The 57,671-nt window shown below is 67.6% G+C and carries 51 protein-coding genes and 1 riboswitch (1 of these 52 running past the window's edge); of the genes, 24 read left to right on the forward strand and 27 right to left on the reverse strand.

What is annotated here, in order from left to right:
• The 12 genes from Q0W90_RS00630 to gcvP form a co-directional block, all read left to right on the forward strand.
• Window positions 1-121: hypothetical protein (locus Q0W90_RS00630; RefSeq protein WP_297772709.1), on the forward strand; the 121-nt coding region annotated here is incomplete at its 5' end.
• 104 nt (window positions 122-225) lie between these two features.
• Window positions 226-2,550, forward strand: a complete 2,325-nt coding sequence (gene secA2, locus Q0W90_RS00635; protein ID WP_297772639.1) for an accessory Sec system translocase SecA2 — start codon at window positions 226-228, stop codon at window positions 2,548-2,550.
• 95 nt (window positions 2,551-2,645) lie between these two features.
• Window positions 2,646-3,275 (forward strand): CDP-alcohol phosphatidyltransferase family protein, encoded by a 630-nt coding sequence (locus Q0W90_RS00640; RefSeq protein ID WP_297698204.1) that lies wholly within the window; start codon window positions 2,646-2,648, stop codon window positions 3,273-3,275.
• On the forward strand, window positions 3,268-4,194 hold the full coding sequence (locus tag Q0W90_RS00645; protein ID WP_297597170.1) for a DUF881 domain-containing protein: 927 nt from the start codon (window positions 3,268-3,270) through the stop codon (window positions 4,192-4,194). Before Q0W90_RS00640 ends, Q0W90_RS00645 begins: the two co-directional genes overlap by 8 nt.
• A 49-nt stretch (window positions 4,195-4,243) precedes the next feature.
• Window positions 4,244-4,576, forward strand: a complete 333-nt coding sequence (locus Q0W90_RS00650) for a small basic family protein (protein ID WP_007170008.1) — start codon at window positions 4,244-4,246, stop codon at window positions 4,574-4,576.
• Window positions 4,577-4,762: 186 nt separating this feature from the next.
• Window positions 4,763-5,527 (forward strand): DUF881 domain-containing protein, encoded by a 765-nt coding sequence (locus Q0W90_RS00655; RefSeq protein ID WP_297597210.1) that lies wholly within the window; start codon window positions 4,763-4,765, stop codon window positions 5,525-5,527.
• Window positions 5,528-5,554: 27 nt separating this feature from the next.
• Window positions 5,555-5,953: a glycine cleavage system protein GcvH gene (gene gcvH, locus Q0W90_RS00660; RefSeq protein WP_297597184.1), complete on the forward strand. Its 399-nt coding sequence runs from the start codon at window positions 5,555-5,557 to the stop codon at window positions 5,951-5,953.
• 228 nt (window positions 5,954-6,181) lie between these two features.
• A complete protein-coding gene (gene garA / locus Q0W90_RS00665) occupies window positions 6,182-6,664 on the forward strand; it encodes a glycogen accumulation regulator GarA (RefSeq protein ID WP_008256985.1) in 483 nt (160 codons plus the stop codon).
• The gene (locus tag Q0W90_RS00670; RefSeq protein WP_297597203.1) at window positions 6,664-7,431 is read left to right on the forward strand and encodes a MerR family transcriptional regulator; all 768 of its coding nucleotides are present in this window, start codon (window positions 6,664-6,666) and stop codon (window positions 7,429-7,431) included. The genes garA and Q0W90_RS00670 overlap by 1 nt, the downstream gene beginning before the upstream one ends.
• Window positions 7,432-7,542: 111 nt before the next feature.
• On the forward strand, window positions 7,543-8,037 hold the full coding sequence (locus Q0W90_RS00675; protein ID WP_008256980.1) for a bifunctional nuclease family protein: 495 nt from the start codon (window positions 7,543-7,545) through the stop codon (window positions 8,035-8,037).
• A 387-nt stretch (window positions 8,038-8,424) separates the two neighbouring features.
• Window positions 8,425-9,054, forward strand: a complete 630-nt coding sequence (locus Q0W90_RS00680) for a MerR family transcriptional regulator (protein WP_297597206.1) — start codon at window positions 8,425-8,427, stop codon at window positions 9,052-9,054.
• A 123-nt stretch (window positions 9,055-9,177) separates the two neighbouring features.
• Window positions 9,178-9,275, forward strand: a riboswitch (glycine riboswitch).
• A 190-nt stretch (window positions 9,276-9,465) separates the two neighbouring features.
• Complete coding sequence (gene gcvP, locus Q0W90_RS00685) at window positions 9,466-12,294, forward strand: aminomethyl-transferring glycine dehydrogenase (protein WP_297597208.1); 2,829 nt, start codon at window positions 9,466-9,468, stop codon at window positions 12,292-12,294.
• A gap of 4 nt (window positions 12,295-12,298) precedes the next feature.
• Here gcvP and Q0W90_RS00690 read toward each other — a convergent pair whose 3' ends face one another.
• From Q0W90_RS00690 to Q0W90_RS00720, 7 genes are all read right to left on the reverse strand, one after another.
• Window positions 12,299-12,943: a TetR/AcrR family transcriptional regulator gene (locus Q0W90_RS00690; RefSeq protein ID WP_297772647.1), complete on the reverse strand. Its 645-nt coding sequence runs from the start codon at window positions 12,941-12,943 to the stop codon at window positions 12,299-12,301.
• A gap of 65 nt (window positions 12,944-13,008) precedes the next feature.
• The gene (locus Q0W90_RS00695; RefSeq protein ID WP_297698198.1) at window positions 13,009-13,992 is read right to left on the reverse strand and encodes an oxygenase MpaB family protein; all 984 of its coding nucleotides are present in this window, start codon (window positions 13,990-13,992) and stop codon (window positions 13,009-13,011) included.
• A 31-nt stretch (window positions 13,993-14,023) separates the two neighbouring features.
• Complete coding sequence (locus Q0W90_RS00700) at window positions 14,024-14,914, reverse strand: oxygenase MpaB family protein (RefSeq protein ID WP_297772651.1); 891 nt, start codon at window positions 14,912-14,914, stop codon at window positions 14,024-14,026.
• Window positions 14,915-15,089: 175 nt separating this feature from the next.
• The gene (locus Q0W90_RS00705; RefSeq protein WP_297772654.1) at window positions 15,090-17,135 is read right to left on the reverse strand and encodes a substrate-binding domain-containing protein; all 2,046 of its coding nucleotides are present in this window, start codon (window positions 17,133-17,135) and stop codon (window positions 15,090-15,092) included.
• Between the two features lie 103 nt (window positions 17,136-17,238).
• Window positions 17,239-19,443 (reverse strand): malate synthase G, encoded by a 2,205-nt coding sequence (locus tag Q0W90_RS00710; RefSeq protein ID WP_297594395.1) that lies wholly within the window; start codon window positions 19,441-19,443, stop codon window positions 17,239-17,241.
• Between the two features lie 322 nt (window positions 19,444-19,765).
• Window positions 19,766-20,806, reverse strand: coding sequence for a hemolysin family protein (locus Q0W90_RS00715; RefSeq protein WP_297594397.1), 1,041 nt, complete (start codon window positions 20,804-20,806; stop codon window positions 19,766-19,768).
• Window positions 20,803-22,173, reverse strand: coding sequence for a hemolysin family protein (locus Q0W90_RS00720; RefSeq protein ID WP_297699711.1), 1,371 nt, complete (start codon window positions 22,171-22,173; stop codon window positions 20,803-20,805). The genes Q0W90_RS00715 and Q0W90_RS00720 overlap by 4 nt, the downstream gene beginning before the upstream one ends.
• A gap of 322 nt (window positions 22,174-22,495) precedes the next feature.
• Here Q0W90_RS00720 and Q0W90_RS00725 point away from each other — a divergent pair, with 322 nt between their 5' ends.
• On the forward strand, window positions 22,496-23,119 hold the full coding sequence (locus tag Q0W90_RS00725) for a GNAT family N-acetyltransferase (protein ID WP_297594401.1): 624 nt from the start codon (window positions 22,496-22,498) through the stop codon (window positions 23,117-23,119).
• 48 nt (window positions 23,120-23,167) lie between these two features.
• Here the strand turns inward: Q0W90_RS00725 and Q0W90_RS00730 are convergent, their stop codons facing one another.
• From Q0W90_RS00730 to Q0W90_RS00745, 4 genes are all read right to left on the reverse strand, one after another.
• Complete coding sequence (locus tag Q0W90_RS00730; protein ID WP_297772659.1) at window positions 23,168-24,604, reverse strand: GuaB1 family IMP dehydrogenase-related protein; 1,437 nt, start codon at window positions 24,602-24,604, stop codon at window positions 23,168-23,170.
• A gap of 39 nt (window positions 24,605-24,643) precedes the next feature.
• Window positions 24,644-26,113: an NADP-dependent phosphogluconate dehydrogenase gene (gndA, locus tag Q0W90_RS00735; RefSeq protein WP_297594405.1), complete on the reverse strand. Its 1,470-nt coding sequence runs from the start codon at window positions 26,111-26,113 to the stop codon at window positions 24,644-24,646.
• 100 nt (window positions 26,114-26,213) lie between these two features.
• A complete protein-coding gene (locus Q0W90_RS00740) occupies window positions 26,214-27,164 on the reverse strand; it encodes a M56 family metallopeptidase (RefSeq protein ID WP_297594407.1) in 951 nt (316 codons plus the stop codon).
• Between the two features lie 14 nt (window positions 27,165-27,178).
• A complete protein-coding gene (locus tag Q0W90_RS00745; protein ID WP_297594409.1) occupies window positions 27,179-27,598 on the reverse strand; it encodes a BlaI/MecI/CopY family transcriptional regulator in 420 nt (139 codons plus the stop codon).
• Window positions 27,599-27,938: 340 nt separating this feature from the next.
• Between Q0W90_RS00745 and Q0W90_RS00750 the strand changes: the two genes are divergently transcribed.
• Window positions 27,939-28,361 carry a PaaI family thioesterase gene (locus tag Q0W90_RS00750; protein WP_297594411.1) on the forward strand — a complete coding sequence of 141 codons (423 nt, stop codon included), beginning with the start codon at window positions 27,939-27,941 and terminating at the stop codon, window positions 28,359-28,361.
• A gap of 80 nt (window positions 28,362-28,441) precedes the next feature.
• Here Q0W90_RS00750 and Q0W90_RS00755 read toward each other — a convergent pair whose 3' ends face one another.
• The 4 genes from Q0W90_RS00755 to Q0W90_RS00770 all read right to left on the reverse strand — a co-directional run bounded on the left by Q0W90_RS00755 (window position 28,442) and on the right by Q0W90_RS00770 (window position 32,179).
• The gene (locus tag Q0W90_RS00755) at window positions 28,442-29,836 is read right to left on the reverse strand and encodes an NAD(P)/FAD-dependent oxidoreductase (protein ID WP_297594413.1); all 1,395 of its coding nucleotides are present in this window, start codon (window positions 29,834-29,836) and stop codon (window positions 28,442-28,444) included.
• 191 nt (window positions 29,837-30,027) lie between these two features.
• Entirely contained in the window at window positions 30,028-30,408 is a 381-nt protein-coding gene (locus tag Q0W90_RS00760) for a DUF4189 domain-containing protein (protein ID WP_297594415.1), read from the reverse strand.
• Between the two features lie 112 nt (window positions 30,409-30,520).
• The gene (locus tag Q0W90_RS00765; RefSeq protein WP_297772712.1) at window positions 30,521-31,444 is read right to left on the reverse strand and encodes an LLM class F420-dependent oxidoreductase; all 924 of its coding nucleotides are present in this window, start codon (window positions 31,442-31,444) and stop codon (window positions 30,521-30,523) included.
• Window positions 31,445-31,501: 57 nt separating this feature from the next.
• The gene (locus Q0W90_RS00770; RefSeq protein WP_297772666.1) at window positions 31,502-32,179 is read right to left on the reverse strand and encodes an SDR family oxidoreductase; all 678 of its coding nucleotides are present in this window, start codon (window positions 32,177-32,179) and stop codon (window positions 31,502-31,504) included.
• A gap of 186 nt (window positions 32,180-32,365) precedes the next feature.
• Here Q0W90_RS00770 and modA point away from each other — a divergent pair, with 186 nt between their 5' ends.
• From modA to Q0W90_RS00800, 6 genes are all read left to right on the forward strand, one after another.
• A complete protein-coding gene (gene modA, locus Q0W90_RS00775) occupies window positions 32,366-33,142 on the forward strand; it encodes a molybdate ABC transporter substrate-binding protein (protein WP_297594419.1) in 777 nt (258 codons plus the stop codon).
• An 8-nt stretch (window positions 33,143-33,150) separates the two neighbouring features.
• Window positions 33,151-33,945, forward strand: a complete 795-nt coding sequence (locus tag Q0W90_RS00780; protein ID WP_297594422.1) for an ABC transporter permease — start codon at window positions 33,151-33,153, stop codon at window positions 33,943-33,945.
• A gap of 9 nt (window positions 33,946-33,954) precedes the next feature.
• Entirely contained in the window at window positions 33,955-35,058 is a 1,104-nt protein-coding gene (locus Q0W90_RS00785; protein WP_297772670.1) for a sulfate/molybdate ABC transporter ATP-binding protein, read from the forward strand.
• 132 nt (window positions 35,059-35,190) lie between these two features.
• A complete protein-coding gene (locus tag Q0W90_RS00790) occupies window positions 35,191-36,204 on the forward strand; it encodes an alanine and proline-rich secreted protein Apa (protein WP_297594426.1) in 1,014 nt (337 codons plus the stop codon).
• Window positions 36,205-36,351: 147 nt separating this feature from the next.
• Window positions 36,352-36,651 (forward strand): GlsB/YeaQ/YmgE family stress response membrane protein, encoded by a 300-nt coding sequence (locus tag Q0W90_RS00795; RefSeq protein ID WP_297594428.1) that lies wholly within the window; start codon window positions 36,352-36,354, stop codon window positions 36,649-36,651.
• A gap of 46 nt (window positions 36,652-36,697) precedes the next feature.
• Window positions 36,698-37,726, forward strand: coding sequence for a zinc-binding alcohol dehydrogenase family protein (locus Q0W90_RS00800; RefSeq protein WP_297594430.1), 1,029 nt, complete (start codon window positions 36,698-36,700; stop codon window positions 37,724-37,726).
• A gap of 6 nt (window positions 37,727-37,732) precedes the next feature.
• Here the strand turns inward: Q0W90_RS00800 and Q0W90_RS00805 are convergent, their stop codons facing one another.
• From Q0W90_RS00805 to Q0W90_RS00820, 4 genes are all read right to left on the reverse strand, one after another.
• A complete protein-coding gene (locus Q0W90_RS00805) occupies window positions 37,733-38,494 on the reverse strand; it encodes a CPBP family intramembrane glutamic endopeptidase (RefSeq protein WP_297772675.1) in 762 nt (253 codons plus the stop codon).
• 182 nt (window positions 38,495-38,676) lie between these two features.
• Complete coding sequence (locus Q0W90_RS00810) at window positions 38,677-41,076, reverse strand: phosphoketolase (RefSeq protein WP_297772677.1); 2,400 nt, start codon at window positions 41,074-41,076, stop codon at window positions 38,677-38,679.
• Between the two features lie 44 nt (window positions 41,077-41,120).
• Window positions 41,121-41,969 (reverse strand): SDR family oxidoreductase, encoded by an 849-nt coding sequence (locus Q0W90_RS00815; RefSeq protein ID WP_297698911.1) that lies wholly within the window; start codon window positions 41,967-41,969, stop codon window positions 41,121-41,123.
• 140 nt (window positions 41,970-42,109) lie between these two features.
• Window positions 42,110-43,033 carry an undecaprenyl-diphosphate phosphatase gene (locus Q0W90_RS00820; protein ID WP_297594446.1) on the reverse strand — a complete coding sequence of 308 codons (924 nt, stop codon included), beginning with the start codon at window positions 43,031-43,033 and terminating at the stop codon, window positions 42,110-42,112.
• A gap of 205 nt (window positions 43,034-43,238) precedes the next feature.
• Here Q0W90_RS00820 and Q0W90_RS00825 point away from each other — a divergent pair, with 205 nt between their 5' ends.
• The 3 genes from Q0W90_RS00825 (at window position 43,239) to Q0W90_RS00835 (ending at window position 49,495) form a co-directional block, all read left to right on the forward strand.
• Complete coding sequence (locus Q0W90_RS00825; protein WP_297772681.1) at window positions 43,239-45,647, forward strand: CoA transferase; 2,409 nt, start codon at window positions 43,239-43,241, stop codon at window positions 45,645-45,647.
• Window positions 45,648-45,740: 93 nt separating this feature from the next.
• Window positions 45,741-47,225, forward strand: a complete 1,485-nt coding sequence (locus Q0W90_RS00830; protein WP_297594450.1) for an acetyl-CoA acetyltransferase — start codon at window positions 45,741-45,743, stop codon at window positions 47,223-47,225.
• 113 nt (window positions 47,226-47,338) lie between these two features.
• Window positions 47,339-49,495: a hypothetical protein gene (locus tag Q0W90_RS00835; RefSeq protein WP_297772685.1), complete on the forward strand. Its 2,157-nt coding sequence runs from the start codon at window positions 47,339-47,341 to the stop codon at window positions 49,493-49,495.
• Here the strand turns inward: Q0W90_RS00835 and Q0W90_RS00840 are convergent.
• The 8 genes from Q0W90_RS00840 to Q0W90_RS00875 all read right to left on the reverse strand — a co-directional run bounded on the left by Q0W90_RS00840 (window position 49,469) and on the right by Q0W90_RS00875 (window position 57,374).
• Window positions 49,469-50,701: an FAD-dependent oxidoreductase gene (locus Q0W90_RS00840; RefSeq protein WP_297594454.1), complete on the reverse strand. Its 1,233-nt coding sequence runs from the start codon at window positions 50,699-50,701 to the stop codon at window positions 49,469-49,471. The two genes, Q0W90_RS00835 and Q0W90_RS00840, sit on opposite strands and share 27 nt — an antisense overlap.
• Before the next feature lie 43 nt (window positions 50,702-50,744).
• Window positions 50,745-51,470 carry a DUF72 domain-containing protein gene (locus Q0W90_RS00845; RefSeq protein WP_297594456.1) on the reverse strand — a complete coding sequence of 242 codons (726 nt, stop codon included), beginning with the start codon at window positions 51,468-51,470 and terminating at the stop codon, window positions 50,745-50,747.
• Window positions 51,471-51,477: 7 nt separating this feature from the next.
• Entirely contained in the window at window positions 51,478-52,113 is a 636-nt protein-coding gene (locus Q0W90_RS00850) for an endonuclease (protein ID WP_297772688.1), read from the reverse strand.
• Window positions 52,114-52,165: 52 nt separating this feature from the next.
• A complete protein-coding gene (locus tag Q0W90_RS00855) occupies window positions 52,166-52,498 on the reverse strand; it encodes a TfoX/Sxy family protein (RefSeq protein ID WP_297698917.1) in 333 nt (110 codons plus the stop codon).
• An 8-nt stretch (window positions 52,499-52,506) separates the two neighbouring features.
• A complete protein-coding gene (locus Q0W90_RS00860; RefSeq protein WP_297594462.1) occupies window positions 52,507-52,896 on the reverse strand; it encodes a nitroreductase family deazaflavin-dependent oxidoreductase in 390 nt (129 codons plus the stop codon).
• Window positions 52,897-52,963: 67 nt separating this feature from the next.
• Entirely contained in the window at window positions 52,964-53,401 is a 438-nt protein-coding gene (locus Q0W90_RS00865) for a hypothetical protein (RefSeq protein ID WP_297698919.1), read from the reverse strand.
• A gap of 242 nt (window positions 53,402-53,643) precedes the next feature.
• A complete protein-coding gene (gene lon, locus Q0W90_RS00870; RefSeq protein WP_297772691.1) occupies window positions 53,644-55,989 on the reverse strand; it encodes an endopeptidase La in 2,346 nt (781 codons plus the stop codon).
• Between the two features lie 134 nt (window positions 55,990-56,123).
• On the reverse strand, window positions 56,124-57,374 hold the full coding sequence (locus Q0W90_RS00875; protein ID WP_297594468.1) for an alpha-hydroxy acid oxidase: 1,251 nt from the start codon (window positions 57,372-57,374) through the stop codon (window positions 56,124-56,126).
• 19 nt (window positions 57,375-57,393) lie between these two features.
• On the opposite strand from Q0W90_RS00875, the gene Q0W90_RS00880 reads away from it, so the two are divergent.
• On the forward strand, window positions 57,394-57,671 hold the 5' portion of the coding sequence (locus Q0W90_RS00880) for a DUF1810 domain-containing protein (protein ID WP_297594470.1). The gene runs 160 nt beyond the window's last position; the window shows 278 of its 438 coding nt (coding positions 1-278); it begins with the start codon at window positions 57,394-57,396; the stop codon falls past the right edge of the window.

Below are 57,671 nucleotides of genomic sequence, written 5' to 3' on the forward strand. Positions count from 1 at the left end.
CACCGCACCGGGCGAGCTGCGGCCCGCACTGGAACGGGCCTTCGCCAGCGGCCTGCCCGCCGTCGTCAATGTGCTCACCGACCCCAACGTCGCATATCCGCGCCGCTCCAACCTCGGTTGAGCCGCACCCCGGCGAGAGTGTGCGGTTGCACTCGACTGCTCGGCGTGTTCCGGGCACACACGCACGCTCGCGGCGGTCGAGGGCCCACCGCGTACCGTTGACCTGTGCCTAAGACCACCCGCGCTCAACCCGGCCGGCTGAGCAGCCGCTTTTGGAAGCTGCTCGGCGCCAGCACCGAAAAGGACCGCAGCCGCTCGCTCACCCAGGTCACCGACTCGGCGGAATACGGCGACGAGGCAGCCGGTCTGACCGACGAGCAGCTGCGCAAAGCGGCCGGGCTGCTCAACCTCGAGGACGTCGCGGACTCCGAGGACATCCCGCAGTTCCTCGCCATCGCCCGGGAGGCGGGCGAAAGATCGACGGCCCTGCGTCCATTTGATGTCCAGCTCCTTGGTGCGCTACGCATGCTGGCCGGTGACGTGATCGAGATGGCCACCGGTGAGGGTAAAACCCTGGCCGGCGCGATCGCGGCGGCCGGGTACGCGATCGCCGGGCGGCACGTGCACGTGGTGACGATCAACGACTACCTAGCCCGTCGTGACGCCGAGTGGATGGGTCCGCTGATAGAGGCCATGGGGCTGACGGTCGGCTGGATCACCGCCGAGTCGTCCAGCGCAGAGCGCAAGGCCGCCTACGGCTGCGACGTCACGTACGCCTCGGTCAACGAGATCGGCTTCGACGTGCTGCGCGATCAGCTGGTGACCGATGTCGACGACCTGGTGTCACCCAACCCCGACGTGGCGCTCATCGACGAGGCCGACTCGGTGCTGGTCGACGAGGCGCTGGTGCCGCTGGTGCTGGCGGGAACCACCCACCGGGAGACGCCGCGGCTCGAAATCATCAAGCTGGTCGGTGAACTGAGCGCCGAAGCCGATTTCGACACGGACTCCGACAGCCGCAACGTCCACCTGACCGAGGCCGGCGCCCGCAAGGTCGAAAAGGCGCTCGGCGGCATCGATCTGTACTCCGAGGAGCACGTCGGCACCACGCTGACCGAGGTCAACGTCGCCCTGCACGCGCACGTGCTGCTGCAGCGCGACGTGCACTACATCGTCCGCGACGACGCGGTGCACCTGATCAACGCCTCGCGGGGGCGCATCGCGCAACTGCAGCGCTGGCCCGACGGGCTGCAGGCCGCCGTCGAGGCCAAGGAGGGCATCGAGACCACCGAAACTGGCGAGGTGCTCGACACCATCACCGTGCAGGCGCTGATCAACCGTTACGCCACCGTGTGCGGCATGACCGGTACCGCGCTGGCCGCCGGTGAGCAGCTGCGCCAGTTTTACAAGCTCGGCGTGTCGCCAATTCCACCGAATAAGCCCAACATTCGTGAAGACGAGTCCGATCGGGTCTACATCACCGGGGCCGCCAAGAACGACGCCATCGTGGCGCACATCGCCGACGTGCACGAGACCGGTCAGCCGGTGCTCGTCGGCACCCGCGATGTGGCCGAATCCGAGGACCTGCACGAACGGCTCCTGCGCCGCGGCGTGCCCGCGGTGGTGCTCAACGCGAAAAACGACGCCGAGGAAGCCCAGGTGATTGCCGAGGCCGGCAAGTTCGGCGTGGTCACCGTGTCGACACAGATGGCCGGGCGCGGCACCGACATCCGGCTCGGCGGCTCCGACGAAGCCGATCACGACCGCGTCGCCGAACTGGGCGGGCTGCACGTCGTGGGCACCGGGCGACACCACACCGAACGGCTGGACAACCAGCTACGGGGCCGCGCCGGGCGACAGGGTGACCCGGGGTCGTCGGTGTTCTTCTCGAGCTGGGAGGACGACGTCGTGGCGGCCAACCTCGAGCACAACAAACTCCCGATGGAAACCGACGAGGACGGCCGGATCGTCAGCCCCAAGGCGGCCGGGCTGCTCGACCATGCCCAGCGGGTCGCCGAGGGCCGCATGCTGGACGTGCACGCGAACACCTGGCGCTACAACCAGTTGATCGCCCAGCAGCGGGCCATCATCGTTGATCGACGTAATACGTTGCTGCGCACCGCAACCGCGCGCGAGGAACTTGCTGAGCTGGCGCCGAAGCGTTACAAGGAGCTGGCCGGGGAGATCTCCGAAGAGCGCCTCGAGACGATCTGTCGGCAGATCATGCTCTATCACCTGGACCGCGGCTGGGCCGACCACCTGGCGTATCTGGCCGACATCCGCGAGAGCATCCACTTGCGGGCGCTGGGACGGCAGAATCCGCTGGACGAGTTTCACCGGCTGGCGGTCGACGCGTTCGCATCGCTGGCCGCGGACGCGATCGAGGCGGCCCAGCAGACCTTCGAAACCGCGAACGTCCTCGAAGAGGAGCCCGGCCTGGATCTGTCCAAGCTGGCGCGGCCGACGTCGACGTGGACGTACATGGTCAACGACAACCCGCTGTCGGATGACACGCTGTCCACCCTGAGCCTGCCCGGGGTGTTCCGCTAGGCGCGATGGCTCGGCGCGAATGTGCATCTCGCCGCACCCTGGCCCCCGAGCGTGCGGCCAGCCGCGCACTCCGCGTTCGGCTAAGGTCACGGCTCATGGAGCCGGTGCTTCCGCCCAACCGGGTGCTGACGCTGCCCAACGCGCTCAGCGCTGTCCGCCTGGCGCTCATTCCGGTGTTCGCCTACGTCTTGCTGGTCGTGCACGCCCCCGGGTGGGCGGTCGCGATCCTGATGTTCAGCGGCGCATCGGACTGGGCCGACGGCAAGATCGCCCGGACGCTCAATCAGTCCTCGCGGCTGGGCGTGCTGCTCGATCCCGCCGTCGACCGCCTCTACATGGCAGCCGTACCCATCGTGTTGGCGTTCAGCGGCATCGTCCCGTGGTGGTTCGTCGTCATCCTGCTCGCCCGGGACGGCCTGTTGGCCGCGACGCTGCCGCTGCTGTGGAGCCGCGGACTCTCAGCGCTGCCAGTGACCTACATCGGCAAGGCGGCGACGTTCGCCCTGATGTCCGGCTTTCCGCTAGTGCTGCTGGGGACGTGGGACGCGTTGTGGAGCCGGGTGGTGGGTGCTTGCGGGTGGGCATTCCTGATCTGGGGTATGTACGCCTACCTGTGGGCGTTCACGCAGTATGCGGTTCAGATGACACTGGTCCTGCGTCGCATGCCCAAGGTCGATCGCGCCTGCCGGCCGTCGGCCGCGGCGAAAGCGGCTGACCATGGCTGACACGGACCGCATGCTCGGCGGCTATGACCCGAACGCCGGTCACAGCGCGCACGTGGCGACGCGGCCACAGCGGATTCCGGTGCCCTCACTGCTGCGCGCGCTGCTGTCCGAGCACCTGGATCCCGGGTACGCCGCGGCGGCGGCCAAGCGCGGTGCTGCCGAGGCGCCGCAGCGCGGACGCCAACGCGTGTTCGGTTGGCTCTGGCAGGCGCTGGCGGCGCTGCTCATCGCCACGGTCTTCGCCGCCGCGGTCGCGCAGGCCCGCTCGGTTGCCCCGGGGGTGCGCGACGCGCAGCAGCTGCTGTTGGGCAACGTGCGGTCGGCGGAAGGCTCCGCGACCAAATTGGCCCAGCGGCGCAACCAGCTCTCGACACAAGTCGACGACGTGCAGCGACACGAGTTGGCCGACGACGCCGAGGGGCAGCGGCTGCTGAAACGCCTCGACGCGCTCGGCCTGGCGGCGGCCAGCACGGCGATCATCGGCCCCGGCCTCAAGATCACCGTGACCGATCCGGGCGCCAGCCCCAATCTCTCCGACGTATCCAAGCAGCGCGTCAGCGGCAGCAGGCAGATCATCCTGGACCGCGACCTGCAGCTGGTGGTCAACTCGTTGTGGGCCAGCGGCGCCGAGGCCGTCTCGGTCGGCGGCGTGCGGATCGGGCCCAACGTGACCATCCGGCAAGCCGGCGGCGCGATCCTGGTTGACAACAACCCGACCAGCAGTCCGTACACGATCCTCGCGATCGGGCCGCCCCGCTCGATGCGCGATGTCTTCGACAACAGCCCCGGGCTGCAGCGCTTAAGGCTGCTGGAGGTCTCCTACGGCGTGGTGGTTACGGTGGATGTCGCCGACGGTCTTTCGCTGCCTGCCGGATCGATCCGGGATGTCAAGTTCGCCAAGCAGATTGGGCCACAGTGAGAAAAGTCCCGAGCAGTCAGCTTCGCCTGTGCGAGACGGGAAACCACGCATGATCGGTATCGCAGCGCTGGCGATCGGTATCGTGCTGGGCCTGGTTTTTCACCCCGCGGTGCCCGAAGTCGTCCAGCCCTATTTGCCGATCGCGGTGGTCGCGGCCCTCGATGCCGTGTTCGGTGGGCTCCGTGCGTATCTGGAACGGATCTTCGACCCCAAGGTCTTCGTGATTTCGTTCGTGTTCAACGTCTTCGTGGCCGCGCTGATCGTCTACGTCGGCGACCAACTCGGGGTGGGAACCCAGTTGTCCACGGCCATCATCGTCGTGCTGGGTATCCGCATCTTCGGCAACGCCGCGGCACTGCGCCGCCGGCTCTTCGGGGCGTAGTCGCGCGCCGGCGACGATGCAGAGCGAAGCGATGAGGAGGAGTGGCGCCATGACCCCCTTGAGGTCAACGTGAGCCAGGATCCAGCAGATCGCACCGCCGGCCAAAGTGGTGATGGGCCGGCCCGGTCGGCTCACCCCGACGCCGATACGACGCCGGATCAGACCGCACCGCGCGGGCGCCACGAACTGCCGGGGAAAGGTCCCCGGCCCGGGATCGGGCCGGTCCGCCGTACCGGCTTGTCCGCGATGCTGCGCGGTGGTCGCTCCCGGCTGGGTTTCGGGACGCTGGCCGTCCTGTTGTGTCTACTTCTCGGCGTCGCCATCGTCACGCAGGTCCGTCAGACCGAATCCGGCGATTCGCTGGACACGGCCCGTCCCGCCGACCTGTTGGTGTTGCTGGACTCGTTGCGGCAGCGCGAAGGCACGCTCCGCAGCGAGGTGAATGAGCTGGAGAACACGCTGAATTCGTTACAGGCGTCCGGCAACAACGACCAGGCCGCCATCCAGTCCGCCCAGTCCCGGCTGGCGGCGCTGTCGATCCTGGTCGGCGCGGTGGGCGCCACCGGGCCGGGCGTCACCGTCACGATCGAGGACCCGGGGCCAGGGGTTTCCCCTGAGGCGATGCTCGACGTGATCAACGAGTTGCGTGCCGCCGGGGCCGAGGCGATCGAAGTCAACGATGCACACCAGTCCGTGCGGGTGGGCGTCGACACCTGGGTCGCGGGCATGCCCGGCTCGCTGACGATCGACTCTAAAACGCTGTCGCCCGCTTATTCGATTCTGGCGATTGGAGATCCACCCACGCTGGCCGCGGCCATGAACATTCCCGGTGGCGCACAGGACACGGTCAAGCGCGTCGGTGCGCGAATGTCCGTCCAGCAGGGTGACCGGGTGGACGTGACCACCTTGCGGCAACCAAAACCGCACCAATACGCTCAGCCCGTCAAGTGAGCAATTTCCGAACAGACAGGATCACTCGTGAGCGACATCCCGCCCGATCTGCACTACACCGCCGAACATGAATGGGTTCGTCGAAGTGGTGATGACACCGTGCGGGTGGGAATCACCGACTTTGCGCAGTCGGCGTTGGGCGATGTCGTTTTCGTTCAGCTGCCCGACGTGGGCGCCGAACTGACCGCGGGTGAATCCTTCGGCGAAGTCGAATCCACAAAATCGGTGTCGGACTTGTACGCCCCGCTGTCGGGCAAAGTGTCGGCCGTCAACACCGATCTGGAAGGCAGCCCGCAATTGGTGAACTCCGACCCGTATGGAGCCGGCTGGTTGCTGGATGTGCAGGTATCCGACGTCGCCGCAGCGGAGTCCGCCATTTCGTCGCTGCTCGACGCGGAGGCCTACCGCGGAACGCTGACCGAATGACGGTTGCTAATGTCCACGCAGCCCCGCGCGGCCGGGCGGGCGGTGCAACCGGCATATGGGGGGTCGAAGTTTCGGATCGTCAGGTGGTGGGCGCATTGCAGGCAGGTGCGCGGTACCGTCGACACATCTACCTTTTGAAGACCGGCATACCGGGCAACACGACCTGGTGCGGAAGCCCGCCGAGCGTCCCGGACAGACAACGCCACAGCGGCCAGTGAGGAGCAGCGCGTGACGGACATGGACTCAGGAAGTCAGCAAGACCAGAATTCGGACGAAGTCACGGTAGAGACGACTTCTGTCTTCCGTGCCGACTTCCTCAACGAGCTGGACGCCCCCGCACAGGCGGGGACGGAGAGCGCGGTATCCGGGGTCGAAGGGCTCCCGGCGGGTTCGGCGTTGCTGGTCGTCAAACGGGGCCCCAACGCGGGATCGCGGTTCTTGCTCGACCAGCCCACCACGTCGGCCGGCCGGCACCCCGACAGCGACATCTTTCTCGACGACGTGACCGTCAGCCGCCGCCACGCCGAATTCAGGTTGGAAAACAACGAATTCAGCGTGGTCGACGTTGGTAGTCTCAACGGCACTTACGTCAACCGTGAGCCCGTGGATTCAGCGGTGCTCGCCAACGGTGACGAGGTGCAGATCGGCAAGTTCCGCTTGGTGTTTCTGACCGGACCCAAGCAGGGTGAGGACGGAGGATCTTCGGGCTAGTGAGCGCACCCGATAGCTCGGCACTGGCCGGGATGTCGATCGGGGCGGTCTTGGAATTGTTGAGGCCGGACTTCCCCGATGTCACCATCTCCAAGATTCGCTTCTTGGAGGCCGAGGGGCTGGTGACGCCGCAACGGGCTGCGTCGGGGTATCGAAGGTTCACCGCGTATGACTGCGCGCGCTTGCGCTTCATCCTTACCGCGCAGCGCGATCACTATCTGCCGCTGAAGGTCATCCGGGCGCAGCTGGACGCCCAGCCGGACGGCGAGCTACCGCCCTTTAAGACCTCCTATACCGTCCCGCGCCTGGTGTCGGTGGCGGGGACAGGCGACGCCGGTGACGGAGCGGACGCGGACTTCGGGCCGGGCTCCGACACCTCGGCGGTGGCGCCCACGCACGTCCGGCTCAGCCGTGAAGAGCTGCTGGAGCGCGCGGGTGTGGATGACGAGCTGCTGACCGCGTTGCTCAAAGCCGGCGTCATCACCACCGGCCCCGCCGGTTTCTTCGACGAACACGCCGTCGTCATCCTGCAATGCGCACGGGCGCTGTCGGATTACGGTGTCGAGCCGCGGCATTTGCGCGCATTCCGATCGGCGGCCGATCGGCAGTCGGACCTGATCTCCCAAATCGCCGGGCCGGTAGTCAAAGCCGGCAAGGCCGGTGCCCGCGATCGCGCGGACGACTTGGCGCGTGAAGTTGCGGCGCTGGCCATCACGTTGCACACGTCGTTGATCAAATCCGCCGTTCGCGACGTTCTGGATCGCTGAGGACTAGACTTCGGTCGACAACTTGGTTTCGGCGGTAGGGCGGATTTTTGGCCTCGCCGTCGCTCCGAATACGAATCCAACCGGCGCCACGAATGCGGAGGGCAGACACAAATGGGAGAGGTTCGTGTTGTCGGCATTCGCGTGGAGCAGCCGCAAAACCAGCCGGTGTTGTTGCTGCGCGAAACCGACGGTGACCGTTACCTGCCAATCTGGATCGGTCAGTCGGAGGCTGCCGCCATCGCCCTCGAGCAGCAGGGCGTTGAGCCGCCTCGCCCGTTGACGCACGACTTGATCAGGGATGTCATTGCCGCGCTTGGGCATTCGCTGAAAGAGGTGCGGATCGTCGATCTGCAGGAAGGGACTTTCTACGCCGACCTGGTGTTCGACCGCAACATCACCGTGTCGGCCCGTCCCTCGGATTCGGTGGCGATAGCACTGCGCGTCGGTGTTCCCATCTATGTCGAGGAGCCCGTGCTTGCCCAGGCCGGGCTGCTGATCCCCGACGAGACCGACGAAGAGGGTGGCACCGCCGTCCGCGAGGACGAGGTGGAGAAGTTCAAAGAATTTCTCGACAGCGTGTCTCCCGACGATTTCAAGGCCACCTAGCCCGTCGACGATGCAGCCCGCGTAGCGGGGTGTTGAGGAGAGGGGCGATCGGGCTGAGCCCGTCGACGATGCAGCCCGCGTAGCGGGGTTGAGGAGAGGGGCGATCGGGTCCCGCCGGCCTACCACCAGCGGTTAGGAAGGACGGGTGTGGCTGGACTAGCCTGGGTGCGGACATCACGGATGCATCTCAACTAGCGACGTGATGTCGACACGCTGGCGGATAGGTCGCCCAGTTGGCCCCGAGGCGGCCATACTTTGATCACGACTTCAGGCCCGGCGGCTATCGGAAAGCGTAAGCTCACTAGCACTCGGGTCTGAGCAGACGTGGCTGCGGTGCAGCCAGAGACGCAGCTAACGACGAGAGCGCGATCGCGGAGAGGAACCACCGTGAGCGAGCAGCCACGCCAAGAGCAGCTCAACCTAGCTGAGCAGGGTAACGCAGCGAGCAGTGACCGCTGCGTCACCGCGGCCAGCGCACCCGTGCAGCCCGGACTTTTCCCGGACGACTCCGTGCCCGACGAACTGGTCGGCTACCGCGGACCGAGTGCGTGCCAGATTGCCGGTATCACCTACCGGCAACTGGATTACTGGGCGCGCACCTCGCTGGTCGTCCCGTCGATCCGCAGCGCGGCGGGCTCCGGAAGCCAGCGGCTCTACTCGTTCAAGGACATCCTGGTTCTCAAGATCGTCAAGCGGTTGCTCGACACCGGCATCTCGTTGCACAACATCCGCGTCGCGGTCGACCACCTGCGCCAGCGCGGTGTTCAGGATCTGGCCAACATCACCCTGTTCTCCGACGGCACTACAGTTTACGAGTGCACGTCCGCCGAAGAGGTCGTTGACCTGCTGCAGGGTGGGCAGGGCGTATTCGGCATCGCCGTGTCGGGCGCCATGCGCGAGCTGACCGGCGTCATCGCGGACTTCCCGGGCGAGCGGGCCGACGGCGGTGAGTCAATCGCCGAGCCGGAAGACGAGCTGGCGTCCCGGCGCAAGCACCGCGACCGCAAGATCGGCTGACTGTTTCGGCGCGACGGTGCGCAGAATGCCACGCTTCACGGCGTGTCGGCGTACAGACACGCACGCTCGCCGCGGGTTCGCACACGCGCCCGAGTAAGCGCCCGAGTAAACTGGGCCGCGCATCGTATTCGAGCGGGAGAGTTCCGTGGCTGCCAGTCACGGACGCCGAAGGAGCAACACCTCTCCGTCAACCTCTCAGGCACCCGGACCGCGCGAAACAATGATGCCTCTGGAAAGCGGTGGAGATCCCTGGAGATTCCAGCGGTCGACACCCGCCGATGGGGAAAGGCGCTTCGGACAAGCATCCGGCGCCGAATCTCTCAGGTGCCCGGCGAATGGGTGAAGACAGAGGGAGAGGGCCGTTCGTCCTCTGCCTTGATCTGTCTTTGTCCGCCTACTCAGGAGTTTCCAGTGCCCGACCAATCCACTTTCGCAGCTCGGCACATCGGCCCGGACGGCCAGGCCGTCGCGGCCATGCTCACCGTCATCGGTGTCGACTCCCTGGGCGAGCTGGCGTCCAAGGCGGTTCCGGCGGGCATCCTGGACAGGCTCACCGACGGCGGTGCCGCGCCGGGCCTCGACCGGCTGCCGGCACCCGCCAGTGAAACCGAGGCGCTGACCGAGTTGCGGGCGTTGGCCGAGGCCAACACGGTGGCCGTGTCCATGATCGGTCAGGGCTACTACGACACGCTCACGCCCCCGGTGTTGCTGCGTAACATCTTGGAGAACCCGGCCTGGTACACCGCCTATACGCCTTACCAGCCGGAGATCAGCCAGGGCCGGCTCGAGGCGCTGCTGAATTTTCAGACGATGGTGGCCGACCTGACCGGCCTCGAGGTCGCCAACGCCTCCATGCTCGACGAGGGCACCGCGGCCGCCGAGGCCATGACGTTGATGCACCGCGCGGCCCGCGCCAAGACCAACCGGCTGGCCGTGGACGCCGACGTCTTCGCCCAGACCGCGGCCATCGTGGCCACCAGGGCAAAGCCGCTGGGCATCGAGATCGTCACGGCCGACCTGCGCCAAGGGCTGCCGGACGGAGAGTTCTTCGGCGTCATCACACAGCTGCCCGGGGCCAGCGGACAGGTCACCGACTGGGCGGCCCTGGTTCGGCAGGCGCACGACCGCGGCGCGCTGATCGCCATCGGCGCCGACCTGCTCGCCATGACTCTGGTCACGCCCCCCGGGGAGATCGGCGCCGACGTCGCTTTCGGCAGCACCCAAAGATTCGGTGTGCCAATGGGATTCGGCGGCCCGCACGCCGGTTACCTGGCAGTGCACGCCAGCCACGCCCGTCAGCTGCCCGGCCGCCTGGTGGGCGTGTCGCTGGACGCCGACGGCTCGCCGGCCTACCGGCTGGCGCTGCAGACCCGCGAGCAACACATCCGTCGCGACAAGGCGACCAGCAACATCTGCACCGCGCAGGTGCTGCTGGCGGTGATGGCCGCGATGTACGGCAGCTACCACGGCGCCGAGGGGCTGACCGCGATCGCGCGCCGCGTCCACGGTCACGCCGAGGCGATCGCCGCGGGCATCGGCGATGCGCTGGTGCACGAGAAGTACTTCGACACCGTGCTGGCCCGGGTGCCGGGCCGTGCCGACGAGGTGCTCGCCGCGGCGAAAGCCAACGGCATCAACCTGTGGCGTGTCGACGACGACCACGTGTCGGTGGCCTGCGACGAGGCCACCACCGACGAGCACGTTGCCGCGGTGCTCGAGGCCTTCGGCGCGCAGGCCGGGCAGGTGGGGCCCGGTGCCGGCATCATCACCCGCACATCGGAGTTCCTGACCCATCCCGCTTTCACCCAGTACCGCACCGAGACGGCGATGATGCGCTACCTGCGCACGCTGGCGGACAAAGATATCGCGTTGGACCGCAGCATGATTCCACTCGGGTCGTGCACCATGAAACTCAATGCGGCCGCCGAGATGGAACCGATCACCTGGCCGGAATTCGCCCGTCAGCATCCATTTGCACCGGCGGCCGACACCCCGGGCCTGCGGCGCCTGATCGCCGACCTGGAGACCTGGTTGGTGCAGATCACCGGTTATGACGCCGTCTCGCTGCAGCCCAACGCGGGGTCGCAAGGCGAGTACGCCGGGCTGTTGGCGATCCACGACTATCACGCCAGCCGCGGCGAAGCGCACCGCGACATCTGCCTCATTCCGTCGAGCGCGCACGGCACCAACGCGGCGTCGGCCGCCCTGGCCGGGATGCGGGTCGTGGTGGTGGGCTGCCACGACAACGGCGACGTGGACCTCGATGATTTGCGCGCCAAAGTCGGCGAGCACGGTGATCGGCTGTCGACGCTGATGATCACCTACCCGTCGACACACGGTGTCTACGAGCACGACATCGCCGAGATCTGTGCGGCCACCCACGACGCGGGGGGCCAGGTGTACGTGGATGGCGCCAACCTCAATGCGCTGGTCGGCCTGGCGCGGCCGGGAAAGTTCGGTGGTGACGTCAGCCACCTGAACCTGCACAAGACGTTCTGTATTCCGCACGGGGGCGGAGGACCGGGGGTCGGGCCGGTGGCGGTGCGTTCTCATCTGGCGCCGTTCCTTCCGGGACACCCGCATGCCCCCGAATTGCCCCAGGGGCATCCGGTGTCGTCGGCGCCGTACGGGTCCGCCTCGATCCTGCCGATCAGCTGGGCCTACATCCGGATGATGGGAGCCGAAGGCTTACGCGCGGCGTCGCTGACCGCGATCGCGTCGGCCAACTACATCGCCCGCCGCCTCGACGAGTACTTCCCGGTGCTGTATACGGGCGAGAACGGCATGGTGGCTCACGAATGCATCCTGGACCTGCGGGGCATCACCAAGTCCACCGGCGTGACTGTCGACGATGTCGCAAAACGGCTGGCGGACTACGGCTTTCACGCGCCAACCATGAGTTTCCCGGTGGCCGGCACGCTGATGGTGGAGCCCACCGAGAGCGAGAGCCTGACCGAAGTCGATGCCTTCTGCGACGCCATGATCGCCATCCGCGCCGAGATCGACCGGGTGGGCGCGGGGGAGTGGCCGGTTGACGACAACCCGCTGCGGGGCGCCCCGCACACGGCCGAATGCCTGGTGATCGGCGACTGGGACCACGCGTACACCCGGGAAGAAGCCGCCTATCCGCTGGGCAAGGGCTTCCGGCCCAAGGTGTGGCCGCCGGTGCGTCGCATCGACGGCGCTTACGGCGACCGCAATCTGGTCTGCTCGTGCCCGCCGGTGGAGGCGTTCGCCTGACGGATCACCCCGGTGTCGACGCGGGGGCCTGCACCGCCAGTGGCACCAGGTACCGGCGGGCGAAGTCGCGGGCCTCGTTCAGGTTGTAGATCGGGATGACGGACTTGGGCGTCTTGATCAGCGAGATGATCAGCCGTCCGATCATCTCGCCGACGACCTCGGTGTCGAGGTCGGCAGCCAGTTCGCCGCGCTCCTGCCAGCGGCGCAGCCAGGTCGCGATGTAGCTGCGGGTCATGGCGATCAGGTTCTCGTCGGTCAGGTAGGCGGACAGTTCCCCGGCGGCGGGCGATTCGCGGATGCTTCGGGTCAGAAGCTTGGGGGCGGAGGCCTCGTGAACGAATGCGGCGAAGACTTCGGCGATCCCTTCTTCCGGGGTTGCCGCGCGCCCCGCGACCTCGGAGACCAGCGTGCTCAACCGTAGTGATTCGTCCATGATGGTCAGCCGCACCAGGTTTCGCTTGTGCCGGAAACGGCGGTAGACCGTGGCGACGCCGACGCCGGCGGTGTCGGCGATGTCTTGCATGGTGGTGTTGGAGAATCCGCGCTCGGTGAAGCAGGTGCGTGCCGCGGTGACGATCGCGCGGGCGGTCGGATCGAGACTGGCCAAACCGTCGGGCAGCAAGCCCAGCAGCATCGCGGAGTCGACCATCTGCCCTCCAGCCGGGTGGGGTATCACGTCGTATCGCGTTGCGGTCGCTTCGGCGTCGTGCCGAATCAGGTCTGGCCTGGCACCGCGAACGAATCCAGCAATACCGAACGGTAGCGGTCGCGAAGCCGCTCGTATTGGTAGCGGTTGTACGCGAGGGGTTCCAGTGTGAGCCGGCGCGGCAACCATCGCCAGCCCATCTGCAAAGCGGCGACGTAGACGGCGAACTCGACTTGCTCGCGGGTGCCCCACCGCACGCCGAGCAGCCGGCGCATGGTGGGATGCGCGACCGCGGCCGAACACACGACCACCGGACGTGATGCGAGCGCGGTCATCACCGGCCAGACCAATCGCAGCATGGGCCGAATCTGCCGGGAAACCAACAACTTCGGGATCGGCGGGGCGACGAAGCTGCGGTTGGCGAATTGCAGAAATTCGTTGTCGGCCAAGTCGCTTGCCGCAACGGCGTCATAGCGCCGAAGCATGTCGTGCAGGGTCGCCGGGAGTTTCCCCTGCTTGCTGGGCAGTTCGAGAAACTGCAGTTCCGAGCGCAGCGTCTGATAGACGACTTCCTTTTCGGCCGGGGTGAGGCGACGGCCACACACCCGCAGGTAACCCTGATACAAAAGGTTGAGACCGCTCACGGCCACCCAGGTCCACACCTCGGGGTTCAGCGCGCTGTAGCGGGTGTCGCTGAAGGAGTCCTTTCCCGTGCCGCGCACGTCGCGGTGCAATCGTTTGAGGTCGGCCCGCGATGCCTGCACGTCCGAACTGTCGCCGAATGCCGCCAGCGCCGTGAATGCGGCGCTGCGGATCCCACGGTCGGTGAAGTTGTCGGCGAATCGTCCGCTGCGATCCACTGCGGCCGCGATTTCCCGGTGCGCGACCTGGTCGAGGGCCAGACGGCCGAACGCCGCGGCCAACGGTGATCCCGCGAACCACCTGACATCGTCGGCCAACGCCCGATGCGCGGAATCCAATTCCGGTTCCGTGGGGGCGATTGCCGCCCCGGAATCGTTGCCACGTCGTTTAATTCGGCTTGTCGTCGTCATAGCGTTCCTCCTTGTGCGCGTCGGCGCGTCGTCACACGACGGTTGCCCCGATTCGGTGGCGCAAACGCATGTCCCACACCACCGCCTGCACACCCAGGCGTGTCAAGAACCGCGGCGTGAACAGGTCTAACACCCCGAAAACACGCTGCCAGCGGTCGAATCGGCGTTGCTGCGCGCCCGACCAGCGGAACCCGAGTTTTTCGCGCAGCTGCGGCGGCAGGTACCCCAGCGTCATGAAAAGATTCCATCCGCCGAACAGTGCCGAAATGGGGGCGGGCAGAAACGTCAGCCGCGCGATTCCGATCAGATAGCTGCGCATGCGCTCGTCGAAGTCGAGTCGATCGAGTTGCTCCTGCCAGTACCGGTCAGCGGCTGCCCGGTCGGCGGGCCACATTTCGGGCGGTACCTGCAACGTGGTGGCGAACACCGACGCGGCCCGGTGCACGGTTTCGGGGTCGTGTCGGGATCGGCCGCCCCGCAGCTTGCGGGTGTCCTCGAAGACCGCGGCCATGCAGGAGGCAACCCAGAGTTGTAACGCGGGGTCGAATGCGTTGTAGCGCACCGGGCTTTGTGGGCCGGAGCGCACCTGCACGTGTGCGGCGTTGACCGCATCCCGATACACCCGGCGATCCTGCGCGTTGCCGGCGATGGTCACCGCGATGTAGGTGAAGGTGGTGCGGGCCCGTTTGAAGGGATGCTTGTACAGGTTGCCGCTGTCGACCTTGCTTTCCATCACGCCATAGGCCACACCCGGATTGGCCAGCTGCATCACGACATTCGCCGCGCCGTAAGCGGGGGACAACCAGGGCGAGATCTCCTCGGCCAGAAACGATGTGTCGGCCGAATCCGTGTACGCCCGCTGGGCGCGCCGATCGGGGCGGACCGATGCGTCCTCCGGATCCGAGGGCAAGGGTTGGGCCATGGCGCGCCTTCCTGGGTGGGCTAGCGGACATCTTCCCAAGCCCAAGCATTGATAGAAATGATGGCGACTTCTATCAGCCAGTCTGGCACAGCCGATCGCCTTTTGATAGACGCATGCGAAATTTCTCCGCTGTAGCTGCAGGCGCCGAGCCACCGATCGCTGGCCGGCCGGCCCGTTAGCTCAAGAAGGCGTTGAGCGCCGTCGCGAGATCGGGGGATGCGGACGTCGCAAGGTTCTTATAGCTGCCGCCACTGAGCTGCGCGATCGCTTCCCACGTCGGTCGGTCCGGATCGGCACCGAAATTGATGACGTTCACCGCGATCGGCTTGGCCGGGTCGGCGCTCTTGCGGATGAAATCCTGTAGCCCCGGTCCGTCCAAGCTTTGGTCGGTGTGCGGTCCGGTGGTGATCACCAGGAGCGAATTGGTTTGGCCCGCGCGATAGTTGGCCTGCATGTCTTGGTAGATCATTCGCAGCGTGGTGAACGACACGGCACCACCGCCCGACGAGTACTGCTTGTCCAGCGCAGCCGACAGTGCCGCCGAGCGCGGCTGGCCACTGGGGGCGCCGACAGGGTCCGCCAGCGGCCCGCTTGCCACCTCGGAGCGGCCCTCGTGACCGTCGAAGGTCCACAGGCCCACGACAGCGGTGGGGGGTAGCGCTTTGATCCTGTCCTGAAGCGCACCAATCACGTTCGCCAGACGGGACTTCGCGCCTTCCTGGCCGGGCATCGACTGGTCAAGCATGATGGTCGTGGCCTGCCCGCCCGACGGGGCGGCCATGGCCTCGGCAAGTGTGGCGCGCATCGGGTCGTCGCCCACCGACAGCGTGGACGGGAGCGCCGGGAACGTCGTCACCGGGCTGCTGGGTGTTGTGACCCCGGTGACCCGGAAGCCCACCTTCGCCAGCTTGGCCAGCTGGTCGGGCTTGCGCATGAAACGGGAGAACTCGCTGGCCGCCGTGGCCTGTTCCCGGGTCAGCCACGACCCGCTGAGCAGCACGGTGGGGTAGTCGGCCACCGCCGCAGGCCCCGGCGGAAGCCAGGAAGCCAAGGCGCTCTTGGCGTTCGGCAGCGATTGGCCGCGGGCGAACAGCTGCTGTTCGGTGGTGATCACCGCGTGTACCGGTGCGGTCGCCGGGTCACCGGGCTTCAGCAGCGTGTTCATCGCCTCGGTCAGCGAGTTGTCGGCCAGTTTGGGTTGCGCGCTCAACAGGGTGTGCACCGCGCCAGTGCCCTGCGCCACCGGGGCCCCGGGGGGTACCGACGCGGCCGCGACCGCCTCGCCGGCGAGAAACGATGCGTCCCCGTTGCCATTCATCGGCAGCGCCAAACGCAGCGACCCCCACGCGGGTAAATTTAAGCCGGCCAACGCATTCGGGTTGGTTTGCAGCCCCGGCAGTGCCGCCCAATTCTGCTTGGAAAGGGCCGGTACCAGTTCGGGGCGCGCACCAAGCACCACCGGTGAGCTGACCAACGAATGACTCTCGCTGATTGTTTTCTGTGCCGTGGCGCCCGCCAGGCGTGCGGCGGAAATCGAGCTGCCCGGGATCCATAGCGCCGGTTGGCCACCCAGGTCGGCGGGCCACTTGCCGATGAAACCGTTGAGCACGGCGTCCGAGCCGGCGGGCTTGACGCTGACTACCATGCAGCGATCGCCGATCGGCCCGGCCCTTTTGTTGTAGCTTTCCGCGAATTCCTGAACGGAATCGGCGATCGACGGGTCGGCGACGACGGCGACGGTCTCTTGGCCGCCCACGCAGCGGCCGGCCGCCTTGTGTGAGCGCTTGGACAGCGCGTCGCCGAAGAAGCTCCACAGGATCACCGAACCCACCACGACGACGACGGCGACCAGCGCCACGATCACGCCGATGCTGACACCCCGGCGACCGCCCTCGCTGCGATGACCGCCGCGCCAATCGGCTAGCCCGCGATGACCACCCCGGAACAGCGACGGCGATGAGGCCGGGGGCTCCGAGCTCGACGGGCCGCCCTGCCGCGGCGGAAACTCCGGATACTCGTCGGCCGTGCTGTCCGTGAACGCGTCGCCCGCCGCGTAGGGCCCGTCGTCGGCATAGGGCTCGTCATCGGAATAGTCACGTTCGTCCGCGTAGTACTCCTGGTCCGCATGGTCATCGTCACCTCGGGACGGCTCGTCGACCACGTCGTCGCGAGGTGGCTCCTCGCGCGAGTCATCAGGGTCGGGCGCACTGTGCCTACCCATAGCAGTGCCCGCGGCCTTTCCGTCGATCCATCCGAATGAACTCGCCGCCGATCTTAGTCATCCGCGGCACTATTACACGTGCGAACCCGATTTGAGCGCAGGCTCAATTCGACTGCGCGGCGCGCGCCTTGGCCTCGCGCCGACGGCGATGCAGGATCGGCTCGGTGTAGCCGTTGGGCTGCTGCGTCCCGGTCAGGATCAGGTCCTGCGCCGCCAGGAAGGCCAGGCTGTCGTCGAAGTTGGGCGCCATCGGCAAATACGCCGCATCCTTGGCGTTCTGCGCGTCCACCAGCGGCGCCATCCGCTCCAGGCTGGCCCGCACGTCCTCCTCGGTGATCACGCCGTGGCGCAGCCAGTTAGCCAGCAGCTGGCTCGAGATCCGCAGCGTCGCACGGTCTTCCATGAGCGCCACGTCGTGAATGTCGGGCACCTTCGAGCAGCCGACGCCCTGCGCGACCCAGCGCACCACGTAACCGAGGATGGACTGGCAGTTGTTGTCGACCTCCTCGCGGATCTCCTCGGGAGCCCAGGCCAGTTCCTTGGCCAACGGGATGGTCAGCAACTCGTCGATGTTGGTGCGTTTCTTGCCCGCCAGCTCCTCCTGCACGGCGCCCACGTCGACGTAGTGGTAGTGCATGGCGTGCAGGGTGGCCGCCGTCGGCGACGGCACCCACGCGGTCGTCGCGCCGGCCTTCGGCTGTCCGATCTTCTGCTCGACCATGTCGGCCATCAATTCGGTCATCGCCCACATGCCCTTACCGATCTGCGCCTTGCCCTTGAAGCCGGCGGCCAGGCCGATGTCGACATTGGCGTCCTCGTAGGCCTTAATCCACGTGGTGCCCTTCATCGCACCCTTGCGGATCATCGGACCGGCCTCCATCGAGGTGTGGATCTCGTCGCCGGTGCGGTCCAGGAAGCCGGTGTTGATGAACACCACCCGGTCGGCCGCGGCCTTGATGCAGGCCTTGAGGTTGACGGTGGTGCGCCGTTCCTCGTCCATGATGCCGACCTTGAGGGTGCCCTGCGGCACACCGAGGACGTCTTCGACCCGGCTGAACAGCTCGCAGGTGAACGCGACCTCGTCGGGCCCGTGCATCTTGGGCTTGACGATGTAGATGGACCCGGTGCGGCTGTTGGCCAGCGGTCCGTTCGCGTCGTTCGTCTTGAGCCCATGGATCGCGGTCAGGCCGGTGAACAGCGCATCCATGATGCCCTCGAACACCTCTTTTTCTTCGTCGCCGTCGCCCCACACGATGGCGTCGTTGGTCATCAGATGTCCGACATTGCGGACGAACAGCAGGCTGCGGCCCGGCAGGGTCAGCTCACCCTCGCCGTCGGGCGTGGAGTAGGTGCGGTCCTGGTTGAGCACTCGAGTGAAGGTCTTGCCGCCTTTGTCGACATCTTCGGACAGGTCGCCCTTGTTCAGGCCGAGCCAGTTGCGGTAGCCGAGCACCTTGTCGTCGGCGTCGACGGCCGCCACCGAGTCCTCGAAGTCCATGATCGTGGTGATCGCCGATTCCAGGATCACGTCCTTGATGCTCGCGGCGTCGGTCTTGCCGATCGGCGAGTCCGGGTCGATGAGGATCTCGATGTGCAGGCCGTGGTTGACCAGCAACACCGACCAGTTGGGGGAGCCGAGCTCGCCGGTGTAGCCGGCGAACTTCTCCGGGCCGGCCAGGCCGACGGAGCCGTCGGCGGTCGCGACCTTCAACTGGCCGTCCTCGACGGACAGGCCGGTCGCGTCGGCCCATGACCCGGATTCCAGCGGCGCCGCCTGGTCCAGGAATTCGCGCGCGTAGGCGATCACCTTGTCGCCACGAACCTTGTTGTAGCTCGACCCCTTTTCGGCGCCATCGCTCTCGGGAATGACGTCGGTTCCGTACAGGGCGTCGTAGAGCGAACCCCACCGGGCGTTGGCGGCGTTCAGCGCGAACCGGGCGTTGAGCACCGGCACCACCAGCTGGGGGCCCGCGGTGGTGGTGATCTCGTCGTCAACACCGGAGGTGGTGATCGTGAAGTCCGCGGGTTCGGGCAGCAGGTAACCGATTTCGGTGAGGAACTCGCGGTACGCCTCGATATCGAGCGGCTCGATGACGCGCTGCCGGTGCCACTTGTCGATCTGGGCCTGCAGCTCGTCACGCCGGCGCAGCAGATCCTGGTTCTTGGGGGTGAGGTCGGTGACGACTTTGTCGACACCCGCCCAGAAGCTGTCCGGGTCGATATCGGTGCCGGGCAAGGCCTCTTCGTTTACGAAGTCGTACAGCACTCGGGCGACGCGCAAGTTCCCCGCCGACACGCGATCAGTCATGATTCTCCTCCGTCATGGGCCGCCCTGGACCACCATCGGGCCGTCCATGGGCCGGAAAGGCCCAGGTTGGCACTGTCATCAGCCTACCGAGCGCAGCCTGGCGAGCATTATCCGCCCGAACCCGCCACAGCAGGTCAGGCCACGCTGACAGGCCCACGAACGACGCTGCGGCGAACACCGGGATTGATTTCCAGCAACGCACGTTTCGCGCGCAGGCGGCGCGGTGCCCTCGCGAGCCCCTAGCGCCCTCCAGCACTTTCTTAACTGGAAGCCGTGAAGGATCATACGGGCTGCGCGCAGCCCTGCCCGCCGCCCAGTATCGCTACGCCTCGCGCATCGTCCCGACGAAGTCTTCGACCAGGTCTTCCATCGCCACCATCGCCACCACGGCGCCGCTTTCGTCGATCACCAATGCCAGATGGCTATTGCTGCGACGCAGCCGCGACAAGGCGTCGGCCAGCGGTAGCGACCGCGGCAGCCCCGGCAGGGGCCGCACCTTCGCCAGATCGATCACCGTCTGTGGATCACCGCCGAGTGTCAGCACGTCCTTGATGTGCAGATAGCCGATGAAACTGCCGTCGACGTTTGCCACGGGGAAGCGGGAGTAACCGCTCTGGGCCAAGGCGTCCTCGACCGCTCCCACCGTCGGGCCCTTGCCCGCCGCGACCACCGGCACCGCGTGCACCCCGGCGAGAGGCACCGCCACATCGCCGACCACCCGGTGGCGGATTTGCAGCGCCCGAGCCAGCCGGGTGCCTTCCTCCTGGTCCAGCAACCCTTCCGACGCGGATTCGGCGATCATCTCGCTCAGCTCGACGGGAGAGACGGTCATCTCCAGTTCCTCCTTGCGCTCGACGCCGAGCGCGCGCACCACCAGGCTGGCGCACTTGTCGTAGAACACGATGAACGGCCGGGCCGCGCGCACGTAGGCCAGATAGGGCGGGACGAGCAGCATCGCCGTGCGCTCCGGACCGGCCAGCGCGATGTTCTTGGGCACCATCTCGCCCAACAGCACGTGCAGCGTCACCACGATTGCCAGCGCGATCGCGAACGACAACGTGTGCAGCAGCGCCGGGTGAATCGCGGTCAGCCCGAGCGCCGTTTGCAGCAGGTCGGAGACGGCGGCCTCGCCGATCCGGCCGAGCAGCAGCGAGGCCGCCGTGACGCCCAACTGCGCGCCGGCCAGCATGGACGGCAGCTGCTCACCGGCGCGGATCACCGTGACGGCGGCCGCTTTGCCCTGTTCGGCCAGCGCTTCGAGGCGGTCGCGCCGCGCCGAGATGAGCGCAAACTCCGCCCCGACGAAGAACGCGTTCACCACGATCAGCAGGCACGCCAGCAGCAGGCCCATGGTGTCGTTCATCGGTGTCCCCCCGCCGCGGGGATTTCGTCGTGACCACTGAGTTCAGTCAATTCGAGCAGGTCGATCCGGCGGCCGTCCATCCGGATGACCCGCGCCTGCCAGCGCGTCACCGCGTCCAGCAGCCCATCCGCGTCCAAGCCGGGCAGCGGCACCGTTTCGCCGGCGGCCGGGATGTGACCGATCTCGCGCAGCACCAGGCCGCCGATCGTCTCGTAGGGACCTTCGGGTGCGCGAAAGCCGGTGGCGGTGGCCACCTCGTCGATGCGTAACAGGCCCGACACCCGCCAGCCGTTGCCGGCGGGCACCACATCCGGGGTGGCGTCGTCGTGCTCATCGCGGACATCGCCCACGATCTCTTCGATCAAGTCCTCGAGGGTCACCATGCCCGCGGTGCCGCCGTATTCGTCGACGACCAGTGCGGTTTGCAGGCTGTTGGCCCGGATCTCGGCCATCACCGCATCACCGTCCAGCGTTGACGGCACCACCGCAACGGGTTGGGCCACCGTGGTCAGCAGCGTGCGCGCGCGGTCGGCCCGCGGGATCGCGAACACCTGCTTGACGTGCACGATGCCGACGGTCTCGTCGAGGTCGCCCTCGACGATGGGGAAACGGGAAAACCCGGACTCGGCGGCCGCGGCCACCAGGTCGGCGACCGTGTCGTCGGTCTGCAGCGCCAGGATCTTGGACCGCGGCGTCATCAACTCCTCGGCGCTTAGGGTTCCGAACTTCAGCGATCGCCGCACCAGGCCCGCTGTCGCGGCGTCCAGTGCACCGCTGCGCGCGGACGAGCGCACCAGTGACAACAACTCTTGCGGTGACCGCGCGGACCGCAGCTCCTCGGCCGGCTCGATGCCCAGCCGGCGCACGATCCAGTTCGCCGCGCCGTTGGTCAATCTGATCGCCGGGGTCAGCAGCAGCGAGAACAACAGCTGAGCACCCACGACGGCGCGGGCGGTCGAGAGGGGTCGCGCCACCGCCAGGTACTTGGGGACGAGCTCGCCAAACACCATCGACACCGACGTCACGATCACCAGCACGAGGACGGTCATGATCGCGTCGCCAACCTTGTCGGGGATGTCGATCGTGTCCAGCCACGGGTGCGGCAAGTCCGCCACCATTGGATCGGTCAGGTAGCCGGCCGCCAGCGTGGTGACGGAGATCCCGAGCTGGGCGCCCGACAATTGAAACGACAGCCGGTGGTGCGCGCGACGGATCCAGCGGTCGCGGCGGCCACCGCCGCGGGCGTTTGCCTCCACGGCGCTGCGGTCCAGGGTGGTCAGCGAGAATTCGGCGGCGACGAACACTGCGTTGCCGAAGATCAGCACCGTGATCGCCACAACGCTGATCACGGCGACGGTGACGTTCATGAACTACGCCGCCCGCTGGTCGAGGGTGGTGGCCCGGGGACCGAGACAGGCGCCGGAGGAGGCTCCGCATCGGGCGGCTCGTTCGACGGCCCGTGCGCCGGCAAGCCGATGGCCTGCACGGGTGCCTGCGGCACGTCGATCCTTTCGCTGCCTGGTAACCGAGCGGACGCGGTTGCTTCCGTCTTTGCTGCCTTATGCTAGCCCGGGTGAAGGCCGTGCCGCGCCGGTCATTCGGGGTCATCCCGGTGCCGCCGCCGGATCACACCGGAGACCCGGGGCAACTTCGGTATGCCTACCCTTACTCAGGTACGCTCTGCGCACTATGCCCGACGCCCCAACGGAAACGTCGTCCGTTCAGATCCTGCCGCGCCAACGCTTCGATATCGCCGACGCGGTCGCGCAGATTCCCCGGCCACCCGTGCCCTCCCTGGATCGGCCCTTCGGGCTGCGCGTCGCGCGGCTCGCCGACGCGGACATGGTGGCCGAGTGGATGAACCGTCCGCATCTGGCCGAGGCGTGGGAGTACGACTGGCCGACGCCGCGGTGGCGGCAGCACTTGGACGCCCAACTCGAGGGCACCTACTCCCTGCCGTTGATCGGAAGCGTGCGCGGCGAAGATTGTGCTTATCTCGAACTCTATTGGGGTGCAAAAGACCTGATCTCGCGACATTATGACGCCGAGCCTTACGATCTGGGGCTGCACGCCGCCATCGCCGATCTGAAACTGGTGAACCGCGGCTTGGGGCCGATGCTGTTGCCCCGCATCGTGGCCAGCGTCTTTTCGTTGGAACCGCGTTGTCGCCGGATCATGTTCGACCCCGATCACCGCAACGCCACCGCGCGCAGGGTGTGCGAGTACAGCGGATGCGCGTTCCTCGGCGAGCACGACGCGACGAACCGGCGCATGGCGCTCTACGCGCTAAAAGCCCCGACCACGGACGCGTAACCGCTGTCATCGGGCGCCATCCCGGCGGCGACCAGCTCCCTGCGCGTGTCACCACCCCAGGGGTAGCGGATGCCCCTCGGCGAAGCCCGCGGTCGACTGCACCCCGACCACCACCCGTTCGTACAGTTCCGCAAGGCTGGCGGCGCCGACGTAGGTGCAGGTGCTGCGCACCCCCGAGGTGATGTGATCGAGCAGATCCTCCACACCGCCGCGGGCCGGGTCCAGCCCCATCCGTGATGTCGAAATGCCTTCCTCGAACAGCGCTTTGCGGGCTCGGTCGAACGCGGTCTCGGCGCCGCCGCGGGCGGCCACGGCTCGTTTGGACGCCATGCCATAGCTCTCCTTGTACGGCTGGTCCTCGCGGTCGCGCATGAGGTCGCCGGGCGACTCGTAGGTGCCGGCGAACCACGACCCGATCATCACGTTGGATGCTCCGGCGGCCAGCGCCAGCGCCACATCGCGCGGATGCCGGATGCCGCCGTCGGCCCACACATGTCCACCCAATTCTCGTGCAGCCGAGGCGCATTCGACGACGGCCGAGAATTGTGGGCGCCCGACTCCGGTCATCATCCGGGTGGTGCACATCGCGCCCGGGCCGACCCCGACCTTGACGATGGTCGCCCCGGCGTCGAGCAGATCACGGGTGCCCTCCGCCGAGACCACATTGCCCGCCGCCAGCGGCACACCGTGATCGAGCGACGCGATCGTCCGGATCGCCTCCAGCGTTTTGACCTGATGTCCGTGGGCGGTGTCGATGACCAGGAGATCGATGCCGGCCTCGACCAGCGAGCGCGCCTTGGCTCCCGCGTCGCCGTTGATGCCGACGGCCGCGCCCACCCGCAGCCGGCCGCGCGCGTCGACGGCCGGGGTGTACAGACCCGCGCGGATGGCGCCGGTGCGGGTCAGCACCCCGGCCAGCGTGCCATCGGCGTTCGTCACGACCGCGACACCGATCGCGGACTGCTCGAGCAGATCGAAGATCTTGCGCGGCTCGGTACCCACAGGGGCGGTGACGAAGTCGGTCATCGCGACGTCGCGCACCCGGGTGAAGCGGTCCACTCCGAGGCACGACGATTCGCTCACCAAACCAAGGGGACGGCCCTCGAAGGCCACGACGGCGATACCGTGCGCCCGCTTGTGGATCAGCGCCGTCGCGTCGGACACCGAGTCGTCGGGCCCGAGGACCACCGGGGTGTCGAGAACCAGGTCACGGCCCTTGACGAACTGCACCGTCTGCTCGACCGCGGTGATCGGCAGATCCTGCGGCAGGATGACGAGGCCACCCCGGCGCGCCACCGTCTCAGCCATCCGCTTCCCGGCCACCGCGGTCATGTTGGCGACGACGACCGGAATCGTGGTGCCCGAGCCGTCGCCGGTGGACAGGTCCACGTCAAACCGCGACGGCACCTCCGAGCGGTTCGGCATGATGAAGACGTCGTTGTAGGTCAGGTCATATCCGGGTCGGTGCCCGTCGAGAAACCTCATCGCAACTCAAGCCCCCTTACGCCCTCCAGTGTGGCCGGGCTACGCCGGCACTTCGGTGCGATCGCCGCTCCACAACGTGTGGAAGCGCTTGTCGGGGTCGTCATCGATGCGGCCGTAGGTGTGCGCGCCGAAGAAGTCCCGCAACCCCTGGGTCAGCGCCGCGGGCAACCGCTCGGTGCGCAGCGCGTCGTAGTAGGACAGCGCCGAGGAGAAGCCGGGGATCGGAATGCCCAGCTGGGTGGCGGTCACCACGACACGGCGCCAACCGTCGACGGCGGCCTCGATGGCGCTGCGGAAGTAGGGCGCGACGATCAGTGTCGGCAGGTCCGGGTCTTCGTCGAAGGCGTCCTTGATCCGGTTGAGGAACTTCGCCCGGATGATGCAGCCGCCACGCCAGATGGTGGCCAGGTCGCCGGGGGAGACGCCCCAATCGTATTCGGCGCTGCCGGCCTGAATCTGGTTGAAGCCCTGCGCGTACGCGATGATCTTGGACGCATAGAGCGCCTGCCGGATGTCCTCGGTGAACTGCCTTGCATCGGTGGCCTTTTCACCCAGCTCACCCGAGGCCAGCCCGGTGGTGGCCCTGCGCTGGGTCACAGACCCCGACAATGCGCGCGCGAACACCGCCTCGGCGATGCCGGTGACCGGTACGCCGAGGTCCAGGGCCGACTTGACCGTCCAGCGGCCGGTGCCCTTTTGTTCGGCTTCGTCGAGGATCAGGTCGACGAGCGGCTTCCCCGTCTTGGCGTCGGTCTGGCGCAAGACCTGCGCGGTGATTTCGACGAGGAAGCTGTCCAGGTCGCCCGTGTTCCACTCGTCGAACACGTCGGCGATCTCACCGGCGGTCTTGCCGAGCCCGTCGCGCAGCAGTTGATAGGCCTCGCCGATCAGCTGCATGTCGGAGTATTCGATGCCGTTGTGCACCATCTTGACGAAGTGCCCGGCGCCGTCGGGACCGATGTGGGTGCAGCACGGCACCTCGTCCACGTGCGCGGAGATCTCCTCGAGAAGGGGGCCCAGCGACTTGTACGACTCGGCCGGGCCGCCGGGCATGATCGACGGGCCGTTGAGCGCGCCCTCCTCACCGCCGGAGATGCCGGCGCCGACGAAGTGCAGGCCGCGCTCGCGCATCGCCCTTTCCCGGCGGATGGTGTCGGTGTAGAGGGCGTTGCCGCCGTCGATGATGATGTCGCCTTCCTCCATGGCGTCGGCGAGTTCGTTGATCACGGCGTCCGTCGGGTCGCCTGCCTTGACCATGATCAGCACCCGGCGCGGCTTTTCCAGCGCGTCGAGGAATTCCGCGATGGTCTCCGAACGCACGAACTTGCCGTCGTCGCCGTGTTCTTTGAGCAGCGCATCGGTTTTGGCGATCGACCGATTGTGCAGCGCCACGGTGTAACCGTGGCGGGCGAAATTGCGGGCGATGTTCGACCCCATCACGGCCAGGCCCGTGACGCCGATCTGCGCGGTGCCGGTTTTGGAACCCGCCTGGGTGTCCGACGAACTCATGTCTTCGCCTCTCAATCGGGAGAACTTCTCGGCAAAAGCTTTCGTGACACTGTGGCACAGCGCATGGACATGTGTCCGGGGTGATCGGCCGTCGGCGGCCTCAGAGGTTGAACAGGCGTTCCAGCTCGGTGAGCCACGGCACGGCGAGCGCGACGGTGGGCACCACGAATACCGCCGCCGCGGCAAGGTACGCGGCCGCCGACAACACGGCGCTGTTGCCACGCCCGCCCAGCCGGCGCACACGCAGCACCGTGCTGGGACCGCCCGCCGCGAGCGCGCCGGACGGCGCCCGCCCCGACGCGCAGGCGACCAGCGCCCGGGCCAGGGGACCGCGGCCGGCGGCGCGCACCGCCGCGTCGTCGGCGAGCAGTTCGACCAGAAGCTGGACGGCGCCCAGCGCGTTGGCGCTGCGGACCAGCCGCGGGAAGGCCGCGTGCACGGCGGTGAAGGCCTCCAGCACCAGGTCGTGACGGGCCCGGAGGTGAGCCCGCTCGTGGGTGAGGATGGCCGCGACTTCGGCGTCGGCGAGCGCGCTGAGCGCTCCTTCGCTGACCACCACCCGGCTGCGCACCCCCGGCAGGCAGTAGGCCAGCGGTTGCGGGACATCCAACACGCGAAGATCGCGCGTTCGGGTGCACGTCTGGGAGAGCGCCGAGTCGTGGCCGACCCCGACCAGGTCGACGACCATGCGGTGATGGGCACGGCGCCTCCGATTCGCGACCGCGACCTGGGCGATGGCGACCATCAATCGGGCGCCGACGAGCACCGTCAGCGCGAAGACGCCGATGTATGCCGTCCATAGCGGCCACCCGAGCCGGCCGGCGGCGCCGACGATGCTGGCCGTGGGCCGTCCGTCGGGACCGGGCATGAGCAGCCGGGTGGCGATCGCGATGCCGGCGCTGAATGCCGACAGGACCGCGGCCAGCGCGACGGCTTGCCACAGCACCATCGCGGCGCGGGGGGCGCGCAGCGGCCAGCGCGCGCGTGCCAACATGGCCGGCACCGGGCCGGTCAGCAGCACCGCGAGAATGGTGAAAGCCAGCGCGGACACACCGCTAGTGTCCCTCAGCCCTCCGGGCCAGCGCCAGCAGATGGTGAGTTATTGCGTTGATTGGCTTCCAACTCGGCCAGTGCGCGCCGAAGCGCCTCTGCCTCGTCGGCGCCGACGCGCTCGACGAAGTGCACCAGGGCGGCCTGTCGGCCACCGGAATCCTCGGCCTGGGATAGCGCGTCCACCATCAGGCCGGCGACCAGCTCGTCGCGGCCGTGCACGGGGGCGTACCGGTGTGCCCGGTCGTCGCGGATCTGGGAGACCAGGTTCTTCTTGGCCAACCGCTGCAGCACGGTCATGATCGTGGTGTAGGCGAGGTCGCGCTGAGCCGACAACGCCTCATGGACCTGGCGAACGGTCTGCGGCTCGGCCGTGGACCACAGATGGTCCATGACGGCCCGTTCGAGGTCCCCCAGCCGTGTCAGTTTGGCCATATTCGTTCATCTCCTGAGCGTCGAATCCAGACTACTCCCGCTTACTACCGGCGGTCGTACGGAAAGCTGACAAATCGCTGGGTTGGCCGGCGTACGCGTCGCCGCCGCGGACAAGTTGAACGATACCCCTTGCAAAGTTAGGGCAGCCTTCCCTATGCTAATCGAGTCGAGCGATAACGGACCGTGTGAGAGTCCTGAGGGCTGCAGTGACCCCCGGTCTTACTCGATCGGCGAGCCCCGTGCCTTGTGCACGGGGCTCAGCCGTTTTTGGGGGACGTTCTCCGGGCCGGTTGTTCTGCCGCGAGAGCCTTCCCGCAAGCGATGGTGTAAACACAGGGACGTGCCAGAGCCGCAGGAAACGATCATTCCGCCCCATTTCTCCGCGCCATTCGACCGCGAGATCGGCTTGCAGTTCACCGAACTCAGCCCCGACGGTGCCCGCGCCCAACTCGAGGTGACCCCCAAACTGTTGCAGCCGATGGGTCTCGTGCACGGCGGCGTTTACTGCTCGATGATCGAAAGCATGGCCAGCGTGGCCGCCTACACCTGGCTGGCCAGCCGGGGTGGCGGGAATGTCGTGGGAGTCAACAACAACACCGATTTTCTGCGTTCCATCGGTTCGGGCATGGTGTACGGCACCGTCGCACCGATACACCGCGGCCGGCGCCAGCAATTGTGGTTGGTCACCATCACCGACGACGACGATCGCGTGGTCGCCCGGGGCCAGGTGCGGCTGCAGAATCTCGAACTCCGCGACGACTGATCAAAGGGCGCACGATTCACGTGCCCCGATCATCGAATACCCCAGTCCGGGAACAGGATTCGCAAACCGGCCGGCCCCGGCTAGCTGGCCCGTCTGGCGGCACTTGCTGCGGGGCGCTTGGTCTCCGCAGCGAGTACCGCCAGCTGTTCGAGCCGGGTTCGGGCGAACGCCTGCTGCTCGGTGATGGTGAGTTGGCCCCGTCGGGTACTCAGGAACGTCACCGTCCATGACAGCAGCGTGCTGACCTTGGTCTTGAACCCGACCAGGTAGACCAGGTGCAGGACCAGCCACGCGAACCAGGCGAACAGGCCGCTGAATTCGGCCGGACCGATCTTGGCCACCGCGGAAAATCGCGACACCGTGGCCATGGAGCCTTTGTCGAAGTACTGGAACGGTTCCCGCTCGGCCGGATCGGCTCCGTCGAGTTCGGCCTTGATCGTGTTGGCGACGTACTTGGCGCCCTGGATCGCACCCTGGGCTACGCCGGGTACGCCTTCGACGGCGGCGAGGTCGCCGACGACGAACACGTCGGGATGGCCGGGGATGGACAGGTCAGGCAGCACCTTGACCCGCCCGGCCCGGTCGAGTTCCACCGTCGATTGGTCGGCGAGGTCGCGGCCCAGCGGGCTGGCTGCCACGCCGGCGGACCATACCTTGCAAGCGGATTCGATGCGCCGGACGGTGCCGTCGGAGTCCTTGACGGTGATGCCGTTGCGGTCGACGTCGATGACCATGGCGCCCAGCTGAATCTCCACGCCCATTTTTTCCAGCCGATCGGCGGCCCGCCGACCCAGCTTGTCGCCGAAGGGCGGCAGCACGGCGGGGGCGGCGTCGAGCAGGATCACGCGCGCCTTGGTGGAGTCGATGTGGCGGAAGGAGCCTTTCAGCGTGTAGGTCGCCAATTCCGCGATCTGCCCGGCCATTTCGACACCCGTGGGGCCGGCCCCGATCACGGTGAACGTGAGCAGCTTGGCCCGTCGTTCCGGATCACGAGACCGCTCGGCCTGTTCGAACGCGCTCAGGATGCGCCCGCGCACCTCGAGGGCGTCGTCGATCGACTTCATGCCCGGGGCGAACTCGGCGAAATGGTCGTTCCCGAAATACGACTGCCCGGCCCCGGCGGCGACAATCAAGCTGTCGTAAGGGGTTTCGTAGGTGTGGCCGAGCAGATCCGATACGACGAACTTGCCGGCCAAGTCGATGTGCGTGACGTCACCGAGCAATACCTGGACGTTGCGCTGCCGGCGCAAGACGACCCGGGTGGGCGGGGCGATGTCGCCTTCGGACACGATGCCCGTCGCCACTTGGTAGAGCAACGGCTGGAAGAGGTGGTGCGTGGTGCGGGCGATCAGTTTGATATCAACGTTGGCGTGCTTGAGTTTCTTTGCGGCGTTGAGCCCGCCGAAGCCTGAGCCGATGATGACGACTCGATGGCGACGCTCCGGTCCAGCTGTCGTTCCTGGCTGGGGGCTCATGTTTCCGCTGCTCCTGACGGGCGCTTTTGGGCACGCGACTGCGCTTACCAACCACGCTAGTCAGGCGGATACCCCGAAACCTAACTCACAACATGTGTAATCAACCACACCGCCAGTATCACGCCTGGTCGTCGACGGGCGCTGTGGCGTAGCTATCAGACCCGCGAATCACGCCGTTGTTATTGGGGCCGTCATTGGGGAGAACCTTCTCCCGCGCAGTGGTCGTGGCCTTCCTGGATCATTCCGCCGGGTGCGCGCGCCAGCGCCGCCGCCTCCGCTTCTTCGCGTGTCGGGCCCCAGCCTCCGAAGTATCTGGATTTGGCGGCGTTCAAGACGAGGGCTATGCAGCCACCCTGGCCGCTGGCCAGCAGACGACAGTCGCTGATGCTCTTGCGGCACGTATCCATGACCGCCTTCTCGGCCGCGCCCTGGTTGGCTGCGCCGTCGGTGATGCTGATGTGCCCGGTGGAGTCCGATATCGCCATCGCGATCCAATTGTTGTCGGCATGCGCGACGGGGGCCGGGGCGAACGCCACGCCAACAGCGATCGCCGCCCACGCTCGATTCTTCATGGACTTCCCGGACCTTTTCTTCTGCGCTGCGCGGTCGTGGCGCAGGTAAACGCTGGTACACAGAAGTATTACCGCGGCCCGACGAATCCGCGACCGCACGCGAGCGAAGGCTTTACAGTCCGACGAGCGGGCGCAGCGCTTCACCGGCCGCCTGGACGACGCCCGGCGTGTAGAACGGCAGGTTGATGATCACGCCGTCGATTCCCGCGTCGACCACCTTGGTCTTGATCTGATCGGCGACCGAGTCCGGGGTGCCGACCACCATCCGCTGTTTCATCTCGGCGGGAATCTGGTCGAGGTTCGCGTTTTCGTCGATCAGCACAGTGGTCAGCGTGCTGGTTTCCAGGCTGGCGGGGTCACGGCCCACCTCCTCGCAAGAGCGGCGCACCACCTCCAACTTGCCGGGCAGTTCGTCGAAGCCCGCGATCACGTTGAGGTGGTCGAAATGCCGTGCGGCGAGCGGGATTGTCTTCTTTTCGCCGCTGCCGCCGATCATCAGCGGAATGTGGTCTCGGAAGCGAGGATTGGCGAACGCCTCGCTGGAGCGGTACCACTTGCCCGAGAAGCTTGCCTGCTCGCCCTTGATCATCGGCAGGATGATCTCCAGCGCCTCGTCGAGCCGGTTGAACCTGTCGGTGAACGTCCCGAATTCAAAACCCAACTGGTCATGCTCAAGCTGGAACCAGCCCGTACCGATCCCCAGAATCGCGCGGCCCTGGCTCACCACGTCCAGCGTGGTGATGATTTTCGCCAGCAGCGTGGGGTTTCGATACGTATTGCCGGTCACCAGGGTGCCGAGCTGTACCCGTTCGGTGGCGGTGGCCAGCGCCCCCAGGGCGGTATAGGCCTCCAGCATGGGTTGATCGGGCGATCCCAACATCGGCAGTTGGTAGAAATGGTCCATCACGAAAACCGAGTCGAATCCAGCGGATTCGGCCTCGCGGGCTTGAGCGATGACGGTGGGGAAGAGTTCGTCCACGCCGGTACCGTAAGAAAAGTTGGGAATCTGCAGACCAAGTCGAATAGCCACGGTGATCACCGTAGCGATCGGCCGGGCATGGGAGAAGGGTTTGCGAAGGGCGCGCGTTACGCCTCAGGCGAACTGAGCGAGCGCACCATGGCTCACGTGCAAGGTCTGACCGGTGATGTGGCGCGCCGCCGACGTGGTCAAGAACAGTGCCAAGCGGGCGACCTCCGCGGCCACCGGCGCGGGCGTGCGTGAGAGGCCGTCGTAGCCGGCCTGAGCGCTGCGCCCACTCGCGACGGCGTTGACGGTGATTCCGCGCGTGCCGAAAACGCCTGCCTGTCCGGCGGTCCAATTGGTCAGCGCCGCTTTGATTGCGGCGTCGGCGCTGCCCGCCGGCGGATTTTCGGGTACCACGCTGATGATGGATCCGCCCGAGCGCAGGTGATCACCCACGGTTTGGACCGTCAGCACCGCCGAAAGCACCGTCGCGTCAAGGGCATTGCGCCAGGCGTTGGCCGTATCGGCGATCGAGTAGGTGCGCGGATCACCGGCCTCCCAGGTGGGTGCCGGCACGTTGACGATGGTGTCCAGGTGATGGGGGAACAGCGGGCGGGCATCTTCGAGGCTGGCCGGGTCGGTGGTGTCGCAGACGATCCCCTCGACCTCCAGTTCCTTGGCGGCGATCTCCAGATCGCTCTTGCGCGCACCCACGAGGGTCACGTTGTGGCCGTCATCGCGGAAGCCCTCGGCCACCGTGCGACCCAGCTCCGTGTCTCCGCCGGTAACCAGTACCTCCACTGCCATGACCTCCTCTGCCTGGGATTTCAGCGCGTTATGGCGTCCATCCCCGTACATGTTACTGGACAGTAGCTACCTGCGGAAATTTTTGCGCCGCGACGCGCGGATCATTTGGATAACTATTGGTGCGTCACTTTCTTGCGGCGATTCGCCGCCACGCGGGCCGCATCATCGGCGGGTTATGGTTCATCCATGCATCGGATCGGGATCCTGGCCGGTTTGGTTTCGACGATGCTGGTAGCGGGCCTGGTCGGGTGTGGTTCCAAAGCGCCGCCCGCGCAGTCCTCCCAGGCATCCGGGAAAGTCATGGTCTTTGCCGCCGCGTCGCTCAAACCGGCGTTCACCCAGATCAGCCAGCAATTCGAGGCCGAAAACCCGGGCGTCGGAGTCGAATTCCAGTTCGCGGGCTCGTCCGAGCTGGCGACCCAGTTGACGCAGGGCGCGACGGCCGACGTCTTCGCGTCGGCCGACACCGCGCAGATGGACACGGTCAGCAAGGCGGGTCTGCTGACCGGCGACCCGACGAACTTCGCGTCGAACACGTTGGTCATCGTCACCGCACCGGGCAATCCGAAAAAGGTCGGTTCCTTCGCCGACCTGGCCCGGCCCGGGCTCAACGTGGTGATCTGTCAGCAGCCGGTGCCGTGCGGTGTGGCCACGCGTCGTGTCGAGGACAGCATCGGTGTGCGTCTCAACCCGGTCAGCGAGGAACTCAGCGTGACGGACGCGCTCAACAAGGTGACCAGCGGCCAGGCCGACGCCGCGCTGGTCTACGTCACCGACGCCCAAACCGCCGGAACCAGGGTCGCGACCGTGACCTTCCCGGAGGCCGCCGGCGTGGTGAACGTCTATCCCATCGCCGTGCTGAAGAAGGCGCCGCTGCCCACCCGGGCGCGGAAATTCGTCGACCTCGTGACCTCCCCGACTGGGCAGCAGATCCTGGCCCAGGCCGGCTTCGCCAAACCCTGACCCCGACCGTGCACCGGCCTACGGATCTGCCGCGGTGGGTGTATCTCCCCGCGGCCGTCGGGACGACCTTCGTGGTGCTTCCCTTGCTGGCCATCGCGGTCAAGGTCGATTGGCCGCATTTCTGGTCGCTGATCACGAGCTCCTCGTCGAGGGCGGCGCTGGTGCTCAGCCTTCAGACCGCCACCGCCAGCACGATGCTGTGCGTGGCGCTCGGCGTGCCGATGGGGCTGGTGCTGGCCCGCAGCACGGCACGGCTCGTGTGGTTGCTGCGGCCGTTGATCCTGTTGCCGTTGGTGCTGCCGCCGGTCGTGGGCGGGATCGCGTTGTTGTACGCGTTCGGGCGGCTCGGATTGCTCGGCCAATACCTGGAGGCTGCCGGTATCAGCATCGCCTTCAGCACCACCGCCGTGGTGCTGGCGCAGACCTTCGTCTCGCTGCCGTTCCTGGTGATTTCCCTCGAAGGTGCCGCGCGTACTGCGGGAGCCGATTTCGAGGTGGTGGCCGCGACGCTGGGGGCGCGCCCCAGCGCGGTCTGGTGGCGCGTCACGCTGCCGCTGCTGGTGCCCGGCCTCGTTTCGGGCGCGGTGCTGGCGTTCGCCCGCTCGCTGGGCGAATTCGGCGCAACTTTGACCTTCGCCGGCTCGCGGCAGGGGGTCACCCGCACGCTGCCGCTGGAGATCTATTTGCAGCGGGTGACAGACGCCGACGCGGCCGTGGCGTTGTCCATCCTGCTGGTGGTGGTAGCGGCCATGGTGGTGCTGGGGCTCGGCACGCGCCGGCTGACCGGGACCGACGTCAGGTAGGGCCGGACCATGAGCGAATTGCAGTTGCGCGCGGTCGTCTCCGAGCGCCATCTGGATGTGGAGTTCTCCGTGGCCGTGGGGGAGGTGCTCGCGGTGTTGGGTCCCAATGGCGCGGGCAAATCGACTGTCCTGCATGTCATCGCGGGTCTCCTTCGACCCGACCACGGGGTGGTGCGGCTGGGGGACCGGGTCTTGACGGACACCACGGCCGGGATAAACGTCCCCACCCACGACCGCCGGGTCGGGCTGCTGCTGCAAGACGCATTGTTGTTCCCGCACATGAGTGTTGCCGCCAACGTCGCTTTTGGACCGCACAGTCGTCGCGCGTGGCTGCGCTCGGCGCGCGCGGCGCAGAAGGCGACGGCTTTGGGCTGGTTGCGGGAGGTGGACGCCGAGCGCTTTGCCGACCGAAAGCCGCGGCAGCTCTCCGGCGGGCAAGCTCAGCGGGTCGCGATCGCGCGGGCGCTGGCAGCCGAACCCGACGTGCTGTTGCTCGATGAGCCCCTGGCCGGCCTTGACGTCGCCGCGGCGGCAGCGATCCGCGCGGTGCTGCGCAAGGTCGTCACCCGCATCGGCTGCGCGGCGATCCTCGTCACCCACGACCTGCTCGACGTGCTTACGTTGGCCGATCGGGTGCTGGTACTCGAGTCCGGGACGGTCGCCGAAATCGGCCCGGTGCCCGATGTGCTCACCGCGCCCCGCAGCCATTTCGCGGCCCGCATCGCGGGTGTCAATTTGGTCAATGGAACGGTCGACCGCGACGGCTCGCTGGTCGCGCGCTCCGGCGACCGCTGGTATGCGGCCCCACGAGAACGAGGCGACCTGGTTTCGCCCGAGCAGCATGCGATCGCGGTTTTCCCGCCGACGGTGGTGGCCGTCTATCGCGATCAGCCACACGGCAGCCCCCGCAACGCCGTTGAGGTCACCGTGGCCGAGATGGACATCCGCGGGTCCGCGGTGTTGGTGCGTGGCGCTCAGCAACCCGATGGGGCCCCCGGGCTCGCCGCGGAGATCACCGCCGACGCCGCTTCGGAGTTGCGGTTGGCGCCGGGGGACCGGGTGTGGTTCTCCGTGAAAGCCCATGAGGTGGCGCTGTATCCGGCCGCGCACTGAGCGCCGCCGGCGGAGTGTCCGGGCGACGCGGGGGCACCCGGCAGGTTGCACATTGGCAACATCGGCACATCTGCGCTGCATTAGTCCGCAAAGCTCCTTGCGTCACAGCGGTAACACGGTAGGTTCGTCGCCATGGAGCAGGTGGAACCGACCTCGACCCGTCGCAAAGGACTGTGGACGACGCTGGCGATCACCACGGTGAGCGGTGCCAGCGCACTCGCCATCGCGATGCCGGCGACCTCGACTGCCGATCCCGAGGTCCCGACCCCCGTCCCGCCGAGCACGGCCACGGCCCCGCCCGCGGCACCGGCGCCGAATGGGCAACCGGCACCGGTGGATCCCAACGCGGCCCCGCCAGCACCCCTCGCGCCGAACGGGGCGCCGCCACCGGTTGACCCCAATGCGCCTCCACCGCCGCCCGTCGACCCGAACGCGCCCCCGCCGCCGCCGGTTGACCCGAACGCCGGGCGGATCAACAACGCCGTCGGCGGATTCAGCTACGTCCTGCCCGCCGGCTGGGTGGAATCCGACGCGTCCCATCTGGACTACGGCTCGGCACTGCTGAGCAAGGTGACGGGTCCGCCACCGATGCCCGACCAGCCGCCGCTGGTTGCAAACGACACCCGCATCGTGATGGGCCGCCTCGACCAAAAGCTTTACGCCAGCGCGGAAGCCGACAACGCCAAGGCCGCGGTGCGGCTGGGTTCAGACATGGGCGAGTTCTTCATGCCCTATCCCGGTACTCGCATCAACCAGGACAGCACCCCGCTCACCGGCGCCAATGGAAGCACCGGAAGCGGGTCGTACTACGAAGTCAAGTTCAGCGATGCCTCCAAGCCGAACGGCCAGATCTGGACGGGCGTCATCGGCTCGGCCAATGGCGGGAACGCGCAACGCTGGTTCGTGGTGTGGCTCGGAACCTCCAACAACCCGGTGGACAGGGGCGCGGCCAAGGCGCTCACCGAGTCGATCCAGGCTTGGACGCCGCCGACAGCTCCGCCACCGCCTCCGGGAGCCCCGCCGGCACCAGGCGCGCCGGCGCCCGCGGCTCCGGGAGCACCATCACCGGTTCCGGGCCAGGCGCCGGCCCTAGAGGTCACTCCCACCGCCCCGACACCGGCGCCGCAGCAGACCCTCTCGGCCTAACTGTCTCGATATCGCACAGAGGGCTACACCAAACCGATTGGTCAACCGTCTCCAATTCGACGCTGATTTCGTGACCCAAACTGGGTATACCGAAGTGACGGCCCAGCAAAGCGCTGGGCTTTGCCAGCGATTGCAAGGAGACCCGCGATGGACATCATGGCAGCTACCGAATACCTCGCTCGATCAAGCACACTCACCAGCGTCGGCTGGATCGGTTACATCATCATCGGCGGCATCGCCGGTGCGATTGCCAGCAAGATCATCCGCGGTAGCGGAGCCGGCATCTTGATGGACATCGTGATCGGCATTGTCGGCGCGTTGGTCGGCGGCTTCATCCTGAGCTTCTTCGTCGACACCGCGAGTGGTGGCTACTTCTTCACCTTCTTCACCGCGCTTCTCGGCTCGGTGATCTTGCTCTGGATCGTCGGCATGGTGCGCAGAACATAGCAACTTAACCCGTTGCGGCCGTGGTGGTCAGCGGCATGATGGTGTGATGGCTTCACCGGTGACCACCACGGAAATGCGCGCCTGGCGCGTGCGTCGACCCGGGCCGATGGACACCGGCCCGCTCGAGCAGGTCACCACGGAGGTGCCGCGGCCCGGGCCGTCCGAACTGCTGGTGGCCGTGCGCGCGTGCGGGGTTTGCCGCACCGACCTGCACGTCACCGAAGGCGACCTTCCCGTCCACCGCGACCGGGTCACACCCGGGCACGAGGTGGTTGGCGAGGTCATCGAAATAGGTTCCGAGGCCGGTGACGAGTTTCGGGTGGGGGACCGGGTCGGCATCGCCTGGCTGCGACACACCTGCGGCGCGTGCAAATACTGCCGTCAAGGCAACGAGAACCTGTGCCCGGAGTCGCGCTACACGGGCTGGGACACCGACGGCGGATACGCCGAATTTGCCACCGTCCCAGCCGCTTTCGCGCACCCCCTGCCCAGTGGTTACAGCGACAGCGAACTCGCCCCGTTATTGTGTGCGGGCATCATCGGTTACCGCTCGCTACTTCGCGCCGAACTGCCGCCTGGTGGACGGCTGGGTCTCTACGGTTTCGGCGGCAGCGCGCACATCACCGCGCAGGTCGCCCTGGCGCAAGGGGCCGAGGTACACGTGATGACCCGCGGATCTCGGGCCCGCGAGCTGGCATTGGAACTTGGCGCCGCATCCGCACAAGGCGCGGCGGAACCGCCGCCCGTGCCCCTGGACGCCGCGATCCTGTTTGCTCCGGTCGGCGATCTGGTCCTGCCCGCGCTGGAGGCGCTGGATCGCGGTGGCACCCTGGCGATCGCCGGGATCCACCTGTCGGACATCCCGACGCTGAACTACCAGCGCCACCTGTTTCAGGAACGCCAGGTCCGATCGGTCACCTCCAACACCAGGGCCGACGCGCGGGCCTTCCTCGACTTCGCGGGTGAGCATCACATCCAGGTAACCACGCCGGAATATCCTCTCGGACAAGCAGATCGGGCGTTGGCAGATCTGAGCGCCGGTCGCATCGCGGGCGCGGCTGTGCTGCTGGTGTGATTGCCGTCAGGTGGACAGATGCCACACGAACGCGGCCGCGAGCGCACCGAGCCCATTCAGTGACCAGTGCAGTGCGATCGGCGCGATCAGGCTGCCGCTGCGCCGGCGCAGCCAGCTGAAGACGAAGCCCGCTGCTCCCGTCACCAACACGGCACCGGTCACCCCCGTCAGCATTCCCACGATTCCGCCGCCGAACAGCCTGGTGAAACCCACATTGCTGCTGGTCAATCCGAACGACGTGGCGACGTGCCACAGACCGAACAGCAGCGAGCCCGCGAGCGCCACCCCGCGGAAGCCCCAGGCCCGGTTGAGCGCACCATGCAGGACCCCCCGAAAAGCCAGCTCCTCGGGGATGACGGTCTGCAGCGGGATGATGACCATCGAGGCGACCATCGCCCCCGAGATGGTGGCGTAGCGATTGTTCATGAACATCGGCCTGGTCGCCGGTAGCAGCACACCGACCGCGATCACCGCCGCCACGACGGCCACGGCCACCAGCGCATAGCCCAGTCCGGGCTTCCAGTGCTCGCGGCCCAGGCCGAGGTCCGCCCAGCCCAAACCGCGGCACCGCATCAAGATGACCAGCCCCACGGCGGCCGCCGGGACGGTGGCGATGCTGGCCCACGGGGTGGTGAAGTGCGCGACCAGGTCGGTCAGCACGAGAACCACCACGACGACGGCGATGTCGAGATGAAGGTGGAACCGGTGCGGCGCCGAAGGCTGGGACACCGGTGGGTGAACGTCGGCTGCCCCGGTGGCCTCAAGCATCCCACCAGTCTACCGGTGACGCCGCGCGCCGACAGGACAACGAGATCGCCGTGACGGCAACCTCGACATCGACTCGCTCGCCTCCCGGGGTCGGATGGGTCGACTCGCTCGCATCACTCACTACGCTCGTTCTGCTCGCTCGCCTCCCAGGGTCGGATGGGTCGACTCGCTCGCATCACTCACTACGCTCGTTCTGCTCGCTCGCCTCCCCAGGTCCACCCTGAGATCGCCGGGTCGTCCTCGCCGTGCTCGCGGGTGTACATCCGCGCGGCGAGACGGGCGTCGACCATGCGCTGCCGCAGCATGGCGGCGCGACTGGCCAATCCGTCGACTCGGTCGATGACGTCGATGACCAGGTGGAAGCGGTCGAGATCGTTGAGCATCACCATGTCGAAGGGCGTCGTGGTGGTGCCGCGTTCCTTGAAGCCCCGCACGTGCATATGCGCGTGATTGGTGCGGCGGTAGGTGAGTCGATGGATCAGCCACGGATAGCCGTGGTAGGCGAAGATGACCGGCCGGTCGGGGGTGAACAGCGCGTCGAACTCGCGGTCCGGCAGGCCGTGCGGGTGCTCCGAATCCGGCTGCAATCGCATCAGGTCGACGATGTTGACCACCCGCACGGCCAGCTCCGGCAGCTCGGACCGCAGGATGTCGGCGGCGGCCAGCGTCTCCAGCGTTGGGATGTCCCCGGCGCACGCCAGCACCACGTCGGGTTCGTGGGTCGCCGTGCTCGCCCATTCCCAGATGCCCAGGCCGCGGGTGCAGTGCGCGATGGCTTGGTCCATGTCGAGATACGCCAGCGCGGGCTGCTTGCCGGCGACGATGACGTTGATGTAGTCGCGGCTGCGCAGGCAGTGATCGGCCACCGACAGCAGCGTGTTGCCGTCCGGCGGCAGGTACACCCGGGTCAACTCGGGTCGCTTGTTGGCGACGAGATCGATGAAGCCCGGGTCCTGGTGGGACGCGCCGTTGTGGTCCTGCCGCCACACGTGCGAGCTCAGCAGGTAGTTCAGCGACGCGATCGGCCGCCGCCACGGCAGTTCGCGGCTGGTCGCAAGCCATTTCGCGTGCTGGTTCATCATCGAGTCGACGATGTGCACAAACGCTTCGTAGCAGTTGAACAGCCCGTGCCGCCCGGTCAGCAGGTAACCTTCCAGCCAGCCTTGGCACAGGTGCTCGGACAGCACCTCCATCACGCGGCCGTCGGGTGCCAGGTGCTCGTCGTCGGGCTCGATCTCGGACAGCCATACCTTGTCGGTCGATCCGTAGACGGCGTCGAGCCGGTTGGAGGCGGTTTCGTCGGGACCCATGAGCCGGAATCGGTCCCGGTTGCGGGCGATCACGTCGCGCAGGAAGGTGCCGAGCACCCGGGTGGCCTCGTGGGTGACGGCCGCCGGTCGCTCGACCGCCACGGCGTAGTCGCGGAAGTCCGGCAGGTCCAGGTCGTGCAGCAACAGCCCGCCGTTGGCGTGCGGGTTGGCGCTCATCCGCCGATCACCGGTGGGCGCCAGCGCCCGCAGCTCGGGCCGCAGCCTGCCGTCATCGTCGAAAAGCTGCTCGGGCCGATAGCTGCGCAGCCACTCTTCGAGCTGGGCGCGGTGGCCGGGATTGTCGTGCGTCTCCGATAGAGGGACCTGATGCGAGCGCCAGGTGCCCTCAACCTTCTTGCCGTCCACCATCTTTGGCCCGGTCCAGCCCTTGGGCGTGCGCAGCACGATCATCGGCCACACCGGCCGCTCCACCTGATGGCCGCCGCGGGCCGCGCTCTGGATGGCCGCGATCTCGTCGAAGGCGTCGTCGAGGGCGGCGGCCAGTTGCTGGTGCACGACGGCCGGATCGTCCCCGGCGACCGTGATCGGCCGGTAACCGTAGCCGCGCAGCAGCGATTCGAGTTCGGCCTGCGGGATGCGGGCCAGCACCGTCGGGTTGGCGATCTTGTAGCCGTTGAGCGCGAGGATGGGCAGCACGGCGCCGTCGGTGACCGGGTTGAGGAACTTGTTGGAGTGCCAGCTGGCGGCCAGGGGCCCCGTTTCGGCCTCGCCGTCACCGACGACGCAGGCCACCACCAGATAGGGGTTGTCCAGGGCGGCGCCGTAGGCGTGCACCAGCGCGTAGCCGAGCTCACCGCCCTCGTGAATGGATCCGGGTGTCTGGGCTGCGACGTGGCTGGGGATGCCGCCGGGGAACGAGAACTGCCGGAATAGCTTGCGCAGGCCTTCGGTGTCCTCCTCGATGCCGGTGTACACCTCGCTGTAGGTGCCTTCGAGGTACGCGTTGGCGACCAGCCCGGGGCCGCCATGACCCGGCCCGGTCACGTAGATGACGTGGGCGTCGCGGTTGCGGATGATCCGGTTCAGGTGCGCGTAGACAAGGTTGAGCCCGGGGGTGGTGCCCCAGTGCCCCAGCAACCGCGGTTTGACGTGGTCGGTGGTCAGCGGCTCGGCGAGCAGGGGGTTGTCCAGCAAATAGATCTGCCCGACCGACAAATAGTTGGCGGCGCGCCAATACTTGTCGATCAGGACCAATTCGTCGTCGGAGAGCGGAGATCCGGAGGGCGCGGTGGTTCGGGTTTCTAGGCTCACCTCGCCGATTGTGCGCGCCTCGGATGAACAATGCTCGTGCGCGGCTACTCTTCGCCGCGGGCGCGGGCTTCGTATGCGTGGCGCTTTTCGGCGTCGACGTCGTCGGTGAAGACGTGGTCGCCGCCCAGCATCCGGTTGAGCCCCTCGGCGATCCGGCGTGGCCAGAACTTCTGGGACACCACCATCGCGCCGGCCGCCTTGGTGATCCGCACCCGGGGCTTCGGGTGGGCCACCAGCTTGACGATCGCGTCGGCGATCTCGGCGGGTTCCGCGTTGCGGAAGCCCTTCATCCCGGGCGTCCCGGCGACCAGTTCGGTGTTGACGAACGTGGGCAACACCATGGAGAAGTTCACCCCGGCCGAGCGGTACTCCAGGCGGGCCGAGTCGGTGAACGCGATCACCGCGTGCTTGCTGGCGCAATAGGTGGCCAAACCGACGATGTAGAGCTCACCGGCCAGCGACGCGACGTTGATGACATGCCCCTTGCCGCGGGGCACCATGCGTTGGGCAGCCAGCTTGCTGCCCAGCATCACGCCGTAGACGTTGATGTCGAGAATCCGCCGGGTGACCGCGTCCGGCTCGTCGACGATGCGGCCGACCGGCATGATGCCGGCGTTGTTGATCAGCACGTCGATCGGGCCGAGCTGGCGTTCGACCTCGTCCAGGAAGTCCGAGAAGGAGTGCTGGTCGGTGACGTCGAGTTTCCCGTAGACGTCGAGGCCCAGGTCGGCGCCGGACTCCTTCACCCGCACCTCGTCGACGTCCCCGATCGCGACCTTGGCGCCCAGCTTGTGCAGCGCGGTCGCGGTGGCCAGCCCGATTCCCCGGGCGCCGCCGGTGATGACGATGACCTTTCCGCGGACCTTGAGGCCGATGGAAGCCGTGTCTGCCATTTTCGGTCCCTCTCGATTCTTGACGGGTGTCAACTAGACAACCCGGTAAGCACAGCACTCGAAGCCGCACTGCGCAACAACCCCGGTGGCCACCGCTCCCGCGGAACGCCCCGCCGGGCCCAGGCCCGGCGTGACACCGTTCAGCGCACGGCCAGCCACACCAGGCTGGCGCCACCGGCCAGGGCGCAGTAGATCGCGAACGGGGTCAGCGTCCGGGTCTGGAAGTACCGGGTGAGGAAACGCACGGCGAGGTAGGCGCAGACGAACGAGGCGACGCTGCCGGCCAGCACCTGGCCACCGATGCCGGCGCCCAGCGGCCCGAAGAGTTCGGGGATCTTGTAGACCCCGGCAGCCAGGATGATCGGTGTCGCGAGCAAGAAGGAGAAGCGGGCGGCGTCCTCGTGCGACAGGCCGCGCCACAGGCCGGCCACGATGGTGATCCCCGACCGGCTGATCCCGGGAAACAGGGCAAGGATCTGCGCGGCGCCGATGACCACGCCGCGCGGCAGTGGGAGTTGGGCGAGCCGAAGATCCGAGGCCTCGTCACCGTGTTCGAGTTCCTCGTCGCTCGTCGCGGGCTGACCCGGCCCGGCCGCGGGCGCGATGCGGCGACGGAGCCTCTCGCCCACGTACAGGGCGATGCCGTTGAGCAACAGGAACGTCGCCGCCGGGACGGGTTTGCCGAGTGTGGTGCGAAACAGCTGCTCGAGCGCCAGGCCGGCCAGGCCGACCGGGATGGTGCCTGCCACGATCAGCCAGGCCAGCCGCTCGCCGGGCGTCTGGATTCGGCGATACCGCAGCGAGGAGAAGAACCCGGCCAGGATGCGTATCCAGTCCCGCCAGAAGAAGAGCAGCAGGGCGGCGGCGGTGGCCACATGAAGGCCGACGATGAACGCCAGATAGGGCGAGTGAGGGGCCGAGACACTGAGATCCTGAGCCCATCGCCCGCCGGCGAGCGCCGGCACCAACACCGCGTGTCCCAAGCTCGAGACCGGGAACAGTTCGGTGACGCCTTGGAGCGCGCCGACCACCACGGCCTCGACGTAGCTCAGGTGCGCGGTCATAGTGGATGCCTCCATGGGACGACAGGTCGTGGTCGGCCTGTGACGATAGCCCACGCGGCGCCGGCGCGGGTGCCCGACTGAGCGTTCGGTCCGAGCCGAGCGGGAAGGCGCCGAATCCGCTTGCCCACCTGGCATTTTGGCCGCCGCCCGCCCGGTCTTTGGGGTGAACGCCCGCCATGCAGCGGCCTGACCAGGCAGGTACGGTGTGCAGATGGTTGACGGGTTGCTCGATGCCGTGCGCGTCCTCGACTTGTCGAGCGGCGTCGCCGACGCGGTGACCCGGCTGTTCGCCGACCTGGGTGCCGACGTCCTGAAGGTGGAACCGCCGGGCGGCTGCCTCGGGCGCGATGCGCTGCCGACGCTGCGCGGCGCCAGCATCCCGTTCGCCGTGCACAACGCCAACAAGCGCAGCGCGATACTCGATCCGTTCGACGACGAGGACTGCGCCCGCTTCCTCGACCTGGCCGCGGAGGCCGACATCGTCGTGGATACCGGCGCCGACGAGCGCGGCGCCATGTTCGGGACTTCCGGCGAGGAGCTGGCCGCCCGCTACCCGCACCTGGTGGTGCTCTCGATCACCGACTTCGGCGCGACGGGCCCGCGGTCCTCGTGGCGCGCCACGGATCCGGTGCTCTACGCGATGTGTGGCGCGCTGTCGCGGTCCGGCCCCGCCACCGGCACCCCGGTATTACCGCCGGACGGCATCGCTTCGGCCACCGCGGCCGTCCAGGCGGCGTGGGCCGCACTCGCCGCATATTACAATCGATTACGTTGCGGCACAGGCGACTACATCGACTTCTCCTGGTTTGATGCCGTCATCATGGCCCTCGACCCGGCCTTCGGTGCGCACGGGCAGGCCGCCGCGGGCATCCGGCGCACCGGGCGGTGGCGGGGTCGCCCGAAGAACCAGGATGCCTACCCGATCTATCCGTGCCGGGACGGCTACGTCCGGCTGTGCGTGATGGCGCCCCGACAGTGGCGCGGTTTGCGGCGCTGGCTGGGGGAGCCGGAGGACTTTCAAGACCCGAAATACGATGTGATCGGCGCGCGGTTTGCGGTATGGCCGCAGATCAGCGAGCGTCTGCAGACGCTCTTCGCAGGGCAGACCATGAAGGATCTGGTGGCCGCCGGTCAGGCGCACGGGGTGCCCATCGCCGCGGTGCTGACGCCGTCGCGGATCCTGGGGTCCGAACATTTCCAGGCGGTGGGCGCGATCACCGAGGCCGAGCTCGCGCCCGGCGTGCGCACCAGCGTGCCGACCGGATATTTCGTGGTCGACGGCCGGCGCGCCGGTTTTCGCGCACCGGTGCCCGCGGCGGGGCACGACGAAGCGTGCTGGCGGGGCAATCCCTCGGTGGTGCCGTCGGCCTCGGGTCGGCTCGGCGACTATCCCTTTGCGGGGCTGCGGATTTTGGATCTGGGCATCATCGTCGCCGGCGGCGAGCTGAGCCGGCTGTTCGCCGACCTGGGCGCCGACGTGATCAAAGTCGAAAGCGCCGAATACCCCGACGGACTGCGGCAGGCCCGCGTCGGCGAGGCCATGAGCGAGTCCTTCGCCTGGACGCACCGCAACAATCGGGGATTGGGGCTGGACCTGCGCAGCGCGGAGGGCAAGAAGATCTTCGGCCGGATGGTTGCCGAGGCCGACGCGGTTTTCGCCAACTTCAAGCCGGGAACCCTTGCCGCACTGGGGTTTTCCTACGATGAGCTACGCGCCGTCAACCCGCGGATCGTGCTCGCCGAAAGCAGCGCTTTCGGGGACGCGGGGCCGTGGAGCGCGCGGTTGGGCTACGGCCCGCTGGTGCGCGCCACGACCGGCGTCACCCGGCTCTGGACCTCCGACCACCCGGACGACGAGGTCGACGGGGCCAGGCACGCGTTTTACGACGCGACGACGGTGTTCCCCGACCACGTGGTGGGCCGGGTCACCGCGATCGCGGCGCTCGCCGCGCTGATCCACCGCAACCGGGCCGGCAGGGGGGCCCATGTCCACGTCTCGCAGGCCGAAGTCGTGGTCAATCAGCTCGACACGCTCTATGTCACGCAAGCCGCCCTGGCCGCGGGCATCGCCCAAGTCCGCGAGGACACCAGCCTGCACGCCGTCTACCCCTGTGCCGGTGACGACGAATGGTGCGTCATCTCGATCCGGACGGACGACGAATGGCGGCGTGCCGCATCGGTTTTCGACCATCTCGACTGGGCGGACAACCCGCGTTTCGCCACCGGCGACGCGCGATTGGCCAACCGAAGCGAGTTGGTGGGGCTGGTCTCCGCCTGGACCCGCACCCGCACCCCGCTGCGGGCCGCGGAACTGTTGCAGTCGGCCGGGGTTCCGGCCGGGCCGATGAACCGTCCGCCGGACATCCTCGAGGACCCGCAGCTGATCGCGCGCAACGTGTACCGCCCCATGGCTCATCCGCTGATCGAGAATCCGCTGCCGGCCGAGACGGGACCGGCGCCGTACCGCCACATTCCGTCGGCCCGGCAGGCCCCGGCGCCTCTGCCCGGGCAGAACACCGTCGAGATCTGCCGAAACATGCTGGGAATGAACACCGCCGACATCCGGCGGCTGATCGACGACCGTGTGCTCTTCGACTCTGCCGACAGCGCCTGAGCCACCGCCCCATCGCCCGAATGCGTAGCCAGCCGCACGCTCCCACCCGAATGTGCGGCAGGCCGCACATTCGGGATCCGATACGTTCGTCGTATGACCGTTGACCCCAGGACCCCGGTTTTGATCGGCTATGGCCAGGTCAACCATCGCGACGACATCGATCCGGCGAAGCGGTCCGTCGAGCCCGTCGACCTGATGGCGGCCGCGGTCGAGCGGGCCGCCGCCGCGGCGGTGATCGAGGCGGTCGACTCGATCCGCGTGGTCAACATCCTGTCGGCCCAGTATCGGGATCCCGGCCTGTTGCTCGGCCAGCGAATCGGCGCCTCCGACTTCACCACGCTCTACAGCCCGGTCGGCGGCAATGTGCCGCAATCGCTGCTCAACCAGGCATGCCTGGACATCCAGCGCGGACACGCGGGCGTCGTGCTGCTGGCCGGCGCCGAAACCTGGCGCACCCGAAGGGGCCTGCGGGCCAAGGGCGCCAAGCTGGTGTGGACGGAGCAGGATCGCTGCGTCCCGATGGCCGAGGTCAGCGGCGCCGACGTCCCGATGGCCGGTGACGCCGAGATCAGGATCCAGCTCGACCGGCCCGCCTACGTCTACCCGCTGTTCGAGCAGGCGCTGCGGGTGGCGAACGACGAGTCGATCGACGATCACCTCGAGCGCGTCGGCGAGCTGTGGGCACGGTTCAACGCCGTGGCGGTGCACAACCCGCACGCATGGATCCGCAAGCGGTCGACCGCCGACGACATCCGCCACGCCGGCCCGCAGAACCGGATGATCAGCTGGCCCTACACCAAGCTGATGAACTCCAACAACATGGTCGACCAGGGCGCGGCGCTCGTCCTGACCTCGGTCGAGCAGGCGAGAAGGTTGAAGATCCCGGCGCAGCGGTGGGTGTACCCGCATGCGGGCACCGACGCGCACGACACACCGTCCATCGCCGAGCGGCACGAACTGCACCGGTCCGCGGCGATCCGGATCGCCGGTGCGCGCGTGCTCGAGCTGGCCGGCCTGGGCATCGACGACGTCGATTACGTGGACCTGTACTCGTGCTTTCCCTCCGCGGTCCAAGTGGCGGCGGCCGAACTCGGATTGAGGGTCGACGACCCCGCCCGGCCGCTGACCGTGACCGGCGGGCTGACGTTCGCGGGCGGCCCGTGGAGCAACTACGTGATGCATTCGATTGCCACCATGGCGGAGTTGCTGGCGGCCAATCCGGGCCGGTACGGTCTGGTCACCGCCAACGGGGGCTACCTGACCAAGCACAGCTTTGGCGTGTACAGCACCGAGCCGCCGGCCGAATTTCGTTGGGAGGACACGCAACCGGCCGTCGATCGGGAGCCTACGACCGAGGCGGTGGTCGGGTGGGAAGGCGTTGGCACCGTCGAAGCCTGGACGACACCGTACGACCGCGAGGGACAGCCGGAGAAGGCCTTTCTGGCCGTGCGCACACCCGATGGGTCGCGCGCCCTGGCGGTGGTCACCGACGCCGCCGCGGCGCGGGAATCGGTGCGGGAAGATATCGGTGGCGCCAAGGTTGCCGTCGCCGCGGACGGCCGCGCGACGCTGCAGTAGTCCGGTCCCCGGACACGACGCCCGGCCGGTGCGCCGATCGTGAGGTAACGGTCGCGTAGCCCAGGTCAACGTGCCTATTGTTGAGTCCTGAGGGTTGGGGGAGGTGAGGCCAGGTGCACATCCTGGTTACCGACGCCACCGGCGCACTCGGGCGGCTGGTCGCTGGGCAGCTCATCGCTGCCGGGCACACGGTCAGCGGCATTGCTGCGCTCCCGCACGCCTGCCTGGACGGCAACGTCGAGTTTATTTGCGCATCGCTGCGCGACCCCGTCTTGCGGGAGCTCACCGACGAGGCCGATGCGGTCATCCACCTGGCCCCCATCGATCCCACCGCGCCCGGTAGCGCGGGCATGGACGGGCTTGCGCGGGTGACCGATGCCGCGGCCCGCGCCGGTTCCCGTCTGTTGTTCGTGTCGCAGGCCGCCGGCCGGCCCGAGCTGTATCGACCGGCCGAGGATCTGGTGTCCTCGAGTTGGGGGCCCACCGCGGTCATCCGGATCGCACCGCCGGTCGGTCGCCAACTCGACTGGATGGTCTGCCGTACCGTGGCCACGTTGTTGCGCACCAAGGTCTCGGCGCAACCCATGCGAGTGCTACACCTCGACGACCTGATGCGCTTTTTGGTCGTGGCGCTGAACACCGACCGCACCGGTGTGGTGGACCTCGCCAGTCCGGACACCGTCAACATGGTCACCGCCTGGCGGGTCTTGCGCGCCGCCGACCCCCGTTCCCGGCTGCACCGGGTTCGCAGTTGGTCGCAGCTGATCCCGGAATTCGATATTGCCGCAGCACAAGAGGATTGGATGTTCGAGTACGGCTGGCACGCGCTTGACGCGGTCGCCGACACCGCGCGTGGGCTCGTCGGCCGCCGGCTCGATGGCCCCGGCGCGATCAACCACGGCGGTCAGCTCGCGCTGCCCGTCGAGGTGCTGCCGCACCTCCGGCGGACGACCGGCGACGTGCACACCGCCGCACCGGACGGCATGGAAGGCGAATTCGACGACCAGATCGATCCGCGGTTCCCGGTCTTCAGCGGCACCGCCCTGGCCGACGCGCTGCCCGGACCGCTCACCCCGATCACGCTGGACGTCCAATTGAGCGGACTGCGCACTGCGAGCCGGGTGTTGGGACAGGTGCTCGCGCTTGGCGGCGCGGCCGACGCCGAATGGAGCAGCAGGGCCATCGCGGTGTTCGGCCACCGCCCCTACGTCGGGGTATCGGTCAACATGGTCGCGGCCAGTCAGCTGCCCGGCTGGGACCAGGACGCCGTCAGCCGCGATGCGCTTGTCGGCCAGCCTCAGATCGGGGATCCGCTGCCGTTCGGCGAGCCGGCATTGACGGCGGGAGCGCTCGGTTCGGTCGCCAAGGCGGTCGCCGCGGGACGATCGGTCGCCCTCTTGCGTCACCTGCGGGCGGACACCCGGGCGTATTGCGCGGCGGTCGGCGCGGAGCACGTTGACGCCGGTCAACTGGCGTCGCTGCCGGAAGCCGCTCTGGAAGTTCGGCTCCGGCTGTTGCGCGACCGCATTCACCAAGGCTGGATCCTCAACGCGCTCTGGTTGATTGACACCGGTGTCGCGGCCGCGGCGCTGATCCGCAGCCATGCGGCGCGCAGCGTGCCCGGGCTGGGCATGATCACCGAGAGCGGGTTCGTCGCGGCGGAGACCGCAGAGTTGGCGTCGGTGTTGCGGGCCGACCCACCGTTGTGCGCGCTGGCCGCCGAGGGCAATCTCGCGAGCATTCGTGCGCTGTCCCCGAAGACCGCTGCCGCCGTGGATGCCGTCGTCGCGCGGATCGGACACCGCGGCCCGGGCGAGGCCGAGCTGGCCAGCAAGACATTCGCCGACGACCCGACGATGTTGCTGACCGCTGCCGCCGCGGCCGCGACCCAAGAACCCGCACCGGTCACGCTGGCCGGACGGCTGACCGCCACCGCCCGCGGTACACGGGAACTGGCCCACGACACCACGATGCGGTTCACGCACGAGATGCGAATGACGTTGCGCGCATTGGGATCTCTGCGGGTCGAGGCGGACCTGATCGACGCCGTCGACGACATGCACTACTTGACCTGCAATGAATTGGTCACCATGCCCGGCGATGCGCGGCTGCGGATCAAACGCCGCCGCACCGAACGCGAACGCTTGCAGGCGCAACGACCACCGGACGTCATCGACGGGGCGTGGGCGCCCATTCCGCACGGCGCTGACGGCTCAGATGCCGAGCCCACCGCCGGCGACGGCTCAGCCGAGCAGCTCAGCCAGGGGTGATTGCGGGTCGGCCAGTTTGTCGGCGTCGACGGGAGCCCTGGACTTGATCAGCGCTTTGACGTCGTCGAGCACGTCCCAGATGTTGACGTTCATTCCGGCCAGCACCCGGTTGTCGCCGTCGAGCCAGAACGCGACGAATTCGCGGCCGGCGACGTCGCCGCGAAACACCACTCGCTCGAAGCTGGGGGCGTGGCCGACGTATTCCATGCCGAGGTCGTATTGGTCGGTGAAGAAATAGGGAAGCTCCGTGTATTCGCCTGGCGTGCCCAGCATCCCAGCCACCGCCACGGCTGGCTGCTTGAGCGCGTTGGCCCAGTGCTCGGTGCGGATCCGGGTACCGAACAGCGGGTGTTCGGCGGCGGCGATGTCGCCGACCGCATAGATATCGGGATCGCTGGTGCGCAACGACGCGTCGACCAGGACCCCGCCGTCACCCAGGGACAACCCGGCCTGGTCGGCGAGTTCGATGTTCGGCTTGGCCCCGACGGCCACCAGCACGGCGTCGGCGCTGATCGTCGCCCCGTCCCGGGTCCGCACGCCGGTCGCCGAGCCATCGGCCCGGGTGATCTCCTCGACCTGCGTCTCGAGCCGCAGATCCACCCCGTGCTCGCGATGCAGGGTGGCGAACACCTCGCCGACGGTCTCACCCAGCGCGGCCATCAGTGGTTGTTTGGCGGCTTCCACCACGGTGACGTTCACGCCCCGCTGACGGGCCCCCGCGGCTACTTCCAGCCCGATCCACCCGCCGCCCACGACCGCCAGCGAAGCTCCCTCGGTCAGAACAGCATTCAACGCCGCGGCGTCTTCATAGGTGCGCAGGTAATGCACGCCGCCGGAGTCCGATCCCGGTATCGGTGGCCGCCGCGAAGCCGATCCCGTCGCCAGCAGCAGCTTGTTGTACGAGACGGTGGTGCCGTCCTGCAGGCCCACGGTGTGGCCTGCGGCATCCAGGGTGGTCACCCGCGTGTTGAGCCGTAAGTCGACGTTGTTGTCCCGATACCAGTCGGAGTTCTGCACGGTGAAATCGGTCAATGACTTCTTACCGGCCAGATACTCCTTGGACAGCGGGGGCCGCTCGTAGGGCAGATGCTCCTCGTCGGCGAACACAGTGATGTGTCCATCAAATTTATTGTCGCGCAATGCCTCTACGGCTTTGGCTGCCGCGAGTCCGCCGCCGATGATGACGAAACTGGTCGAGCTGGCCATGGTGGGTGCTCCGTTCTGTCGAACTTCCAGCCTACTTGAGCGCTCAACTCAACAGCTCGCGCAGGTCGAGCGCGTTGCGGACCGCGTGGCCACCCAGGTCGTTGTTGAAATACATCCACACGGCTTTTCCTTCCGCGTCCCATTGGGCGATCCGATCGGCCCAGCACCGCAAGTCGTCGGCCGAGTAGGAGCCGGCGTAGTTCGCGTCCGGATCCGGGCCGTGCATCCGGATGTACACCAAGTCCGTCGTCGCCCGGGGGACGCAGTGCAGCCCGAGGCCGCTCATCACCACATACGCGGCGCGATGGCGCTCCAACAACTCGAACACCGCGGGGTCATTCCACGACGGATGACGGAGTTCGACGGCGACGCGGATCGACCCGGGCATGCGCTCGAGGAACGAATCCAGGCGCGTGTCATCGCGCTGTTGTTCGGGGTGCAACTGCACCAGCAACACCCCGCGGCGATCACCCAGGAGTTGCCAACAGCGCTCGAATCGTTCGACCCACGGTTCGGGTGAGGCCAGCCGGCGGTAGTGCGTCAAGCCGCGATGCGCCTTGACCGACATGGTGAAGCCGTCCGGCAGTTGATCGCGCCAGCCCTCGAACGTCGAATCCTTCGGCCACCGGTAGAAACTGGCGTTCAGTTCGACCGTGTCGAACACCTCGGCGTAGCGGGCAAGCCGGCGCGCCGACGGGGTTCCCGGCGGATACAGCACGTTGATCCAGTGGTTGTACGACCACCCCGAGGTACCGATTCGTATGGACACTGGGCGCTCAGCCGGTCACCTGCTGACGCACATCGTCGTCCAGCGACGCCCTGACGAGGGCCGCGGCCGGCCGCGCATTGGCCTGCGGCGCAAGAGTTCCCAACTTCGCCGGGTCGCCGGGCAGACCCAAGCGCTTGGCGGTGCCGGTGGCCCGGTCATCGAAGTAGGGCCGCACCCACGTCCACACGTCCTGGACCTCGCGGAGGTAGATGTCGGCGCCGGTGTCGCCGATTCCCTTGAACTGCTTGAGCATCCGTTTGGCCGCTGCCACGTCATGCCCGCTGCGATCGGCCAATTCACGCAGATCACCGGAGTAGTCGTCACGAAGGCGTTCGGCTATATCGGTGAGCCGGGTGGCCGAACTCTCGTCGTAACGAACGTAGTGCGCGCGCCCGAAGGCGTCGATCATGGTTTGTCGATCCGATGCCAGAACGGCTTTGGGAGTCCGCAAGCCCGCCGTGAAGAGTTCGCGCGCCGCGCCCATGGCGATGGCCGCATCGATCGGCTTGCTGGCAAGCATGCACAGCACCAGAAGCTGGAACAGCGGCATCGGCTTGTCGCTCATCGTGATGCGCGCCTGCGCCGCATACGTCGTGCCGGCAACGTCGAGCAGTCGTCGCACCCGTCGGTCGCGCTTGTCCATAGCGCACCGCGTACCCCCACGATGTGGGGGCAAACCGCAGCCGTTATTCGGGCTATTTGGGCGGCAGGCCGCGCGCGTGGTCGACCCCGCGGGTGACCCAACTGCGCAGCTGGCGTTTGGTTTGCACCCCGGCCGCCTCGACGCGCAACCAGCCCCGGGCTTCCCGCCCGGCCATCACCATGGGGCCGACATGGGCGCGCCCGCTGAGTTTTTCGGTGTCCTCCTGCGGCACCCGCACCAACAGCCCGCCCTGGCCGCTGACGGCCACCGACATGTTGCCGTTGACCAGAAACGCCAGACCGCCGAACATCCGCTTTTCGTCGATGCCCGGCTGGGATCCCAGGAGTTCGCGGATCCGGTTGGCCAGGTCTTCGTCGTAGGCCATGCGCCGGGTCAGTCCAGATCGACACGCACGGTCAGCAGGTCGCTGCCCATCAGGCGCACCATCGCGCTGTTCAGACGCGGCAGCCCGCCCAGCCGCTGCACCGCGTCATCGTCGGGCAGGAGGTGGGCGGTGCCGTGCCGCCATTGCCCGCCGACGCGCACCCGCACGGCGGGATTGGCTTTGATATTGCGGACGTAATCCGAGTGCTCCCCGTGTTCGGAAACCATCCAGAATTGGTTGTCCACGACGCGCCCGCCCACCGCGGTGCGCCGAGGCAGCCCGCTTTTGCGTCCCGTGGTTTCGAGCATGGTCATCGGCAGCTGCCGACCCACCGGATTGACCAGGAGCCGTTGAACCCGATGGACGACTTGCCGTTTCAGAGCCTGGATGTCGGTCATATCGTGGAATTCTGCCTCACCCGAGAGACAGCCGCCGCAGGCGAGCGGCGGCTGTCTCGTCGAGCCGTTACGTCGCGTATGCGACGAATTGACCGCCGGGCAGGAAAACGCCCCACTGGTTTACGGCCGGGTTAAATACGACTGGATAGTCGCCTGGTTGACCCGGCGGCATCCAATGCGCCGGCAGCCCGTAGCCGATCGGGTCGTTGTACTGGCCCGGTGGCGGGAATCCGTTCTGCCCGGGCGGCAGCGGGGTGCCGGGACCATTGCAGTTGACGCCGGGTCCGGCGTTACAAATGGGCATCCCCTGCCCCGGCAGCGGCCCCGGTCCCGGCACATTCTGGCCAGGTATCGGCCCCGGTCCCGGCACATTCGGGCCTGGCACCGGTCCCGGCACATTCGGGCCATTCGGATCGGCTTGCGCCAAGCCGGCACCAATTCCCAGCGCACCGGACGTCAGAGCACCTGCAACGACGGCGCCAGCGGCAATTCTGTTCAACCTCATGATGAACTCCTTATCGATTCGCTCGGCTGCCCTCCGGCGGCCGCGCGGCGGTGATTTGTTGTTCGTCACCCGCGCCTTTTTGACGTCGGATAGAGGTCATCCCCCCTCGGCCGGTCTTCCCTCTGCGCTAACGCGTACCCGTCCCCGGGGGCGGCCAAAACTTCTCGCCGTCCCCAGGGCATCGCGTCAGGCGTGACTCGACAGGGGTTTCAATAGTGCGCGCTGTCAGCCGCCCCGCGGCGTCAGGCGGCCACCGTGGCGGCCTCGACCGCAGGCACCAGAGCCTGGGTCACGATGTCGGCGACGTCGGTCATCGGCCGCACGTCCAGCGCCTCGAGCACCTCGGCGGGCACGTCATCGAGATCCGGCTCGTTGCGTGACGGAATGAAAACCGTTGACAGCCCGGCACGTTGGGCTGCGAGCAGCTTCTGCTTCACACCGCCAATGGGCAACACCCGACCGTTCAGCGTGACCTCGCCGGTCATGCCGACGTCGGAGCGGACCTGTCGTCCGGTGGCCATGGATACCAGGGCGGTCACCATGGTGACACCGGCAGACGGGCCGTCCTTGGGCACCGCGCCGGCGGGCACGTGCACGTGGATGCGACGATCCAGCGCCTCGGGGTCCACGCCGAGTTCGGAAGCGTGTGACCGCACGTAGGACAGCGCGATCTGCGCCGACTCCTTCATCACGTCGCCCAGTTGCCCGGTCAGCTGTAAGGACCCATCGCCTGGCTTATCAGTTCCAGCCGCGCCGGCCTCGATGTACAGGACGTCACCGCCCAGGCCCGTCACGGCCAGGCCGGTCGCCACACCCGGCACCGCCGTGCGTTCGGCCGACTCCGGCATGAACCGCGGACGGCCCAGGTAATCAACCAGATCCGGCTCGTCGATCCGCAGCGGTCCGGGATCCCCATTCGTTTCCGAGGCCAGCTTGGTGGCCGCCTTGCGCAGCGCCTTGGCCAGCAGCCGTTCGAACTGTCGCACGCCGGGCTCGCGCGTGTAGTCGGCGGCGACCTTGCGCAACGCCGCGTCGGTGACGGTGACCTCGCCGTCGGTCAGCGCCGCCCGCTCCCGCTGCCGGGGCAGCAGGTAGTCCCGCGCGATGGCGACCTTGTCGTCCTCGGTGTAGCCGTCGATAGCCACCAGCTCCATGCGGTCCAGCAGGGCCGACGGGATGTTTTCGATCACGTTGGCGGTGGCCAAAAACACCACATCGGACAAGTCCAGGTCCAGATCCAGGTAGTGGTCGCGGAAGGTGTGGTTCTGCGCCGGGTCGAGCACCTCGAGCAGCGCCGCGCTCGGGTCGCCGCGGTAGTCGGAACCGACCTTGTCGATTTCATCCAGCAGCACAACGGGATTCATCGATCCCGCCTCGCCGATCGCGCGCACGATCCGGCCCGGCAACGCGCCCACATAGGTGCGACGGTGCCCGCGGACCTCTGCCTCGTCGCGCACACCGCCCAGGGCGACGCGCACGAACTTTCGGCCCAACGCGCGTGCCACACTTTCCCCCAGCGACGTCTTGCCGACGCCGGGGGGACCGGCCAGCACCATCACCGCGCCGGAGCCGCGGCCGCCGACCACCTGCAGGCCGCGCCGGGCGCGACGGGCCCGCACGGCCAGGTATTCGACGATGCGGTCCTTGACGTCGTCGAGCCCGTGGTGATCGGCGTCCAGGATCTCCCGCGCCGCCTTCAGGTCGGTGGAGTCCTCGGTCTTGACGTTCCAGGGCAGGTCGAGCACGGTGTCCAGCCAGGTGCGGATCCAGCCGCTTTCCGGGCTCTGGTCGCTGGAGCGTTCCAGCTTGCCGACCTCGCGCAGCGCCGCCTCGCGCACCGTCTCGGGCAGTTCGGCCGACTCGACGCGGGCCCGGTAATCATCAGAACCGTCGGGTTCGCCCTCGCCCAATTCCTTGCGGATGGCGGCCAGCTGTTGGCGCAGCAGGAATTCCTTCTGCGTCTTCTCCATGCCCTCGCGCACGTCTTCGGCGATCTTGTCGCTGACCTCGACTTCGGCGAGGTGGTCGCTGGTCCACTCGATCAGTGCGCGCAGCCGCTCGGTGACATCGACGGTCTCCAGCAGTTGCCACTTCTGCGCATTGGTCAGGTAGGACGCGTATCCGGAGGTGTCCGCCAGCGCCGACGGATCGGTCAGCCTGTTGACGTAATCGATGATCTCCCAGGCTTCGCGCCGCTGCAGCATGGCCAGCAGCAGCTTCTTGTACTCCGCTGTCAGCGCTTTGATCTCGTCGGTCGCCTCGATCTCGGGGACCTCGGTCACCTCGACCCACAGCGCCGCTCCGGGACCGGATGCCCCCGCCCCGATCTGGGCCCTGCGCTCACCGCGCACCACCGCGGCGGTGCCACCACCGGCGATGCGTCCTACCTGCAGCACCTTCGCGATCACGCCGTGTGATGGGTAGCGGTCCTCGATGCGGGGGGCGATCAGCAGCTGTCCCGATTCACTGGCCTGAGCGGCATCGATCGCCGCGCGGGCGGCGTCGTCCAATGCGATCGGCACCACCATTCCGGGCAGCACGATGGTGTCAGTGACAAACAGCACCGGCACCGACTTGGCGTCAGCCATCAATTCCTCCAAAAGTTGAGTCTGATGCGCTTAACCCAGCGGGACGCCGGTTTGTTCCCGGGGGCCCGGCCGTGACGAGTGTGCGGCCAGCCTCACACCGGGCAGCGAGTGTGCGGCCAGCTTCACACCGGCAGCTAAACGGGGCGGAGTCGCTTGAGCTGTGTGACGTGCTTGGGGGACAGTTCCTCGAGGCAGGTGGCACCGAGCAGGCGCATCGTGCGGGTCACGCCCTCGCGCAGAATGTCGATCGCCCGGCTCACGCCCGCCTCACCGCCGGCCATCAGGCCGTACAGGTAGGCCCGCCCGACCAGCGTGCAGCGGGCTCCGAGCGCGATCGCCGCGACGATGTCGGCGCCCGACATGATGCCGGTGTCCACCAGGATCTCGGTGTGCTGACCCAGCTCGCGGGCCACCGTCGGCAGCAGGTGGAAGGGCACCGGGGCCCGGTCCAGTTGGCGCCCGCCGTGATTGGACAACACGATGCCGTCGACGCCGCGGTCGACGACGGCGCGGGCATCGTCAAGCGTCTGGATCCCTTTCACGACGAGCTTGCCGGGCCATTGCTCCTTGATCCACTCCAGGTCATCGAAGGTCAGGCTCGGGTCGAACATCGTGCTCAGGTAGTCGGCGACGGTGCCGGGCCAGCGGTCCAGCGACGCGAACGCCAGCGGCTCGGTGGTCAACAGGTCAAACCACCACTTGGGGTGGGGCACCGCGTCCAGCACGGTTCGCAGCGTCAGCGTGGGCGGGATCGTCATCCCGTTGCGGTTGTCGCGCAGCCGCGCACCGGAGACCGGGACGTCGACGGTGGCAAGCAGGGTGTCGAAGCCGGCGTCGGCGGCCCGTTTCACCAGCGCCATCGAGCGTTCGCGGTCGCGCCACATGTAGAGCTGAAACCACTTGCGGCCCTGCGGGACGGCGGTGACGAGATCCTCGATGGCGCAGGTGCCCAGCGTGGACAGGGAAAACGGAATCCCCGCCCGGGCCGCCGCGTGCGCGCCGGCGATCTCGCCCTCGGTGTGCATCAGCCGGGTGAATCCGGTCGGCGCGATCGCGAACGGCAGGACGACCGGCTGGCCGAGCACATTCCATCCGGCGGTCACATTGCTGACGTCGCGCAGGATCGTCGGATGAAATTCGATGTCGCGGAAGGCTTGTCGGGCGCGCTCGAGGGACAGCTCGTCATCGGCGGCGCCGTCGGTGTAGTCGAACGCCGCCTTCGGAGTGCGCCGCTTCGCGATCCGCCGCAGGTCCTCGATGGTGTACGCGGCGGCGAGGCGCCGCTTGGTCGCGTTGAGCTCGGGTCGCTTGAATTGCATGAGCGGGACGAGGTCGCGCACTTTGGGCACTCGTCGTTGGACGGCCTTTCGTCTTTCGAGTTCCATAATGTGCAACCGTAGTCAGATGGACTCGGCAGGCGACCCGTTCGATCTCAAGCGTTTTGTGGACGCGCAGGCTCCGGTCTACGGCAACGTCGTCGGCGAACTCCGCGACGGATGCAAGCGCAGTCACTGGATGTGGTTTGTCTTCCCGCAGTTGCGCGGCCTCGGAGGCAGCCCGACCGCGCTCCATTACGGCATTTCCTCGCTGGACGAAGCTCGCGCGTACCTGCGCCATGCCCCGCTGGGGCCGCGGTTGCACGAGTGCGCCCGGCTGGTCACAGCGGTGCAAGGGCGATCGAT

The organism is Mycobacterium sp. (assembly GCF_025933915.1).
GTDB lineage: Bacteria > Actinomycetota > Actinomycetes > Mycobacteriales > Mycobacteriaceae > Mycobacterium.

Bases quoted from the DNA above. Each gene is read 5' to 3' on its own strand.
- Q0W90_RS00640 (WP_297698204.1), top strand. From the start codon at position 2,646: ATGGAGCCGGTGCTTCCGCCCAACCGGGTGCTGACGCTGCCCAACGCG.
- Q0W90_RS00645 (WP_297597170.1), top strand. From the start codon at position 3,268: ATGGCTGACACGGACCGCATGCTCGGCGGCTATGACCCGAACGCCGGT.
- Q0W90_RS00650 (WP_007170008.1), top strand. From the start codon at position 4,244: ATGATCGGTATCGCAGCGCTGGCGATCGGTATCGTGCTGGGCCTGGTT.
- Q0W90_RS00675 (WP_008256980.1), top strand. From the start codon at position 7,543: ATGGGAGAGGTTCGTGTTGTCGGCATTCGCGTGGAGCAGCCGCAAAAC.
- Q0W90_RS00690 (WP_297772647.1), bottom strand. From the start codon at position 12,943: ATGGTCGACTCCGCGATGCTGCTGGGCTTGCTGCCCGACGGTTTGGCC.
- Q0W90_RS00695 (WP_297698198.1), bottom strand. From the start codon at position 13,992: ATGACGACGACAAGCCGAATTAAACGACGTGGCAACGATTCCGGGGCG.
- Q0W90_RS00700 (WP_297772651.1), bottom strand. From the start codon at position 14,914: ATGGCCCAACCCTTGCCCTCGGATCCGGAGGACGCATCGGTCCGCCCC.
- Q0W90_RS00705 (WP_297772654.1), bottom strand. From the start codon at position 17,135: ATGGGTAGGCACAGTGCGCCCGACCCTGATGACTCGCGCGAGGAGCCA.
- Q0W90_RS00710 (WP_297594395.1), bottom strand. From the start codon at position 19,443: ATGACTGATCGCGTGTCGGCGGGGAACTTGCGCGTCGCCCGAGTGCTG.
- Q0W90_RS00715 (WP_297594397.1), bottom strand. From the start codon at position 20,806: ATGAACGACACCATGGGCCTGCTGCTGGCGTGCCTGCTGATCGTGGTG.
- Q0W90_RS00720 (WP_297699711.1), bottom strand. From the start codon at position 22,173: ATGAACGTCACCGTCGCCGTGATCAGCGTTGTGGCGATCACGGTGCTG.
- Q0W90_RS00725 (WP_297594401.1), top strand. From the start codon at position 22,496: ATGCCCGACGCCCCAACGGAAACGTCGTCCGTTCAGATCCTGCCGCGC.
- Q0W90_RS00730 (WP_297772659.1), bottom strand. From the start codon at position 24,604: ATGAGGTTTCTCGACGGGCACCGACCCGGATATGACCTGACCTACAAC.
- gndA (WP_297594405.1), bottom strand. From the start codon at position 26,113: ATGAGTTCGTCGGACACCCAGGCGGGTTCCAAAACCGGCACCGCGCAG.
- Q0W90_RS00745 (WP_297594409.1), bottom strand. From the start codon at position 27,598: ATGGCCAAACTGACACGGCTGGGGGACCTCGAACGGGCCGTCATGGAC.
- Q0W90_RS00755 (WP_297594413.1), bottom strand. From the start codon at position 29,836: ATGAGCCCCCAGCCAGGAACGACAGCTGGACCGGAGCGTCGCCATCGA.
- Q0W90_RS00760 (WP_297594415.1), bottom strand. From the start codon at position 30,408: ATGAAGAATCGAGCGTGGGCGGCGATCGCTGTTGGCGTGGCGTTCGCC.
- Q0W90_RS00770 (WP_297772666.1), bottom strand. From the start codon at position 32,179: ATGGCAGTGGAGGTACTGGTTACCGGCGGAGACACGGAGCTGGGTCGC.
- modA (WP_297594419.1), top strand. From the start codon at position 32,366: ATGCATCGGATCGGGATCCTGGCCGGTTTGGTTTCGACGATGCTGGTA.
- Q0W90_RS00785 (WP_297772670.1), top strand. From the start codon at position 33,955: ATGAGCGAATTGCAGTTGCGCGCGGTCGTCTCCGAGCGCCATCTGGAT.
- Q0W90_RS00790 (WP_297594426.1), top strand. From the start codon at position 35,191: ATGGAGCAGGTGGAACCGACCTCGACCCGTCGCAAAGGACTGTGGACG.
- Q0W90_RS00795 (WP_297594428.1), top strand. From the start codon at position 36,352: ATGGACATCATGGCAGCTACCGAATACCTCGCTCGATCAAGCACACTC.
- Q0W90_RS00800 (WP_297594430.1), top strand. From the start codon at position 36,698: ATGGCTTCACCGGTGACCACCACGGAAATGCGCGCCTGGCGCGTGCGT.
- Q0W90_RS00805 (WP_297772675.1), bottom strand. From the start codon at position 38,494: ATGCTTGAGGCCACCGGGGCAGCCGACGTTCACCCACCGGTGTCCCAG.
- Q0W90_RS00815 (WP_297698911.1), bottom strand. From the start codon at position 41,969: ATGGCAGACACGGCTTCCATCGGCCTCAAGGTCCGCGGAAAGGTCATC.
- Q0W90_RS00820 (WP_297594446.1), bottom strand. From the start codon at position 43,033: ATGACCGCGCACCTGAGCTACGTCGAGGCCGTGGTGGTCGGCGCGCTC.
- Q0W90_RS00830 (WP_297594450.1), top strand. From the start codon at position 45,741: ATGACCGTTGACCCCAGGACCCCGGTTTTGATCGGCTATGGCCAGGTC.
- Q0W90_RS00840 (WP_297594454.1), bottom strand. From the start codon at position 50,701: ATGGCCAGCTCGACCAGTTTCGTCATCATCGGCGGCGGACTCGCGGCA.
- Q0W90_RS00850 (WP_297772688.1), bottom strand. From the start codon at position 52,113: ATGGACAAGCGCGACCGACGGGTGCGACGACTGCTCGACGTTGCCGGC.
- Q0W90_RS00855 (WP_297698917.1), bottom strand. From the start codon at position 52,498: ATGGCCTACGACGAAGACCTGGCCAACCGGATCCGCGAACTCCTGGGA.
- Q0W90_RS00860 (WP_297594462.1), bottom strand. From the start codon at position 52,896: ATGACCGACATCCAGGCTCTGAAACGGCAAGTCGTCCATCGGGTTCAA.
- Q0W90_RS00865 (WP_297698919.1), bottom strand. From the start codon at position 53,401: ATGAGGTTGAACAGAATTGCCGCTGGCGCCGTCGTTGCAGGTGCTCTG.
- lon (WP_297772691.1), bottom strand. From the start codon at position 55,989: ATGGCTGACGCCAAGTCGGTGCCGGTGCTGTTTGTCACTGACACCATC.
- Q0W90_RS00875 (WP_297594468.1), bottom strand. From the start codon at position 57,374: ATGGAACTCGAAAGACGAAAGGCCGTCCAACGACGAGTGCCCAAAGTG.